The 57,289-nt window shown below is 70.0% G+C and carries 45 protein-coding genes (2 of these 45 only partly in view); 23 read left to right on the forward strand and 22 right to left on the reverse strand.

The window, feature by feature from the left end; all coding sequences use genetic code 11:
- From ACIRHA_RS01025 to ACIRHA_RS01035, 3 genes are all read right to left on the reverse strand, one after another.
- Positions 1-874 carry the 5' portion of an AMP-binding protein gene (locus tag ACIRHA_RS01025; RefSeq protein WP_403838448.1) on the reverse strand. 779 nt of this gene lie to the left of the window's left edge, so the window shows 874 of its 1,653 coding nt (coding positions 1-874); it begins with the start codon at positions 872-874; the stop codon falls past the left edge of the window.
- Positions 875-1,167: 293 nt separating this feature from the next.
- Positions 1,168-2,394, reverse strand: coding sequence for a metallophosphoesterase (locus ACIRHA_RS01030; protein WP_403838450.1), 1,227 nt, complete (start codon positions 2,392-2,394; stop codon positions 1,168-1,170).
- A gap of 112 nt (positions 2,395-2,506) precedes the next feature.
- Positions 2,507-3,133 carry a TetR/AcrR family transcriptional regulator gene (locus ACIRHA_RS01035; protein ID WP_403838452.1) on the reverse strand — a complete coding sequence of 209 codons (627 nt, stop codon included), beginning with the start codon at positions 3,131-3,133 and terminating at the stop codon, positions 2,507-2,509.
- Positions 3,134-3,316: 183 nt separating this feature from the next.
- On the opposite strand from ACIRHA_RS01035, the gene ACIRHA_RS01040 reads away from it, so the two are divergent.
- From ACIRHA_RS01040 to ACIRHA_RS01055, 4 genes are read left to right on the forward strand one after another with little or no spacing between them, the layout of a single operon-like run.
- Entirely contained in the window at positions 3,317-4,189 is an 873-nt protein-coding gene (locus ACIRHA_RS01040; protein WP_403838454.1) for a MaoC/PaaZ C-terminal domain-containing protein, read from the forward strand.
- The gene (locus tag ACIRHA_RS01045; protein ID WP_403838456.1) at positions 4,186-5,070 is read left to right on the forward strand and encodes an alpha/beta fold hydrolase; all 885 of its coding nucleotides are present in this window, start codon (positions 4,186-4,188) and stop codon (positions 5,068-5,070) included. Before ACIRHA_RS01040 ends, ACIRHA_RS01045 begins: the two co-directional genes overlap by 4 nt.
- A gap of 10 nt (positions 5,071-5,080) precedes the next feature.
- Positions 5,081-6,748 carry an AMP-binding protein gene (locus ACIRHA_RS01050; RefSeq protein WP_403838458.1) on the forward strand — a complete coding sequence of 556 codons (1,668 nt, stop codon included), beginning with the start codon at positions 5,081-5,083 and terminating at the stop codon, positions 6,746-6,748.
- Complete coding sequence (locus ACIRHA_RS01055; RefSeq protein WP_403838460.1) at positions 6,745-8,127, forward strand: MFS transporter; 1,383 nt, start codon at positions 6,745-6,747, stop codon at positions 8,125-8,127. Before ACIRHA_RS01050 ends, ACIRHA_RS01055 begins: the two co-directional genes overlap by 4 nt.
- 27 nt (positions 8,128-8,154) lie before the next feature.
- Here ACIRHA_RS01055 and ACIRHA_RS01060 read toward each other — a convergent pair whose 3' ends face one another.
- Together ACIRHA_RS01060 and aac(6') are read right to left on the reverse strand one after the other, a co-directional pair.
- Positions 8,155-8,988, reverse strand: coding sequence for a PIG-L family deacetylase (locus ACIRHA_RS01060; RefSeq protein ID WP_403838462.1), 834 nt, complete (start codon positions 8,986-8,988; stop codon positions 8,155-8,157).
- Between the two features lie 139 nt (positions 8,989-9,127).
- Positions 9,128-9,601, reverse strand: a complete 474-nt coding sequence (aac(6'), locus tag ACIRHA_RS01065) for an aminoglycoside 6'-N-acetyltransferase (RefSeq protein WP_403838464.1) — start codon at positions 9,599-9,601, stop codon at positions 9,128-9,130.
- A gap of 92 nt (positions 9,602-9,693) precedes the next feature.
- Here aac(6') and ACIRHA_RS01070 point away from each other — a divergent pair, with 92 nt between their 5' ends.
- Positions 9,694-10,917, forward strand: coding sequence for a macrolide family glycosyltransferase (locus ACIRHA_RS01070; protein ID WP_403838466.1), 1,224 nt, complete (start codon positions 9,694-9,696; stop codon positions 10,915-10,917).
- Positions 10,918-10,960: 43 nt separating this feature from the next.
- On the opposite strand, the gene ACIRHA_RS01075 is transcribed toward ACIRHA_RS01070, so the two are convergent.
- Complete coding sequence (locus ACIRHA_RS01075) at positions 10,961-11,386, reverse strand: ATP-binding protein (protein WP_403838468.1); 426 nt, start codon at positions 11,384-11,386, stop codon at positions 10,961-10,963.
- Positions 11,387-11,552: 166 nt separating this feature from the next.
- Here ACIRHA_RS01075 and ACIRHA_RS01080 point away from each other — a divergent pair, with 166 nt between their 5' ends.
- Positions 11,553-12,416 carry a Scr1 family TA system antitoxin-like transcriptional regulator gene (locus tag ACIRHA_RS01080; RefSeq protein WP_403838470.1) on the forward strand — a complete coding sequence of 288 codons (864 nt, stop codon included), beginning with the start codon at positions 11,553-11,555 and terminating at the stop codon, positions 12,414-12,416.
- Complete coding sequence (locus ACIRHA_RS01085) at positions 12,413-12,613, forward strand: DUF397 domain-containing protein (protein ID WP_403838472.1); 201 nt, start codon at positions 12,413-12,415, stop codon at positions 12,611-12,613. Before ACIRHA_RS01080 ends, ACIRHA_RS01085 begins: the two co-directional genes overlap by 4 nt.
- A 153-nt stretch (positions 12,614-12,766) precedes the next feature.
- Here the strand turns inward: ACIRHA_RS01085 and ACIRHA_RS01090 are convergent, their stop codons facing one another.
- The 7 genes from ACIRHA_RS01090 to ACIRHA_RS01120 all read right to left on the reverse strand — a co-directional run bounded on the left by ACIRHA_RS01090 (position 12,767) and on the right by ACIRHA_RS01120 (position 26,552).
- Complete coding sequence (locus tag ACIRHA_RS01090; RefSeq protein WP_403838474.1) at positions 12,767-15,310, reverse strand: LPXTG cell wall anchor domain-containing protein; 2,544 nt, start codon at positions 15,308-15,310, stop codon at positions 12,767-12,769.
- Positions 15,311-15,488: 178 nt separating this feature from the next.
- Entirely contained in the window at positions 15,489-16,988 is a 1,500-nt protein-coding gene (locus ACIRHA_RS01095; RefSeq protein WP_403838476.1) for an SDR family NAD(P)-dependent oxidoreductase, read from the reverse strand.
- Between the two features lie 143 nt (positions 16,989-17,131).
- Positions 17,132-19,165 carry a glycosyltransferase family 2 protein gene (locus ACIRHA_RS01100; RefSeq protein ID WP_403838478.1) on the reverse strand — a complete coding sequence of 678 codons (2,034 nt, stop codon included), beginning with the start codon at positions 19,163-19,165 and terminating at the stop codon, positions 17,132-17,134.
- The gene (locus tag ACIRHA_RS01105) at positions 19,158-21,380 is read right to left on the reverse strand and encodes a hypothetical protein (protein ID WP_403838480.1); all 2,223 of its coding nucleotides are present in this window, start codon (positions 21,378-21,380) and stop codon (positions 19,158-19,160) included. Before ACIRHA_RS01105 ends, ACIRHA_RS01100 begins: the two co-directional genes overlap by 8 nt.
- Entirely contained in the window at positions 21,377-22,987 is a 1,611-nt protein-coding gene (locus ACIRHA_RS01110; protein ID WP_403838482.1) for a glycosyltransferase family 2 protein, read from the reverse strand. Before ACIRHA_RS01110 ends, ACIRHA_RS01105 begins: the two co-directional genes overlap by 4 nt.
- A gap of 18 nt (positions 22,988-23,005) precedes the next feature.
- Positions 23,006-24,439 (reverse strand): GDSL-type esterase/lipase family protein, encoded by a 1,434-nt coding sequence (locus ACIRHA_RS01115; protein ID WP_403838484.1) that lies wholly within the window; start codon positions 24,437-24,439, stop codon positions 23,006-23,008.
- Positions 24,440-24,584: 145 nt separating this feature from the next.
- Positions 24,585-26,552: a glycosyltransferase family 4 protein gene (locus ACIRHA_RS01120; RefSeq protein ID WP_403838486.1), complete on the reverse strand. Its 1,968-nt coding sequence runs from the start codon at positions 26,550-26,552 to the stop codon at positions 24,585-24,587.
- Between the two features lie 329 nt (positions 26,553-26,881).
- Between ACIRHA_RS01120 and ACIRHA_RS01125 the strand changes: the two genes are divergently transcribed.
- From ACIRHA_RS01125 to ACIRHA_RS01135, 3 genes are read left to right on the forward strand one after another with little or no spacing between them, the layout of a single operon-like run.
- Positions 26,882-27,661 carry a GDSL-type esterase/lipase family protein gene (locus ACIRHA_RS01125; RefSeq protein ID WP_403838488.1) on the forward strand — a complete coding sequence of 260 codons (780 nt, stop codon included), beginning with the start codon at positions 26,882-26,884 and terminating at the stop codon, positions 27,659-27,661.
- A 2-nt stretch (positions 27,662-27,663) separates the two neighbouring features.
- Entirely contained in the window at positions 27,664-28,530 is an 867-nt protein-coding gene (locus tag ACIRHA_RS01130) for a hypothetical protein (protein WP_403838490.1), read from the forward strand.
- Entirely contained in the window at positions 28,527-29,840 is a 1,314-nt protein-coding gene (locus ACIRHA_RS01135) for a hypothetical protein (protein WP_403838492.1), read from the forward strand. Before ACIRHA_RS01130 ends, ACIRHA_RS01135 begins: the two co-directional genes overlap by 4 nt.
- 49 nt (positions 29,841-29,889) lie before the next feature.
- Here ACIRHA_RS01135 and ACIRHA_RS01140 read toward each other — a convergent pair whose 3' ends face one another.
- A complete protein-coding gene (locus tag ACIRHA_RS01140; RefSeq protein ID WP_403838494.1) occupies positions 29,890-32,160 on the reverse strand; it encodes a penicillin acylase family protein in 2,271 nt (756 codons plus the stop codon).
- Between the two features lie 219 nt (positions 32,161-32,379).
- Here ACIRHA_RS01140 and ACIRHA_RS01145 point away from each other — a divergent pair, with 219 nt between their 5' ends.
- The 3 genes from ACIRHA_RS01145 to ACIRHA_RS01155 all read left to right on the forward strand — a co-directional run bounded on the left by ACIRHA_RS01145 (position 32,380) and on the right by ACIRHA_RS01155 (position 34,286).
- Positions 32,380-32,715 carry a hypothetical protein gene (locus ACIRHA_RS01145; protein ID WP_403838496.1) on the forward strand — a complete coding sequence of 112 codons (336 nt, stop codon included), beginning with the start codon at positions 32,380-32,382 and terminating at the stop codon, positions 32,713-32,715.
- A 100-nt stretch (positions 32,716-32,815) separates the two neighbouring features.
- Positions 32,816-33,463, forward strand: coding sequence for a hypothetical protein (locus ACIRHA_RS01150; RefSeq protein ID WP_403838498.1), 648 nt, complete (start codon positions 32,816-32,818; stop codon positions 33,461-33,463).
- Positions 33,464-33,812: 349 nt separating this feature from the next.
- Positions 33,813-34,286, forward strand: coding sequence for an RDD family protein (locus ACIRHA_RS01155; protein ID WP_403838500.1), 474 nt, complete (start codon positions 33,813-33,815; stop codon positions 34,284-34,286).
- On the opposite strand, the gene ACIRHA_RS01160 is transcribed toward ACIRHA_RS01155, so the two are convergent.
- Positions 34,271-35,710 (reverse strand): MFS transporter, encoded by a 1,440-nt coding sequence (locus ACIRHA_RS01160; RefSeq protein ID WP_403838502.1) that lies wholly within the window; start codon positions 35,708-35,710, stop codon positions 34,271-34,273. The two genes, ACIRHA_RS01155 and ACIRHA_RS01160, sit on opposite strands and share 16 nt — an antisense overlap.
- Before the next feature lie 165 nt (positions 35,711-35,875).
- On the opposite strand from ACIRHA_RS01160, the gene ACIRHA_RS01165 reads away from it, so the two are divergent.
- Genes ACIRHA_RS01165 through ACIRHA_RS01180 form a run of 4 tightly spaced genes read left to right on the forward strand, consistent with a single transcriptional unit; the run spans position 35,876 to position 41,729 of the window.
- Positions 35,876-36,298, forward strand: coding sequence for a hypothetical protein (locus ACIRHA_RS01165; RefSeq protein WP_403838504.1), 423 nt, complete (start codon positions 35,876-35,878; stop codon positions 36,296-36,298).
- A 49-nt stretch (positions 36,299-36,347) separates the two neighbouring features.
- Positions 36,348-37,319, forward strand: coding sequence for a polyphosphate kinase 2 family protein (locus ACIRHA_RS01170; protein ID WP_403838506.1), 972 nt, complete (start codon positions 36,348-36,350; stop codon positions 37,317-37,319).
- A complete protein-coding gene (locus ACIRHA_RS01175) occupies positions 37,316-40,024 on the forward strand; it encodes a cation-translocating P-type ATPase (RefSeq protein WP_403838508.1) in 2,709 nt (902 codons plus the stop codon). The genes ACIRHA_RS01170 and ACIRHA_RS01175 overlap by 4 nt, the downstream gene beginning before the upstream one ends.
- 25 nt (positions 40,025-40,049) lie before the next feature.
- Positions 40,050-41,729 carry a SulP family inorganic anion transporter gene (locus tag ACIRHA_RS01180; RefSeq protein ID WP_403842039.1) on the forward strand — a complete coding sequence of 560 codons (1,680 nt, stop codon included), beginning with the start codon at positions 40,050-40,052 and terminating at the stop codon, positions 41,727-41,729.
- Between the two features lie 45 nt (positions 41,730-41,774).
- Here the strand turns inward: ACIRHA_RS01180 and ACIRHA_RS01185 are convergent, their stop codons facing one another.
- The 3 genes from ACIRHA_RS01185 to ACIRHA_RS01195 form a co-directional block, all read right to left on the reverse strand.
- Entirely contained in the window at positions 41,775-43,247 is a 1,473-nt protein-coding gene (locus ACIRHA_RS01185; protein WP_403838510.1) for an alpha-amylase family glycosyl hydrolase, read from the reverse strand.
- 5 nt (positions 43,248-43,252) lie between these two features.
- Positions 43,253-45,934, reverse strand: a complete 2,682-nt coding sequence (locus ACIRHA_RS01190) for an MGH1-like glycoside hydrolase domain-containing protein (protein WP_403838511.1) — start codon at positions 45,932-45,934, stop codon at positions 43,253-43,255.
- 171 nt (positions 45,935-46,105) lie between these two features.
- Positions 46,106-47,551, reverse strand: a complete 1,446-nt coding sequence (locus ACIRHA_RS01195; protein WP_403838513.1) for a hypothetical protein — start codon at positions 47,549-47,551, stop codon at positions 46,106-46,108.
- Positions 47,552-47,694: 143 nt separating this feature from the next.
- On the opposite strand from ACIRHA_RS01195, the gene ACIRHA_RS01200 reads away from it, so the two are divergent.
- From ACIRHA_RS01200 to ACIRHA_RS01210, 3 genes are all read left to right on the forward strand, one after another.
- Positions 47,695-48,249, forward strand: a complete 555-nt coding sequence (locus ACIRHA_RS01200) for a DUF1269 domain-containing protein (protein ID WP_403838515.1) — start codon at positions 47,695-47,697, stop codon at positions 48,247-48,249.
- The gene (locus ACIRHA_RS01205; RefSeq protein WP_403838517.1) at positions 48,249-48,734 is read left to right on the forward strand and encodes a DUF1269 domain-containing protein; all 486 of its coding nucleotides are present in this window, start codon (positions 48,249-48,251) and stop codon (positions 48,732-48,734) included. Before ACIRHA_RS01200 ends, ACIRHA_RS01205 begins: the two co-directional genes overlap by 1 nt.
- Before the next feature lie 165 nt (positions 48,735-48,899).
- The gene (locus tag ACIRHA_RS01210) at positions 48,900-51,182 is read left to right on the forward strand and encodes a LuxR C-terminal-related transcriptional regulator (protein ID WP_403838519.1); all 2,283 of its coding nucleotides are present in this window, start codon (positions 48,900-48,902) and stop codon (positions 51,180-51,182) included.
- Positions 51,183-51,204: 22 nt separating this feature from the next.
- Here ACIRHA_RS01210 and ACIRHA_RS01215 read toward each other — a convergent pair whose 3' ends face one another.
- Together ACIRHA_RS01215 and ACIRHA_RS01220 are read right to left on the reverse strand one after the other, a co-directional pair.
- Positions 51,205-51,666 (reverse strand): LuxR C-terminal-related transcriptional regulator, encoded by a 462-nt coding sequence (locus ACIRHA_RS01215; protein WP_403838521.1) that lies wholly within the window; start codon positions 51,664-51,666, stop codon positions 51,205-51,207.
- Positions 51,667-51,788: 122 nt separating this feature from the next.
- Positions 51,789-52,061: a hypothetical protein gene (locus ACIRHA_RS01220; protein ID WP_403838523.1), complete on the reverse strand. Its 273-nt coding sequence runs from the start codon at positions 52,059-52,061 to the stop codon at positions 51,789-51,791.
- 200 nt (positions 52,062-52,261) lie between these two features.
- Between ACIRHA_RS01220 and ACIRHA_RS01225 the strand changes: the two genes are divergently transcribed.
- The gene (locus ACIRHA_RS01225) at positions 52,262-52,723 is read left to right on the forward strand and encodes a hypothetical protein (RefSeq protein WP_403838525.1); all 462 of its coding nucleotides are present in this window, start codon (positions 52,262-52,264) and stop codon (positions 52,721-52,723) included.
- Positions 52,724-52,727: 4 nt separating this feature from the next.
- Here ACIRHA_RS01225 and ACIRHA_RS01230 read toward each other — a convergent pair whose 3' ends face one another.
- Complete coding sequence (locus ACIRHA_RS01230; RefSeq protein ID WP_403838527.1) at positions 52,728-54,056, reverse strand: diacylglycerol/lipid kinase family protein; 1,329 nt, start codon at positions 54,054-54,056, stop codon at positions 52,728-52,730.
- 124 nt (positions 54,057-54,180) lie between these two features.
- Between ACIRHA_RS01230 and ACIRHA_RS01235 the strand changes: the two genes are divergently transcribed.
- Complete coding sequence (locus tag ACIRHA_RS01235; RefSeq protein WP_403838529.1) at positions 54,181-55,593, forward strand: DUF2252 domain-containing protein; 1,413 nt, start codon at positions 54,181-54,183, stop codon at positions 55,591-55,593.
- Here ACIRHA_RS01235 and ACIRHA_RS01240 read toward each other — a convergent pair.
- The gene (locus tag ACIRHA_RS01240) at positions 55,585-56,394 is read right to left on the reverse strand and encodes a YhjD/YihY/BrkB family envelope integrity protein (protein WP_403838531.1); all 810 of its coding nucleotides are present in this window, start codon (positions 56,392-56,394) and stop codon (positions 55,585-55,587) included. The genes ACIRHA_RS01235 and ACIRHA_RS01240 overlap by 9 nt on opposite strands.
- A gap of 210 nt (positions 56,395-56,604) precedes the next feature.
- On the opposite strand from ACIRHA_RS01240, the gene ACIRHA_RS01245 reads away from it, so the two are divergent.
- Positions 56,605-57,289: the 5' portion of an ABC transporter substrate-binding protein gene (locus tag ACIRHA_RS01245; protein WP_403838533.1), read on the forward strand. 611 nt of this gene lie beyond the right edge of the window; 685 of the gene's 1,296 nt are visible here — the first part of the coding sequence; the start codon lies at positions 56,605-56,607; its stop codon lies beyond the right edge, outside the window.

Genomic DNA, 57,289 nt, shown 5'->3' on the forward strand with positions numbered 1-57,289 from the left:
GCGGCAGCAGGAACAGGTGCGTGATGCGCTCGCGCTCGATGGTGTCGAGCACCTCGCCCGCGTCGAAGTCGTCGTGCAGGACGACGGTGCCGCCGGCCTGGATGACGCCGTCCGCCAGCATGCCCGCGGCGTGCGCGAGGGTGGTGCACGCGAGCTGCCGGGGCGACTCCCGTTCCGAGGGGCTCGCTTGAGCCACCATCCGGCGCATCCGGTTGACCTGCGCGAAGGTGGTGACGATGCCCTTGGGGTGGCCCGTCGTACCGCCGGTGTGCCGGATGGTGCAGATGTCGTCGGGGCGGGCGCGGGACACGAACGGCTCGTCGGGCTGCTCGGTGGCGAGCGCCAGCAGGTCCTGACCGATCTCACGCTTGGACTCGCCCAGTACGAGAACGTGCCGTACGGGCGCGGCCTCGGTGATCTCCACGGCGCGGTCCGCGTAGTGCGGGTCGACGATCAGTACCTGGGTCTCGACGTCCTGAACGATCGCGGCCTGTACGTCGGCCGACAGCTTGTTGTAGAGGTGGTTGACCCGGCAGCCCACGAGGTTGGCGGCGTAGCGGGCCGCGATGGTCTCGGGCAGATTGCCGCTGAGCAGGGTGACGGTCGCGTCGCGCGTGACGCCTTGAGCGGCGATCGCGTGGGCCATGCGGTGTACCAGCGCCCGGAATTGACCTGCCGTCAGTCGCCGGTCCCCGTGGACCAGGACCTCGCGGTCCGGGTGGGCCGCCAGTATGTCGAGGTTGTCCTCGACGAAGGTGCGGAAGGGGCCCGATGTGTCGGACGCGGCGTCAGATATCACCAGGTCGTTCGAACTGCCTTCGGACGCCTGGGGTGTTGCGGGGGTGGGGGTGGGTGCGGATGCCTCGGCAGGCATGGATCGTCCTCCTGGGGCCACCGGCCCGCCTGTCTTCGTACGCGCCGGTGGTAGTGCTTTGTTGGGCGTGGGGGAGGCGGTCCGGAGCCGTCGGCGCATGACGCCGCGCCCGGCGCGAGTGGCACCCGCCCAGGAACATTGGTTGCCCCGGACAACCAAGATCCAGGCTAACTCCCCGCTTCTTCCGCACGCGCCTCGGGTTGCCCCGCACCCGCACGCTTGACTCCTTCTTTTCCTTTGCCCTTCCGGGATTTGACCTCTGTATCCCTCGGTACGTGCTGTCGCTTGAGGCCCTACGCCGACGGCCCCTGAGGTGAGCGGAGGACCAGCAGTGTGATCTCGCTGGGGGCGAAGACGCGGAAGGGTGGGCCCCAGAAGCCGGCGCCGCGGCTGGTGTAGAGGAGGGTGCGGGTGCCGTGGTGGCTCAGGCCGGCGAGGGCCGGCTGGTCGAGGCGGACCAGGTGGTGGAAGGGCCAGATCTGGCCGCCGTGGGTGTGGCCGGAGAGCTGGAGGTCGACGCCGTGGGCCGCCGCGCGGTCGATGAACTTGGGCTGGTGGGCGAGGAGGAGCACGGGGAGTTCGGGGTCGGCGCCTTCGAGGGCTCCGGCGAGGTGGGCGCGGTGGCCCGCGAGGCCGGAGGACTCCGCGGTGACATCGTCGACACCGGCGACCACGAGGGTGTCACCGCCGCGTTCGAGCAGGAGGTGGCGGTTGCGCAGTGGCTCCCAGCCCAGCTCGTCCATCAGGTCGACCCAGCCCTGGGCCTCGCTGTAGTACTCGTGGTTGCCGGTGACGTAGACGAGGGCCCGCGTCGCCCGCACGGTGCCCAGCGGGGCGGCCTGCGCGCGGCGGCGTTCGGCCGTGCCGTCCGCGATGTCGCCGGTGTGGCAGACCAGGTCGGCCTCCAGGGTGTTCACCGTGTCGCAAAGCCGCTGCGACCAGCGGGCGCGGTCGAGCGGACCGTAGTGGGTGTCGGTGATCAGGGCGACCCGGGTGCCGTCCAACCCGGCTCCCAGGCGCGGGAGTTGTACGTCGAGTCGGCGCACGCGCGGCACACGCCGGGCCTCGGCGTAGCCCCAGGCGAGCAGCACGGCGGATACGCCGAGGACGGCCCAGGTGACGATGCGCGCCCGGTCCTGGCCGTCGCCGACACCGGCCACGGTCAGGGCGAGCCGCAGCAGCACGCCGAGCAGCACGGACCATGTGAACAGGACCCAGGTGCCGCCCAGCAACGTGTCACCGACGATCGCCGCGCGGTCCTGCTGGCGCCGGCCGTGACCGCGCATCATCGCGAGTGGCATGACGATCAGGCCGAGGGCGAACAACGCGGTGCCGATCGGCGCCACGGGGAGCGGCCAGTGCTGACCGGCGTACAGGAGGACCCAGCACGGCACCGCCCACAGCAGAACGGGGGCGATCAGCGGGATGTAGCGCATCAGGCGCCGCAGCCGGCTCCGTGGAGCCTCCTGCGTTCCACTGGCTGTGCTGTCGGCGGATCGGGTGTCGCTGGTGTCGGTCACGCTGCCCCTCCTGAGGTTCTGTCCGGCGGAACCCCATTCTGCTCCGGCCTCGGCTTCCGCGGATTCCGGACAGCCCATTGTCCGCCGTCGCGGAAAGGGTGCGCACCGCGGCTCAGTCGCCGTCGACCGCGCCCTCCAGGAGCGCCAGGGCGTAGCGGGCGTGCTGGTCGCACAGGTCCTGCTTGGTCAGCCGGCCTTCCGGGCGGTACCACGTGGCGATGGTGGAGCACATCGCGAGGATGCTGCGCGCCGCGTCCCGCGGGTACGGGGTGGTGAAGGCGCCCGACGCGGCGCCCGCGGCGACCAACTCCTCGAAGATCTCCTGGTTGCGGTCGCGTTCGACGACCACCTGGGCGCGCTCCTCGCCCTCCAGGTGACGCACCTCGCTCAGCGCTATGAGCATGGCGGTCTGGTAGTCCGCCACAAAACTCACGTACGCGCGTACCGCCGCGCCCAGTTGCTCGGCCACCTCCTTGCCCGCGGTGTCCACCGCCGACGTCACCTGCGCGGACAGTAGCGCGTTGGCGCGGTTCAGGAGCTCGGCGAGCAGGCGGGCCTTGGACGGGAAGTAGTTGTAGAGGTTGGACAGGCTGGTGCCCGCGGCGCGGGCGATGTCCCGCATCGAGGTGCCGTTGAAGCCGCGCTCCGCGTACAGCCGCAGTGCGGCGCGGAGGATGGCCGCCTCATTGCCCCGGCCGGAGTCGCCGATCAGGTCCGGTACGGGAGAACGATCGTTCATGCGGGGAGGCTACGGGTCCCTCCGGGAATGGTCAACGCGCCTATGCGGGAAGGGGCAACGCGCCTTTTCGGGAAGGGGTAACGCGCCTATTGACGGGTCGACTTGTGCGCTGCTTCCCTACGCATGAACGTTCGTTCTTGTCGGAGCGGACGAGAGTTGGACGGAGGATGGATGGAGTCGCGCGTGGCAGCATCGCAACCGGCGGTCCGTACGCGGTCCCTGTACTTCGAGGACTTCCGGCCCGGCCAACGCTGGACCAGCGGTACGCGCCGGATCACCGCCGACGACCTGGCGGCGTTCACCGAACTCAGCGGTGACCGGCACCCGTTGCACACCGACCCCGAATGGGCGGCGCGGACACGCTTCGAACGGCCGGTCCTGCACGGGCCGTTCGGTATCGCGGCTTTCCTCGGATTCCTCCACGACATGGGCCTCGCGGGCGAATCCGTCATCGCCCTGCTCGACACCAACTGGCGCTATCTGAAGCCCTCGTACGTCGGTGACACCCTCCGGTGCACGGTCACCATCACCCGCTGTCGCCGCACATCCGACCCGCACCAGGGTGTGGTCCACCGGCACGTGGTCCTCGAGAACCAGCGCGGCGAGCGCGTCCAGGAGGGCACCAGCGCGGTCCTGGTCGGCGCCCGCGGCACCGGCCCCGACCCGGCCGCCCTCGCACCCGGAACCGTGGAGTGGGGGAGCGCCCTCGCGGAACTCCTCGCCCAGGACGAGCAGTTCACCGCCGCGACCGCTACTTGGGACGGCGCCATCGGACTCCGGTCGGGAGACAGCGAGGTGCAGTTGCGCGTCTACCTCGGCCGCATCATCGACGTCGCCCGCCGCACCCCGCACGGGCCGACCTTCACCCTTGCCGCCGACGAACTGACCTGGGCCGAGCTGCTCACAGGGGAACGCAACGATCTCGTCGCACGCATGATGCGTGGACAGTTCCACGCCACCGGCGACGCGTACGAGTACCTGCGCCTGACCAAGGTCCTGCACCTCATCACGGACGCGGCACGGGCACTGGTACGGGCCGAGGAGGCGCACGCATGAGCCGCATCCGGCACGAGGCCCGCTACCTGGAGATCGACGGAGTGCTCGGCTACGTAGAGGAGGTGTACGCCGACCGTGCGGAGGGCGGCACCCCCGTGCTCTGCCTGCACACGGCCGGGCAGAGCGGTGTGCAGTGGCGCCGCACCACCGAGGAGCTGGCCGCGCTCGGCTACCGCGTGATCGTCCCGGATCTGCCGGGACACGGCCGCTCCGAGCCCGCCCGCTCCGAGCCTGCCCGCTCCGAGCCTGCCCGCTTCGGCCCGGTCGAGGACCTGTCTCAGTACGCGGACTGGTGTCAACGCCTCATCGCCGCCCTTGAGTTGGAGCAGCCGTACGTCGTCGGGTGCTCCATCGGCGGAAAGATCGCACTCGACCTGGCGGTGCGGGCGGGGGCTGGACTGGCCGGAGCCGTCGTCCTGGCCGCCGAGGCCGGCCCCGGACGGGTCAACGTGGCAGGGCTCCGCCGCGAACTGCAGGATCTGGCGGCGCCCAGCCGCTCCGACCGGACGTACCTGGGCACCCTCGCGGTCGTCGGCTCCGCCGCGCCGCCCGCCACGGCCGAACTCATCGCCACCATGCACCGTCGCGAGGACCCCGCCGTCTCCGGCGCCGACCTCATCGGCTGGGGCACGCACGACGTACGGGACGCGCTCGGAGACACCCGCTGCCCCGTCCAACTGGTCGCGGGCGCCGACGACTTGTGGATCGACCCCGAACGGGTGCGACGGACGGCCGAGGCGCTGCCGCACGGGCGGTACGCCCTGCTGTCGGGCGTCGGCCACTACCCGATGGAGGAGCTCGACGGTTTCGCGGGGCTGCTCCACGGGTGGCTGCGGCAACTGTCAGGGGATCGCACACCGTCTCGCCGAACCGCACGGTGAAAGGACTTCGATGACCACGCTCACCGATCTGCTGTCCGGGCTCGTGGACCGCGACCCCGATGCCGTCCTCGCCATCGACGCGGGATCCGGTTCGGGCCAGGGCACGGCCGTCACCCGCCGGGAGTTCCAACTGCTCGTCGCGCGGCTGCACGCGGACCTCGCGGACGCCGGTGTCGGCCGCGGCGACTGTGTCGCGGTCTGGCTGCCGAACTGGTCGTCCGCGCTGGCCTGGCAGTTCGCCGCCGCCGGCCTCGGAGCCCACGTCGTCGGGGTCAACACCCGTTACAACGTGGACGAGTTGGTGCACGTACTGGACCGCGCCCGCCCGCAGGTGATCGCCCTCGCGCACGACTTCCACGGCCTCGACCTGGCTGGCATCCTCCGCCGCGCCCTGAACCGAGCCACCGCGCCCACTCCCGTGGTCGCCGTCGTCCCGGGCCCGGACGCGGCCCCGCCGGCCGACCCCCGCGCGTACGACATGGGCTCCGGCGCCTGGACGCCCCGCAGCACCACCGCGGACACCACCGCCGTGCCCGCGCCCACCGGGGACGAACTCACCGTCGCCTTCACCACCTCCGGCTCCACGGGCCGGCCCAAACTCGCCGCGCACCGCGAGTCCGCCGTCGTCGCCCACGCGTTGGCCGACGCCCGGGCCCTCGGTATCGAGGACGGCGACGTCGTCGGCTGCATCCTGCCGCTCTCCGGCACCTTCGGTTTCACCACCGCCATGGCCGCGATCGCGGGCGGCGCCGCCTGCCTGCTCGAACCCGTCTTCCAGGAGGACACGGCGCTCGCCGGTCTCGCCCGGCACGGGGCGACCCACCTCGTGGGCGGCGACGACATGGTCTCCCGGCTCGTCGACGCCTGGCGGCGCGAGCCGCGCGACCTCTCCCGGCTGCGCTGGCTCGGCATGGCCGACTTCCTCGGCCGGACCCGTGACATCGCGGCGTGGGCGCGGAAGGAGTTCGGTACACACACCTCCGGTGTGTACGGCTCCTCTGAGGTCTTCGCCCTCGCCCTGTGCTGGCCGACCGCCGAACCCGCGCCGCGCCGCTGGGTGGGCGGCGGCCATCCGGTGTCACCGGACATCGCCGTACGGGTGGTCGAACCGGAGACGGACGAGCCCGTACGGCCCGGCGTACAGGGCGAGTTGCAGTTTCGCGGCCCCAACGTCGTCGACGCCTACCTGGGCGATCCGGAGGCCGCCGAGCGTGCCTTCACCCCCGACGGATGGTTCCGCACCGGGGACCTGGCGACCCTCGCCGAGGACGGGGCCGTCGAGTACGTGTGCCGGATGGGCGACGTGCTGCGGCTGCGCGGCTTCCTCGTCGACCCGGCGGAGATCGAGCAGCGGCTGGCCGGGCACCCCGCCGTACGGACCGCGAAGGTCGTCGGCGCGCGCGGCACGGACGGTGCGCCGCAGGCGGTGGCCTTCGTCGTCCTCGACACACCCACCGAGCCCGAGGGCCTGCGGGAGTGGTGCGCGCAGGGCCTGGCCCGCTTCAAGGTCCCGGCGGCCGTGCACGTACTGGACCGCATGCCCACCACCTCGGGCACGAACGGCACGAAGATCCGGGCCGCCGCGCTCCGCGAACAGGCCCAGCAGCTCCTGAACCAGCAGCTCACGTCCCAGCAGCTCCCGTCCCAGCAGCTCCCGACAGGAGGCGACCAGCGGTGACCAGCAGCGGAACACGCGGCGGCAGAACGCACGGCAACGGAACGCACGGCAACGGGATGCGCCGGCTCGCCGGGGCGGCCGTGCTCTCCACAGCCCTGGAGTGGTTCGACTTCCTCATCTACGCCACCGCCGCGGCGCTCGTCCTCGGCGACCTGTTCTTCCCCTCCTTCAGCGACATCGCCGGAACCCTGGCCTCCTTCGCCACCTTCGCCGTCGGCTTCGTCGCGCGGCCGCTCGGCGGGATCGTCGCAGGCCACCTCGGTGACCGGTTCGGGCGCAAACCGCCGCTGGTGGGGGCGCTCGTGGTGATGGGCGTGGCGACGTTCGGTGTCGGTGTGCTCCCCACGTACGACACCGTGGGCATGTGGGCACCCGTACTGCTCGTGCTCCTGCGCCTGATCCAGGGGCTCGGCGTCGGCGCGCAGTGGGGCGGCGCCGCGCTGCTCCTCACCGAGCACGCGCCCGTGGAACGGCGCGGCTTCTACGGCAGTCTCGTCCAGACCGGCGCCATCATCGGCGCGGTCGCGGGCAACGCCGTGTTCCTCCTGCTCACCGCGACCCTGTCCGACTCGGCGTTCACCAGCTGGGGCTGGCGGATCCCCTTCGTGACCGGTCTCGCGCTGGTCGCCGTCGGCCTCTACGTACAGCTGAAGATCGAGGACTCGCCGGTCTTCCGGGCGATGCGCGACCAGTCCGCGCAGGCCGAGCACACCGCCGGGGTCCGCAAGTCTCCGCTGCGCCAGGCCCTACGGCACCACTGGCGGGCCATCCTCCAGGCCGCCGGTGCCTTCTTCGTCGTGAACGCCACGTTCTACATCCTGATCAGCGGCATGCTCGACTACGGCACCACGCACGCCGGCCTCTCCCGCACCACCACGCTGGTCTGCGTCCTGGGCGCCGGAGCCACCCAGATCGTCACCATCCCGCTCTTCGGCGCGCTCTCCGACCGCTGGTCCCGCCGCAAGCTGTACCTCACCGGCGCGGCGCTCATGGGCCTCTTCGCCTTCCCGCTGTTCTGGCTGATCGACACGGGTTCGGCGCCGCTGACCTTCGTCTCCCTGCTGATCGGCTTCACGATCCACGCCACGATGTACGGGCCGCAGGCCGCCCTGTACGCAGAGATGTTCCCGGCGGAGGTGCGCTACTCCGGCGCCTCCCTCGGCTACCAGACCGCGTCGGTGCTCGCCGGCGGCCTCGCCCCGTTCCTCATGACCGCGATGCTCGCCGCGACGGACTCGTCCTGGTCGGTCTCCGCGTACATCCTGTTGCTCTCGGTGCTGACCTTCGTCTCGGTCTACACGATCCGCGAGTCCTTCCGCCGCGACCTGTACGCGGCGGGGTCGCACCGCGTGGCGGAGCCCGCCCTGCGCCTCGACTGAGGTCGCGGGGCGGGATCGCGCGGCGGATCAGCGCAGGCCGGCGAAGAGGTCGTTCTCGGGTGTGGCCGCGCCGGTGGTGTCCTTGACGCGGACGAAGGTCTCCAGGCCCATCAGCTCGCCGAACCGCTCCTTGCCCATCTTGAGGAAGAAGATGTTCTCGCCCTGGCTGGCGTGCGCGGCCAGCGAGTCGAACTTCTGGCCGCTGAACGCGGTGGTGTCCACCCACGTGGTGATCTCGTCGTCCGGGAGGCCGATGTCGGCCAGCGCGGCGGCCTCGGCGGGGTCCGGCTCCGGCATGTCCTCATTGAACTCGCGCATGATCTCGCCGAACCGCCGCATCCCCGAGTGGGGCATCGTCGTCCAGTACACCTTCGGCGTGAAGTCGATCATTTCCAGGGCCGCCATGGTGATGCGGTGGGCCTGGATGTGGTCGGGGTGGCCGTAGAAGCCGTTCTCGTCGTAGGTGACGACCACATCGGGGCGGTAGTGGCGCATCAGCTCCGCGAGCCGGGCGGCGCCCACCTCCACGGGGGTCTGCCAGAAGGATTCGGGGGCCTCGTTGCTCGGCCAGCCGATCATCCCGGAGTCGGCGTAGTCGAGCGTCTCCAGGTCGCTGATCTTCAGGACCTCGGAGCTCGTCTCGAGCTCCTGGCGGCGCATCTTGACGACGGCCGCGGGATCGTGGCCGGGTTCGCCGGGCTTGACGCCTCCCGGCCCGTCACCGCAACCGCCGTCGGTACAGGTCACGAGCACCGTGCGGATGCCTTCCGCCGCGTACCGCGCGAGGACCCCTCCGGTGCTGGTGGCCTCGTCGTCGGGGTGGGCGTGCACGGCCATGAGCGTCAAGGGTCGTTCGGTCATGAAAGGGTCCTCCTGCGGAAACATGTCTGATCGGAGCGCGCGGTGGATGCGCCGCGCCCCTGGCTGGTGCAACCGCGCGGGACGGTCCCGCTGTTCCCGAGGCGGCCGATTCGGCCTTCCCGGCTTCGGTGTCGCGCGCTCAGGTCAGTTCCCCGGCGAGCAGGTCCATGAGCAGCCCGTCCTCCGGGACGCCCGTCCGATGGTTGCGCCAGTACGCCCGCATGATCCCGACGGGCTTGAAGCCGACCTTGGCGTAGCTGCGGATCGCGACGGTGTTGGCCGCGGCCGGGTCGATGGTCAGCCGGTGATGACCGCGCTCCCGCACGAGCCACCCGGCCAGCGTGCGCACCGCGTCGGTTCCCAGACCCTGCCCGTGGCACCGTGCCGTCAGGAAGATGTCGATGCCGGCGTGGCGGAACTCCGGCTCGTTCTCCTCGTCGTACTGGATCGCGCCGATGACCTCGCCCTCGAAGACGACGGCGAGCATGTCCGCGTAGTCGTCCGGGGGCGACCACCATGCCGCGACCTCCGGTTCGTGCACGATCTTGGTGAGGATCTCGTCGTCGCCGTCGGCCACGGGTCGCAGGAGGACCTTGTCCCCGTTCAGCTCCATGTACGGCATCCTCCCCCGGGGGGGCGCGGGCCCCCTCAACGGAATTTGCCCGCGCCGCCGGGCCTGTCGCCGCCGGGCCTATCGTCACCTCCATGACCACTCTGCTGATCGCGGGCATGCCGGCCGCGGGACACGTCAATCCCACCCTCCCCGTCGTCACCGAACTCGTCGGCGCCGGTGTCGATGTCGTGTACCTGTGCGACGCCGAGTTCGAGGACCGCATCCGGGAGACGGGCGCGAGGTTCGTGCCGTATCCCGAAGGGGTGCTGACGTCACGTGACATCGCGGAGGCGACCAGGGCAGGCAGCAGTGTGGGGGTGGTGGTCAAGGTGCTGAGGGCGTGTTCGGCGCTGGTCCCGTTCGTCGTCGAACAGGCGAGAGCGCTGGGCCCGACCGCCCTGATGCACGACTCGAACGCGCTCTGGGGCCGACTGGCCGCGAGCATCCTGAACCTGCCCACGATCTCGTTCATGACGACCTTCTTCGTCGGGGCCGGCGCGGTGAAGGCCCTCACGGTGCGGGAGAACCTCGCGGTCGTCGGCCCGACCCTGCGCGACATGCCTGCTGCGCTACGGGCCAAGCGCGCGCTGGTCAATGAGTTCGGAACGGACGCCGTCCCGCCCACGCCGATGCTGCCGCTGCGCGGCGACCTGACGCTCTTCCCGATCCCCGAGGAACTCCAGGCACCCGCCCCGCGCCTGGACGCCGGCTGCCGCTTCACCGGCCCGACGACCAGCCCGGACGCCGAGTCCACACCCCTGGACCCCGAGCTCTCCGCCCACCTTTCCGGCGGGCAGCCGGTCGTCCTGGTCTCTCTGGGTACGCTGCACGACGGCGGCGCGCCCTTCTTCCGTACCTGCTGCGACGCGCTCGGAGACCTCCCGGTCCGCGTGGTCCTCGCCACCGGCAGCGCGGTCGACCCGGCCGACCTGGGAGCCACACCGCCGAACACCCTCGCCCGCCGTACGGTCCCTCAACTCGCGGTCCTGCGCGAGGCGTCGGTGTTCGTCACCCACGGAGGCATGAACAGCGCGCTCGAATCCCTCCACTACGGGGTGCCTCTGGTGGCCGTCCCGCAACAGGTCGAGCAGCTGCTGATCGCCCGCTCGGTCGCGGAGCGCGGCGCGGCGGTGGTCCTCCGCCAGCCCCTCTCCCACCGCCCCGTCCCGACCGCCGCGCTACGGGCGTCCGTGGAACGGGTGTTGGGCGATCCGGGGATGGCCGGGGCCGCCGCCGCGATGGGCCGACGGTTCCGCTCGGAGGGCGGGGCTGGGCGGGCGGCGGAGCTGGTGCGGGGGATGTTGGGCGGCGGGTGAGGTGCGGCGTGCGCGGGACATTCGTCAGCCGTCGGCCACGCCTCTACAGGTGAGCCACGACCGTTTTGCCGCCCGGTGGGTGGGACAGGATTTCCCAGCGGTCGGACAGGGCCGATACGAGGAGCAGGCCGCGGCCGGAGGTGGGGAGGGGTGCGGACGTGGGCGGGTGGTGGGGGAAGCGGTCGCCGCGGGCGTCGGTGGTCTCGATACGGAGACGGTGGGAGGCCGCGTCGTAGGTGAGCGCCAGGCGGAAGTCGCGGCCCGGCAGGCGGCCGTGGGTGGCCGCGTTGGCGGCGAGTTCCGCGACGACGAGTTCGGCACGCTCCGTGAGGTCCGGCGGGGCGGCCCAGGAGTGCAGCGTGGTGGCGGCCAGGTGTCGGGCCAGGCGGGCGCCGCGGGGTGTCGAGGGCAGAAGCTGTGTGAACGTGCGTACGGGTGTGGTGAGTTGGGGCGCCGCGTGTTGGTTCATGGTGTCAGCGTGGTGCCCGCGATCCGGTTGATGCGAGAGCGGCGTCCCGTACGGGGAGTCAGCGTACGGGCGCGTGGGGTGGACGGTACGAGGGGGCAGTCGTCACTCTGAGTGCATGGATCGCGGCGACCCGGCGCGATGCGACTCGGAGCAGAGGGGGCGGCGCATGCGCGGCGTCGGGGAGATCGAGGTCGGCGGACCGTCGGGGGAGCAGGAGCGGGAACCCCGGCCGTCGGACAGTCTGCGCACGTTCGGTGCGGTCGTCCAGGCCCTGCGCGAGCACGCGGGGCTGAGCCGGGAGGAGTTGGGCACGCGGGTCCGGTACTCGAAACACACCGTGGAATCGGTGGAGTTGGGGCGGCGGATGCCGGACGAGGCGTTCGTGCGGAGGGCCGAGGAGGTCCTGGGCAACACCGGCGCGCTGTGCAAGGCGGCGCGTCATCTGACGCGCGGCGAGGCGGGGTTCGCGGCGTGGTTCCGCCGGTGGGCGCGCCTGGAGCGGGAGGCGGCGGGCCTGTGCACGTACGAGTGCCGGCTGGTGCCGGGGCTGCTGCAGTCCAGGTCGTACGCGCGGGCGGTCTTCGAGGGCACCATTCCGCTGCGCACCGACGAGGAGTTGGAGGCGCAGTTCGCCGCGCGGATGGAGCGGCAGACGATGATGCGTGAGCGGCCGACCGTGCCGTTCGGCTTCATCGTCGAGGAGCATGTGTTCCGGCGGCGGTTCGGCGACGCGGACGCGATGCGCGAGTCGTTCGACCATGTGCTGGAGCTGACCACGCCGCGCAATGTGACGCTGCAAGTGGTGCCGCTGGAAGGCGGGTTGCATGCCTGCCTGGATGGGCCCGTGCAGATTCTGGAGACGGACGAGGGGAGTCGGCTCGCATACTCCGAGGGGCAGGAGAACGGTCGGTTGATCTCCGGCCCGAAAGAGGTGAGTGTGCTCTGCCGGCGCTATGACACACTGCGCTCGCAGGCCCTGAACCCCAAGGAATCGCGGGCCCTGCTGGAGCGACTGCGAGGAGAGCTATGAGCAGCGTCACGACGGAACTGGCCTGGTTCAAGTCCAGCTACAGCGGCAGCCAGGGCGACAGCTGCGTGGAGGTCGCCATCGCCGAACAGGCCGTCCACGTACGGGACTCCAAGGATCTGCGCCGCCCGGCGTTCGTGGTGGGGGCGCAGGGGTGGGGGCGGTTCGTGGGGTTCGCGCGGTTCACCACGGGGGATTGAGGGGGCCGTTCGGTCCGGTCCCGGACGCGAGGGCGGCCGTGTGGATTCCGCACGCGACGGTGGGGCCGCCCTCCGGGAAGAGGGCGGCCCCACCGTCGTCGTACGACGCTCTTCGGCTGTCGGTCGCTCGTCGTCAGCCGATGAACGCTGTGATCACTTCCGCGACCGGCGCACAGCCGTCGTCAGCAGCACACCGAGTCCCAGCAGGAACACGGATCCCAGCGCCGCGATCAACGTCCCGGTCGAAGGGCCGGTGTCCGGGAGCTCGCCGCCCGAGTCGTTGGGGGTGATCTCGGCGCTCGTGCCGCAGGCGGGATCCTTCGAGCCCGCCGCACAGTTCGAACTGTCGGGACCGACCACCGCGTTGGCGAGCGTGCCGTTCCCGGCGATCGGGTCCTTGACAGTCACCGAGTAGGTCAGCGTCGCGGTCTCGCCCACGGGCACGTCGCCGGACCAGGTGAGGTTCGGCGCGTCGTAGGAGACGTCCCCGGTGTCGGTACTGGCGTCACCGTTGTAGACGGCGTCGTCGAGGGCGTCCGACATGTCGTCGGTGAGCGTGGCACCGCTGTAGTCGGCCTCACCGACGTTCTTGACCGTCACGGTGTACGTGACCTTGTCACCCGGCTTGACCTTCTCCGTGTCCGTGGTCTTGGCGATCTGAAGCTCCGCGACCGGAACGAGGGTCTCGCAGTCCGTGTCGTTCGAACCCTTCGCGCAGTTCGAGTCGCCGGGGCCGGTGACCGTGTTGGTCAGCTGATGATCGCCCTCGTCCGGGCTGTCGACCGTGGCGGAGTACGTGATCGTCACCGTCTGCCCGGCCGCGATGTCGCCCGACCACTTCAGGTCCGGATCGTCGTACGTCACCGAACCGGAGGAGGCGGTGGCGTCCTCGCCGTAGGTGGCGTCGTCGAGCACCCCGCTCAGGTCGTCATCGACGTCGGCGCCACTGATGTCGGAGGCGCTGTTGTTGGTGACCTTCACGGTGTACGTGACCTTGTCTCCGGGCTCGGCGGAGGCCGTGTCGGCGGACTTGGTGATGTCCAGGTCCTTGACGTCCTGCTGGTCGTTGCAGCCGTCTTCCGAACCGGTCCGGCAGTTCGAGTAGTCGTTGCCGGTCACCGCGTTGCCCAGGTGGGCATTGCTTCCGGCCGAGGCCTCGACGGTGACCGAATAGGTGACGGTCGCCGTCTCACCCGGATCGAGTGTCCCGGACCACTTCAGGTTCGGATCGTCGTACGACACGTCACCGGTACTGGCCTTCGCGTCCCCGTTGTACTTCGCGTCGTCCAGGACATCGCTCAGATCGTCATTGGCGGTGGCGTCGACCGGAACCTTCCCGGTGTTCTTGACCTCCACGGAGTACTCGACCGTGTCGCCCTGAGCGACCGTGCCGCCGTCGGCCGGGTCCGAGGTCTTGGAGATGGTGTAGCTGGGCTCGTCGAACACGACGCTGGCGCAGCCCCGTGGGTCGACGCCGATCACACCTCTGAGCTTCGTGATGTTCCCGTCGGCGCAGTTCTTGTACGTGCCGGCCTGGTCGGAGGTGACGTCGACGCTGAGTGTGCAGGACTTCTGACCTTCCGTCAGGTCACCGGACAGGTCCACGGTGCCGCTGCCCGCGGAGGTGTCGACGCTGCCGTTGGTGCACGTGGTCTCGGTGTTCGCGGAATCGGCGACTTTCAGCCCGGAAGGAAGGTTGTCGGTGAACGACCAGCCTTCCTTCTTCAGCAGGTCCGAGGTGTTCGTGACGGTGAACGTCAGCTTCGACGTACCGCCGACGGCTACGGCATCGGGACTGAACGACTTCTCCACGCGCGGGGTGACGTCTTCGATCTTGATGTCGTCGAAGGCGGCGTCGTTGCCGCCGTAGACACCGGTCGCATTCTTCATGCGGATGCCCATGCTGCTGCCGGGATAGATCATCGGGCTGTCGGCCCTGTTGTTCACGACGTTGATGTCCTTGGCGAAGCCGGTTTCGGCCGTCGTGTACGTCGTCGCACCGGGGTCCGTGCACGGGTTGATCGGCCTGCTGGACAGGGGATACTCCGTGGCCCCGTCGAACAGGAAGAAGTTCAGGTTGGGCTGCGCGTAATTGCATGCCGAGGCGCCGGAGGTCACCGAGGCGGTGAGGAACCGGTTCGTCGAGTTCAGCGCGATCTGCCGCTCGGTCTCGAACTCCACCTTGTCGGCGCCCGGGTCGGCCGAGGTGTACGCGGCGACCGCGTGGTTGTCCGGCGGGTTGGCTGCGGCGTTGTGCATCCCGATCGCGTCGGTGATGTTGCGCAGGTTGTTCCAGTTGGTGCTGCTGCCTGCGCACTCCTGGATGCCGGGCGTGAAGCCGTCCGAGTCCGTTTTGTTGAGGACCCAGCCGTTGCAGTTCGTGAGCCAGGCGTCGTCCGCGGTGTAGGTCATCATGCGAGCGGCCGCGTCGCCGGTGTACTCGGTCAGCTTGATCGGCTGCGGAGCGGGGTCGTTCTCGAAGTCCTCGTCGTACACGACGGTCGGGTCCTCGGGGACCCCCGGCTGGGCGGCGGCGGCCGCCCGCGCGTGCTCCTGCGGCTTCGTGTGTGCTGACGGTGCTTCGGCCATGGCCGGGAGCGCGACGGCCGTTCCCATCGCCGTGCTGAGCGTCACGGCCAGTGTGGCGGAGAGCCGCCGCAGCCTCACCCCCCAGGCCGGTCGTCTGCTGCGGTCCATCGGCGCCCTTCCTCCGGAGACGGGTGTGTCCGTAGGAAGGGTCGCCCGCTGGGGCGGGGAAGCTCGGTAGGGCAGGGGGTGACGCGGTGGGTTTTACCTATATGGGCTCATATGGGGCATATGGCCAGGTTTGCCTCCGTGTGCCGACTCACTGTGGCCGCGATGGTCCGAACCTGGCCTACTCCTCGAGCCCCGCCACGAGTGCCGCGTAGAAGTCGTCGCCCACCGTCTTCAGGATCGGATCCTGCCGCCGGATGTCGATGACATGGCCGGTCAGCGGTGACACCAGGACGTCGATCGAGGACTGGGCGACCGCCTCGGAGGTGAGGAGGGAGGAGGACGGTTCGTCGCCGAAGGCGTTGGTGCGCATGGGGGTCGCCGTGCGTTCCGGGTTGATGCAGTTGACGCGGATGCCGTCGGTGGCCCATTCGTCGGCGAGGGCCTGGGTGAGGTTCACCGTGGCGGCCTTGGCGGAGGAATACAGGCTGTAGGACCCGCGGCCCCGGGTGTAGCTGCTTGAGGTGTAGAGGAGGAGCTGGCCCTTGGTCTCGGCCAGGTAGCGGTACGCGAAGCGGGCCATGTGCACGGGGGCCAGGTAGTTCACCGCAGTGGCCTCTTCGATGGTCTCCGTGCTGCTCTCCGCGAGTTTGCCGATGCGGAGCACGCCCGCCGTGTTGACCACGTAGTCGACGCGGCCCGTCTTCTCGTACGCCTCGGCCAGCGCGCGCTCGATGTGCTCGGGCTGCTCCACGTAAGTGCCGGTTCCCGAGCGGCTGTTGGCGAAGACGTTCGCGCCGTGGCCGCGGGCGATGGAGGCGATGTCCGCCCCGATGCCGTAGCTCGCTCCGAAGATGACCACGGTGCGGCCGTCGAGGCGCTTGCGGTACTCGTCCTCCTCCAGGGCCTCGGGGGCGACGCTGGAGGCGAGCTGGAACAGCTTGTCGGTGAGGAACACGTCCACGGGGTGGGTGATCTTCATGTTGTGCTCCTCGCCGCGCACGATGTGCACCGGTACGTCGGGGAGGTAGCGCAGCACGATGGAGCAGTCGTCGGTGCCCTCGAAGTGAGGGTCGCCGGCGGCCGCCTCGTAGGCCTGCCACAGGGTGGCGAGGCGGAAGCCCTGGGGGGTCTGGCCGCGGCGGAGCCGGGAGCGGTCCGGGATCGAGGTGATGAACTCGCCGTCGGTTCCGTGGGTGCGGACGTGCGCGATGGTGTCCGCGGAGGGGATGGCCACGTCCACCGCGTCGTAGCGGTCCAGGGCGGAGACGCAGTCGGCGACGATCCGCTGGGAGAGGAGGGGGCGCACCGAGTCGTGGAAGAGGACCTTGACGTTCTCCTGTGGGGCGACGCCCGCCTTGGCACCCAGGGCTCCGAGGGCCCGACGGGTGGTCTCGTTGCGGGAGGTGCCGCCGGGTATGACGCGGCTGACCTTTTCGTATCCGGCGGCGTCCACGATCTTCTGCAGCGTGGGGACGAAGTCGCTCGTCATGAGGACGATGATTTCGTCGATGTCCGGGGCGCGCTCGAAGACGTCGAGGGTGTGCTCGATGATCGTCTTGCCTGCGATCTTGACCAGCTGTTTCGGAACGGCCAGGCCGACGCGGGTACCCGTGCCTCCGGCGAGGACGACGGCGACGGTGCGGTCGGTCTTCTGAGCGCTCGCGGGCTGCTGATTCACGTCATTCCCCAGACTGAAAGTGGTGCGTGTGGCGCCATTACGGGAGTCGTCGGCCGCCTGCTCGTCGAATGTAGTCAGGCTGCACCAACCGGAAGTAACCCGTCAAACGGGACAATTAGGTGGTGCTGACAGGCGGTGCTGGTTCACAGCCGGAGGCTCACATTGCGTTTGTCCGTGACGTACGGGCTGCAGTGCAGCGCCTTGGCCTTGCGGGTCAAGGGCTGGAGATCGGCGGAGGTGGCGTACGTGGGGGCCGAGACGCGGATGTCGCGCAGGTCCTGGCCGCGGCGCAGCCTCAGATAGCAGTCCCAGGTGCCCTCGAGGCCCTCGCGCAGCTCGGCGGTGAAGGTGGCCGTGAAGCCGATGGCCCAGTTGGGTACGGGGGGCGCCCAGGGGGTCTCCGACGCGGGCGCGGACGCTCCTCCGTCGGGGCTCTGCGGAGCGCGTGCGGCCGGGGGGTCGAGCAGGGGCGGGAAGTGCGTGAGGTCCGTGGGGAGCTCGATCTCGCTGCGCGTTCCGCGCTGCGAGAGCACCAGGCTCGCGGTCAGCGGCATCGTGCTGTCCCTGCCGCTCCATCCGCCCCCGACGAGCCGCGCGGAGTCGTCGTTCCAGGTCACGCCCGCCAGGTAGGCCCTGGCCGGCGTGCGGTGGCGCCCCGCCACCCCCAGGGCGGCGTAATGACGGCGCGAGGTCGCGTACATCTCGGCCTCGTACATGCCGTATCCGGGAAGGGGCTCGGCGAAGTGGGGGGTGGGGACCCGATGGCTGCCCAGGTCGCCACCGCGCAGCCGGGCCCGGACGACGGCTGCCCCGAGACGGCCCACCAGGGAGGCGTCCCAGACCCCGGGCGGCAGGACAGACCCCTCGTGACAGGTGGTCAGAGGGATCTGCGCGCGCCAGGTCAGGGCGTCGAACGCGGCGTAGGACAGCGTGGAGACGGGTAGCTCGACCTCGTCGGGGCCGTCGCGCCGAGCCAGCAGGAGGTGGAATTCCATGTCCTGGATCGGTAGTCCCGGCACTTCGGTGCGGCCTGTGAGGACGAAGGACTCCTCGTCGCGGAAGGCGGACTCCAGCACGGCGGACGCGTCGAGGGAGTCCGTGACGTCGTAGACCAGGTCGGGCACTGCGGCGTCGGTGTCGCGGAGGTAGGGCAGATCCGCGTAGAACCGTCCGGACGACGAGAATTTGGCCTGTGCCGGGCGGTCGGACACGAGGTCCGAGGTGTAGAGCTCGGCCAGGAGGTCTCTGCGGTGTTTCGTGAGCAGCACGGCCGAGAGCCGCTCGAACGGATCGCACTGCAGCAGGGCCCCATCGGTGAGGACGGGAGAGAGCACCAAGGCGATACGGTCGAACGCCGACTCCGCGGCCGGCACTCCCTGCACGCCCACCCAGCGGCGAAGGAAGCCGACCACGTCCTTGAGGTGCCGAGCCACCAGGATGTCCCGCTGGTCCTGGCCCAGGCCGGCCCCCTGGATCCGCTGGACGGGCTCGACGATGTTGGTGACCCGCTCCGGCGCCTTGAACGTACGGGACAGCTCCTGCTGCTCGCCTTGCGCGCGGGTCCAGTAGTAGCAGTCGTAGTCCGCCACGATGCCGATGGACTGCGGGGCCGCCAGATAGGCGGTCGACACGAAGATGATGTCCTCGCCGTAACCGGCGTCTTCGTCGAAGCGGAGGCCGAGCCGATCGATCAGGTCGCGCCGGAAGAGCTTGAAGACGACCTGGTTCCGGTAGGCGTGCGTGTCGAAGATGTTCCCGCGCTCCACGGTTTCGCGGAACATCGAGGTGGCGGCCCTGCGGCCGCCCGCTCCCACGATCTTTCCCAGGACGATGTCCGTGTCGCCGCGTTCCGCGAGGGCGAGCATCCGTTCCAGCGCTTCCTCGCCGAGCCAGTCGTCCGCGTCGAGGAAGAACAGGAACCGGCCGCGGGCGTGTTCGATCCCGGTGTTCCGGGCCGCCGCCGGTTTCCCCCGGTGGTCGATGGTCAGCACGGTGATGGCGGGGTGCAGCGCGGAGAGCCGGTTGAGCTCCGCAGGGGTGGCGTCGATGGAACCGTCGTCGACGACGATGATTTCGCATCTGTCCGGCCCGATACTCTGTCGCACCACGGAGGTGAGGCACCGCTCGATGGTGGTCTCCGCGTTGTACACGGGAACGATGACGCTGATGTCAACCATCGCCGTGAGCTCCTTCCCGTGTCACGCTCTGCGTCGTTGATTCGATTTCTTCCTGAATGTCCGGCAGGCCTTCTTCCTGTAATTCCGCCGGAACCTCCTCCTGCTCGGTGTCTTCCTGATTGAAAGGCGTGGCAACAGTCGGCACCGGGACCTCTCCGGCCGGAAACGTCCGAATTCCCCGCTCGTACAGATCGTCCACCGCGTGCGTGAAGCGCTTCTGGGCGTCGGGCCCGCCCAGGACGAACGTCCGGAGAACACGACGGCGTTCCGCGAGCCGGTCGCCGCCTGCGGCCCGTACGGACTCCAGGAAGTCACCCACCGCCAGGTCTTCCCCCACGGGCACGAGATACGCGGCGCCCACTACGGATACCTGCTCCGTCAGCTCGGCCACGGAAAGGCCGCGGGGGTTCGACAGGGCGTACGGCTTTCCGCTGGCCAGGAAGTCGGACACCACACTTGAAATGTCACTGATCATGCCGTCGACCGAATTGAACACGGCGAAGAGCCCCGGCAGCCGTCCCGTGCTGTGGAAGTGCAGACGCGGGCTGTTGGCCATCGGGAAGAGCTCGTACCAGCGGGAGACGGCGAATTGCTGGCGTACCACCCTTTCCTGTTCGGTCAGGTGGTACGCGGGGGAGTCGCGGCTGCGGTCCTGCAGTTCCGCCATGCGTTCTTCCAGCGCGGCCATTTCCTTGAGCACCGTCGCGTCCGCCGCGAGACCGGGGTCCTCGGCGAGCCGCCGCTTGTTGTCCTCTTCCAGAATCGCCAGGATCTTCCGGTGCTCCGCCGCGGTATCCGGCGAGCGGTAACCGAGCATCGGGTGGGGGCGGTAGACGATCCGGCCCTCCGGGTTGAGCCTGAGGAGTTCGCTGATGATGCGTACGCCCAATTCCGGCACCGAGCTGTAGTCACCCTCCCGCGTCCAGCCCTCCCACGTCGGCGCGTACAGGACGGCCGGGTGCTCCCTGGCCTCCGGGGCTGCGGGTTCGACCTCGTCGAGCTGCGGCAGGCCGACCTCCACGATGGCCTCGTCGGATATGGATCCGCGCAGGCGCCGGTACCGTTCCCGGCCCGCCTGCCCGGCCACCCAGATCTCGTCGTACGTCTTGCTGACCCGGTTGCTGGAGGCGAGTTTGTCGCTGTCGCCATGACCGACGAAGACATGTTTCATCTCGGCTCGCCCCAGCATGTGGACGTTCTTTCCGGCATTTCCGGGATAGAGCACGACCCGGGCATGGGGAAGCATGATCTCGCCCAGGTCGTCGGCCTTCGGTACACAGATGGCGGGGATGTCCGTCGGGGTGAGGAGTTCCATCGAGCGGCGTTCGCGCAGCACCACGAGACAGCTCCGGCCGGTGTTCTTCAGTACCGGCAGCCACATGTTGACCTGATACATGAAGTCGCTCGATGCCGAGGCGAAGCTGAAGTACACGACCACCTCGGGGGAGGCGTATCCCAGGGCGCGATTGACCGCTGCGAGCGAATCCTCGCGTTCGGGCACCTGGTGCGCCCGCATCGCCTGCGGCAGCATGACGGCCATCGCGGTGATCGAGATGATGAGCAGCGCCCCGATCCCCCCGTACAGGAAGGTGATCCGGTCGGTGACGATCGACGCAGTGGCCCCGGCGGAGATCAGGACATCGAGATAGAGAATCTTGCGGACGTAGCTCCGATAGACGTAGTTGCGCGGGAGCGGCGGAGGAATGCACTCGCTCAGATCCAGCATCCGCACGATCACCGGAATCGCCCGGTGTTTGCGTTTGGCGGTCTCCAGGGGCAGTCCGTACAGCACCAAGAAGACAAAGAGGTAGATGAATCCGCAGGCGAGAAGCGCGGTGGCATGCCGGGGGAAACCCGGGAACTCGCCGCAGAACCCGATGAGCAGAAGCTGACGTATCAGGAAGCGCATCGTGAGTCCGAAGCGGTTCTTGCGCAGCAGCGACAGCGCATCGGACTTGACGTACGGCAGGACGGCATCGACGCCGTAACTGACGACGATTCCGATGGCGAAGAACCAACGGGACAGCGTGGCGACGCCATAGGCCATGGCCACGTAGGAACCGAGCAGGGCCAGCAGCAGGGTGTTCGCCGCGATCAACCGGCTGCACTTGCGCAGCGCACGCAGCAGCCTGCGCCCCGGGGACGGCGCCACGTCTTCCACGTCGGCCTGGTCGGGAGGGTCTCCCTCCGTGGGCTGCGCACCGGAGAGCGTCATCGCGATCCACCACCGTCGGGATCCGCGGAGAGCTCGCACGACAAATAGCCGCCGGGTGTCCGGTACACCCGCACCCGTGTCGAGCCGTCGCCCGTGAACAGGCCGCTGTCCAGGGCCTTCCCCGCATTCGCCGGAGCCTTCAGACGTGCCTCCTTGGCCGTCCCGGCCGAGGACACGATGACCCAGAAGTCCCAGGGGCCGTGCCGTTTCCGGGACCAGTCGACCTGGTCGAAGTCCAGTACGGTGCGCCAGCCCGCGGCGTCGTAGTCGTGCACGCCGTCCCCGCGCTCGTGGGTCAGGAACGGGGTGGGGGAGGACGTCACCGGGAGCACCGTGGCCCCCGCGCCGCCGCGCCGGCGCAGGTGCAGGGTGACCGTGCACTTGGAACTGTCCAGGGATCCGACGTAGCCGAACCCGGTGAGCACCAGCCTGGTGGGCCCGGACAACACCGCCTGGAGCAGTTCGGCCCTGGCTCTGAGGCGGTCGGTGGCGTCGAAGACATGGTCGGGCAGCGGGTTCCCCGGCCCGCGGTGGGCCCGGAAGAACGGGAAGGCGCGGTAGACGCGGCTGCCCTCCACCACGGTGCGCGCGCGGTGGGAGAAGCGGCGGTTGACCGCCAAGTAGGACACCTCGTCGAAGAGCCCGCGATCGGCGGCGAAGGAGCACAGGCCGGGATAGAGCCCCACCCGTTTGCCGACCCCGTTGCTCCAGTGCTCCTGGCGCATGCGCTGCATCTCCAGGACCGCGCACTGCCGTTCGCGGTACGAGGCGTCGGAGTCGACGACCGCGAGCATCTCGTCGATGTGGTGCCCGATCAGCACGGACAGCATTCGGTCGGCCTCGACCGAATCCCGGGACCGCTTCGCGACCGCAGAGGCCGCACGGAAGAAGGGCACCGACCGCTCGGCGCAGCAGCTCGCCTGCGGTACGGTCCCGTCCTCCGGCTCGCCGGACTGCCCGACGCGGTAGCAGACGTAGTCCGGCACGAAGGACACCTGGGCGGCGACCGCCACGGCCTGGGTCACAAAGACGATGTCGTCTCCGCCGCACATCGAGGCATCGAAGCGGATCTTGTGGCGGGACAGCATGTCGCGCCGGAAGAGCTTCATGACGCCGAGGTGACGCAGTGCCTGGGCCCGCGCCCCTTCCTCGCCCGGTTTCGCCTTGAACGCCTGCTTCTCGAATCCGCGAAGGCCGCCCCCCGCGACCTTGCCCACGACGATGTCGCTGCTGTCGCGGTCGGCAGCCGCGAGCATGCGCTCAAGGGCCTCTTCGCCGAGATGGTCCGCGCTCCTGACGAACAGCACGTACCGTCCGGTGGCCCGTGCGAGGGCCTGATTGCGTACGACTCCGGGAGCTGAGGCGGGAGACTCGCGCCGGACGACGACCACGGGGCAGCCCGCGCCGGCCGCGAAGGTGTCGGCCTCCTCGGCGCTGCAGTCCGTGGACGCGTCGTCCACGACGATCACTTCCATGCGCTCGGGAGCCAGCGTCTGCCGGCTCAGCGACTTCAGGCACCGGCCGAGCTCGGGCATGCCGTCCCGCACCGGAAGCAGGACGCTGACATCTGCCGGGCGTGGACCGCCGGACACGGTCTCGGTGCGCATGGTGGGCCTCCCTTCCGGTTACCGGTCGTTCCAGAGCGCGGGCCGCCACTCCCGGAACTCGGTGGGCAGGGTGTCCGCGCCCGGCAGCTCCGCGGGCGGGCTCAGGGGGGCCACGACCTCGATCTCCCAGTCGGCGGGAGGCGAGACGACCATGCCGTGACAGGCGACGACCCGGACCGTGTGGCGTCCGGCGGGCCAGGGCTGTGCCGGGGTGAACGACCAGCGGCCACTGTCGTCGACGCGGGTCTCTCCGATACGGCGGCCGTGGTGGAGGATCACGACCAGCGGGGCGTTCTTGACCGTCCCGGCGATGACCGGTGTGCCCGGCACGGACCGGCCGGGCAGTGGGTGCGTCACCGTCGGGGCGTCGAGCGAGGCGATCACCCGCAGCGATAGTTCCACCGAGGGCGTGGCCGCCTTGTCGGTCAGGCCGATCGCCGTGAGGTTGTGCTGCCCGTGGGGCCAGTAGTACGCGAGGCGCCACAGCCAGGTGCCCTTGGGACCGACGGTCGTCTCGCCCACCGGTCGGCCGTCGCTGAAGAAAACGATGCGCCGCACGCCCTTGCCTGCGGTGCCCCGGAAGGCGCGGCGCGGCAGCACGACGGCTCCCGGAGCGGGCTCCTGGAAGGACACGTCGAGCGGGAGCTCGGGGACACCCGCCCGGCGGGCCACCTCGGCCCGGATTTTCGCGGTGTCCCACTCGGGACGGCCCGGCAGCGGGGGCGGGTCCGGAGCGGGCGACAGGAACCACGTGTCGTCGACGAGACCTCGCGTCTTCAGCTCCTCCGCCAGCATCGCCGCGATGCGCGCGCAGCCGGCCCGGTTGAAGTTGCTGGTGTCGATCTGCCCGTCCGGCAGTTCCGGCAGCTCACCGGCGGCGAACCAGTTGAAGTACAGGCGTGTTTGGTGGGGGCCGATCGAACGGAAGAGGCGCGCGGTGAGCTCATTGAGGTCCAGCACGGGAACCTGGTGCGCGGTGGCGGTCTCCCGCACCAGATCGGCGTAACCCCCCGTGGCATCGATGACGGTGCCGTCTTCATAGAACCCCGCGCGGGTGGCCTGCGTGACGAACACCGGGACCCCGCCCCGCTCGCGGACCTGCCGCGCCATGCGACCCAGCACGTGACAGAAGTCCGCCGGCGCGACGTAGCGGTCGTGCCGGTGCAGTTGCTGGTCGACGTGGCCGTACGCGATGAGGACGATGTCGCTGGGGCGCAGGGTGTTCAGCACCGAGGGCAGGAATATCTCCGCTGCGTGGACGATCGACCAGTCCTTCTTACTGAAGTTGTAGACCCGCACCTCATCCGTGAAGAGCCGCTCCAACTCCTCGCCCCAGCCGGCGCGGTCGCGGCGTTTGGGGGCGACCATCTTGGCTACGGAATCTCCGAGGATGTAGACGGCGGGGGCGGAGGTCCAGCGCTCTGCGGCGTCAGCGTTGCTGGTGGTTGTCACCTGAACCCACCTCCCGATCGGGCCTCTGCAGAGCCCGCGACCGCCGTTGTGCCACCGTTCCGAGTGCGTAATAGTGCGTCAAAGCAAAGCAATCACAGGTCGTGAGGGCGCGCCAACGGTGCGCATCGAAGGGCACGGCACACCCTCAGGTTCTCCGCATGACAATTGCGAGATGCCCCTGAGGCGTGAAGTAGGGTTTCCCGCGCAGTGCGCCCTTAGCCACGGACTCGTTTTCGTGTGGTACGGCAAGGAATGGGTAATTGTGCACGCTCTTCTTGTTCGCGTAGTCGCCGCCCAGGCGTCCCACGTGTATCCGCTCACTCGCCGTGCGTGAAGTGAATACGATGTCCCAGAGGTTTTTGTCGCTCTGGAGTAGAGGTGTCAGGTCCGCATAACGCACGCTTCCCTCGAAGGTTGTGTCCCCATTGTCGGTCATTGACAGAACGGCCGATTGTTGCCCCTCAATGCGAGGGGAGGCGACAAGCTCATAGGGCTCGTCCGCAGTACTGAACCCGTACATGCGAGCCACGAAACGGAACCCAGTAGCTTGGGTGTCAACCTTCTCCACCTCGGCCCAGCGCTCCCGAATGCGACTGGATATTCTGATGTTTCCGTCCGGGCTCGCGTAGGGAAGTCGCACTCTTACCGCATCGTCATGCCACAGAGAATGATCCACCAGTGCGCGATCGTTGTACCAGGCTGCGGAAAGCGCGCGCTCCACGCCGATCTCGCCAGTAGTGATGTGGAGGCTCCACTCTCCGTCGCCGAGCGAGTTGTCATTTCCCATGATTACGGCTTCGTGCAGCGGGTTCCCGGTGGAGTCAACCGAATCCAAGGTGAATGAGAACGAAAGATCAGGTCCGACTCCGATTTTTCGGGCGAGCAACTTGAGGGCGCCGGAATCCGTCGAGGGTGCACTCACTCTTACTCGGATATTGTTCTGGCCGTCGACGGTCCAGGCCCCCTCGTCGGGCAAGAGACGCCTACGGCCGAGGCGGTGGAACAGTTCGCTCCACTGGGAGGCGATCCGGTCGGGTCGGAACCGTTGCATGTTGCGCTGTGCCAAACCTCCCATCTCTGCCCGCCGTTCTGGGTCGCTCATCAAGCGGTCCAGGGAATCTCGCATTGCCTGAACGTCGGCCACGGGGAAGAGGAAACCGTCCAGGCCATGGGAGATGATCTCTCGGGGGCCGAAGTTGCAATCGGCCGATACGGCAGGAACGCCGAGCCGCATGGCTTCGACCAGGGTCATCCCGAAGGATTCGGTGCGCGAAGCGCTGACCGCGATGCCCGCCTTGGACCACTCGCTGTCCATGAACCGTGTGGGGCCCATGAGCAGGACTCGGTCATTGAGGCCGAGATCGCTCACCAAGGAGCGGAGACTTCCGTCCTCTGCCCCCGCCCCATAGATCCTCAATGACCATTCTGGATGCTTTTCGGCCAATTCGGAGAAAGCGTGGATGACGTCGTCGTACCGCTTGTCCGCGACGAGTCGCCCCGCCGCCATGATGACTTTTGACTCGGCCGACGCGTCGACGACAAGCGGGATTGACACGCTGTTGTGGATCGCCTCGACACGTACGTCCTTGCCCGCGACGAGCTTCGCGTACTTGGTGACCAACCCGTGACTGACCGGGACGATCGCGTCGATACCGTGGGCCACCTGCCGCAATTGCTCTCCGACCTCCCGGCCCAGGGCAGAGGTGTGTACTTGGTAGACCGAGACGTGCCGCCCGGGAAAGGTACCCAAGGCGATTCCCATGACCGGCTGGGTCCCGACGACGACGTCCGAGTCCACCTCGGCAAGGTACTCGGAGATACGCACCTCCGCGAGGCGTGAATAGCTGCGCCCGCCATCCTGCTTCGGAAGGAAGCGTGGTGCTTCATGGCTGAGAGGGTTGTCGATGTCCATGCTCGGCGCATGTTCGCGCATATCGACCAACGTCCGGACCCGCACACTCGCAGGCAGCGAAAACATGGCCCGGTCTCTCCGGCGAAACACCGTGACGATTTCGACGTCATGAACTTTTGACAGTTCACCGACCAGGTTCGCGAGAGCGCTGTTGACTCCTCCGAGGCCGTAGAAATGGTGGGTGAGGAATGAGATTTTCACGGTTCGTACCCCGGTCGTCGAAGGGCTCCCGGAATCCTTGGGGTAGGCCTGTCGGTGAAGGTGGAGCAGGCTCCTCCGCCACGAAGGTACTACCGATCCCGCGGCGGTGCAGTTGCGGAGCGCAGAGGGCTGCATTCACAGTCACCGCTGACGGGTGGCGCCAGGTGTGCGAGTCGTACGGTGCGTGGCTCCGGAATTGAAGGACTGCGTAGTGGGGGTGAGAATGCCGAGAGCGGGTGACCCCAGCATCGGCATCGGACCACTCGGGAGGAATTGTGGGCAACGGCTTTGCGCTGCGCCCGAAGCGCATATACGTAGTGGGTGACTCCATGGTCACCAACCGACCCCACAAGTTCATGCCGATGGTCGGCTGGGGGCAAGTGCTGCGACTGTTCCTGGACGACTCGGTCGAAGTTCTGAACTGCGCCCGAGGGGGCGCCAGTTCCAAGGCGTTCTGGGATCGTGGTAGATACCAATGGATCCTGGACCACCTCAACCCGGGGGATCGGGTGCTGGTGTGCCTTGGCCAGGTGGACGCGGACAAGATGAACTACACGCGTCCTTGGGAGGACTACCAGGATTATGTACGAGCCTGCATTGTGGCGGCTCGTAACCGGCAAGCGCACCCAATCGTCGTCCTTCCGCACGAACGGCGCCGTCTCGACCGTTTCGGGAACCTCCAGAGCTTTCTCCGGGATTACCGCGATGCCACAGTGGAGGTGGCTGCGGAGGAGTCGGTGGCAGTGGTGGACCTCTACGAACAAAGCCTCACCTGGTGGCGGGAGTTGGGACCCGACGGGACCTACGAGATCTTCTGTCATCGGCGCGTGGATGAACCGGTGACCGACTGCAAGGAGCACGACAACACCCATCTCCGTGCCGAAGGGGCGACGGAATGCGCGAGGTTCGTCGTGCGCGCTCTCGTGGAGCAGCGGCTGATCCCAGAGGACTGGGCCACGGACATGGAACGTCGGGACTTCTCGTACTCCGAGGCCGGCTGGCTTCCAGACCAGTACTTCAAACAACTGGTGCGCACCCGAGTGGCAGCGGAACCTCCAGCCGGTCTGGCCGACGTCATCGGTGTGCCGACGGCGGGAGAGGTGGGATGAGCATGGAGACCGTGCTCGTCCAGGCCGCTGTGCACGGACCCAGCCTGTCCGGGCAGGCACGACTTACTGTCGTCGGCGCCTCGCCCCGCCCCTTCATGCTGGGCGAACGTGTCACGTTGAGGCTGCACACGATGACTGACGGCGGGCCAGGACGGATCACCGTGCGGCTGAGGTGGACCGGCTGGGAGAGCACGAAGGGTTACATGGGGGGAGTTCCCTCGCATTCTTCGGACTCCCCTGAAGGATCTGTGGAGTTCGAGTTCGAGGCAGGTACGACCAGCGCCACCGACATCGAAGTTCAGTTGTCCTCGACCGGTGGTACTCCGTCGCTTCGGCCGTATCTCAAGGTGGAGCTTGCCGACCCTGGAGAGCAGGAGAAGTTGAGCACGGCGTTCCTCACCGGTGGAATGATTCGCGTGCATCACGCGTATGCACGCCCCGCGCGGATCCTGTGCCTCGACCACCGCGCCGTAAGCATCGATCTCCTCCGGGGCAGCGTCGGATGCACTTGCGTCGAGTCCCTGACAGAGCCGTGGCACGGCGCGGCCACGATGCTGCCGGACGGCGCGGTCTCCTACTCTCCTGCCGCCGGTTTCAGCGGATACGACCGGTTCACCGCAACTCTTGCGACTGTTCAGGGAGCCCCGCTGTTCGTCCCTGTCACGGTCCGGTGCGGGCCTGTTCCGGCCGGCGGTGACGGGCTGCTCAGCGGTCCTGACGCCCCTGGTGTCAAGGCAGCCATGCGCAAGTGGCAGCCGAACACCTTCGGAGGCGACATGCCTTGGCCCACGCCGCCCCCTGTGGTCCGCGGGACTGCGGAGAGTCCTGCCTGTCCTCTTCCACGGCCGATCGACGTGACGGAGTCATGATGGATCTGAGCGGGAAGAACATCGTTCTCTGTGGTGACTCAGGAGTGTGCGGAGGCCGACGCAAGGAGCATGAGGCCTGGGAGACGATCCTGACCCAGGCGCTCGAATCCGCGGGTGTTCCAGCGGAGGCGGTAGCAGCCACTGGAGTGGCCACCCCGCGCCAAACGATTTCGCGCTTCTTCTCCTTCAAGTTTCCCGGGGTACTGCGAAAAAGCGCTCCGGGTGACGTCCTCGTCCTTGCCTTCGGTCCGGACAGCCTGGACTACTCGAGCGGCGGGTCCGAACTCAGCCTTCAGGAGTTCGGCGCCTACCTGGAACTCACGGTGGACACCGCCCGGAGCTGGGACCTGACGCCGGTATTGACCACGGTGCCGCCCCAGCATGTCTTTGACGAGTTCGGAGTCTGCCGCCCCGACGTGCTGGACGGGGTCTCAGAAGTGGTCGCCAGTGTGGCACACAGGGCCGCGGTGCAGCTGATCGATGTGCGGGGCGCCATGGCCGAAGCGTTCGCGGCCGCAGGGGTGGTGGAGGCGCGAGGCTACTTTGAGGACCATGCGCACACCGTCCGTGGGCGCACGCGGTTCAACGATGCGGGTCTCGCACTCGTGGCTTGGTGCCTCGCGGACGGTCTCAGCGCGCTGGACAGCGACCGAACGGAACGGGCCCCGTCGACACCCGCGCCTCCCCCCATGCGTCCGCGCGTGGCACCTGGGCCGGGCGACGGAGCTCCGGACGAGCTTTCCGCTCCCGAGGTCCTTGTGGGCGGTGCCCATGAGGCAGGCGCTTTCGCCGGTCTCTCCGGTACGTGCGCCGACGCCACGCACGTCGCGATCATGCAGGAAGGCAGCGTCTTCGGTACCGTGCCGGTCGCCAAGTCCGGGCGATGGACATGGCGAGCCGACACCTTGTGGCCGGACGGGAGCTATGCGCTGGACGTGGTCGCCACCGACGGCGAGCGTCGCTCACCGCCAACCCGAATCCTGGCGCCCGTGGTGCGCCGACCGGAGGCGCCACACATCAAGAGCCCGGGTTACGGGCAGGTCGTGGGATTCAGACCGGCGTTCCGAGGCACAGCCGGGCTGGGTACGGAGCGTGTGGTGTTCTTCTGCCGTGGGCGCTGGGTCGGCGACACCACGGTCGAAGACGACGGCACATGGCTCTACCGGCACACTTCTGACTGGCCAGGCGGCGACCATGTGCTCGAGGCCGTCGGCGTCCGGGCCGGCATGGCCGTCGGATCCACCTCGCTCGCATTCCACGTGCTGGCTGTGCCGCCTGGCCACTGGCTGAGCGGCAGGGCGGCCACGTGAATTCGCGCAGGGCCCGCCCACGCCGGACAGCCAACTGCCCCGCCGCGGGTCACATCCCCGGCCGATACCTCCGCTCCACGTGCCCCAGCTCCTCCGGGTAGAAGTACACCGGCCGCAGGTCGCCGCTCGCGTACCGCTTGACCTGGTCGCCGAAGTGCGGGGAGTCCGGGTGGCCGCTGGCGCCGCCGGCCGTGATGGCCCAGGCGCGGAGTTTCGGGCCGAATTCGACGACGGCCACGAAGCTGTTGCCGCTCGTGCCGTAGTAGCGCTTCGTGCCGGGGTAGCGCTTCGCGCCGAAGGAGGCGAGGGAGCCCCATTGGGCGGAGGTGAAGGGGACGGGGTAGCTGGGCTTGGAGTCGTCGAAGGTCTGGGTGACGGCGCCGTCGTTGCGCTGGTAGCGGTTGATCTCGGACCACGGGACCTGCCAGCTGCCGAAGTCCTGCGTCAGGCGGTCCACCGCCGATTCGAGGGCCGTGAGGCGTTGCGTGTCCGTGGCGCGGTCGGCCATGTAGTCCCAGACCGAGAGGCCCGCGTCCGCTGCCGCCTTCGACACCAGGGCCCAGAGCGCCTCGCCCCAGAACACGGCCAGCGAGGTCGCCTTCGACTTGGCGGACCAGCGGTGGTCCCAGGTGCGCAGGAGGGCTGCCGGCTCGGCGAGCTTCTTCTTCTGGGCGTTACCGGCGGGGAGTTCGTCCCACGCCTTCACCAGGCCGGGGAGGAGGCGGGCGAATGCCGTCAGGTAGGGGTCGAAGGCGCCCTCGATGAGGGTCTGCGGGGTGAAGTCGTCCCGCGACGTCAGGACGCGGATCGCGTGCGGGCCGCGCGGGTTCTCGCCCGCCTTGTCGAAGTAGCGGGGGTAGTCGGAGGCGTGCGGGCTGTCCGCGCCGGCCGCCGTCCAGGGCCAGTTGTTGCTGTTGAACGCCCAGCCGCTCTTCGGGTTCACCGCCTGCGGCATGCTGTCCAGGGTGTGCAGGCCGTGCCAGTCGGTGGCCGGGTCGCTGCCGTCGACCGGCTTCATGTAGTCGAAGCGGTCGTCACGGACCGGCATGAACTGCGGCATCAGGAAGGCGATGTCACCCTTCGAGTCCGCGAAGAGCGTGTTGTTGGAGCTGTTGGCCTTCAGCTCCGCCACCTTCATGTACTCGGCGTAGTCGCGGGTCGTCGTGCGCAGGTAGCTCTGCTTCAGGGCCTCCACCGGCTTGTTCATCAGCGCGCACGCGATCCACTTGCCGTCCGCCTCGCGGACGATCGGGCCGTGGTGGGTCGCGTAAGTGGTGAACGTGTGGTGTTCCTGGGCGCCGGACTCCGTTCGGCAGGTCAGCGTGATGTCGTGTGTCGTGACCGGGCGGTGGTCGCTGCCGTAGCGGTACGTGTATGTGCCGTCCGAGGCGCGGGTGACCGTCTCCGCGAACTCGTCGATGTTGTCGACGCCGGCCGACGTGTGCATCCAGCCGGTGTTCTCGTTGAAGCCCTGGTAGATGAAGAACTGGCCCCAGGTCGCGGCGCCGTAGACGTCGAGGCCCTCCTCGCTCGTCACGTGCTGTTCCGCGCGGAAGAAGAAGCTGGTGTGGGGGTTGATGAGGAGGAGGGCGTGGCCGTCGCGGGTGCGGCTGGGGGCGATCGACATGCCGTTGGAGCCGGACGGTTCGCGGAACTTCAGGCCGCGTTCCTCGTCCGTCGGGGGGACCTCACGCCCCGCGTAGAACGCCTCCAGCTGGCTCAGTGCCACCGATTCGATGTCGCCTCCGATGCTGCCCTCGGAGAAGCTCAGCGGCATCCACGGCTCGAAGTGCGTGAGCACCCGGGGGTGTACGTCGGGGTGGGTCGCCAAGTAGTAGTTCAAACCGTCGGCCCAGGCGCGCATCAGGGTGCGGAGCCAGGACGGGCACTTCGTGTACTCCTTCTTCAGCGCCTCCGGGTCGATGAACAGGCGCTGGCGCAGGTCCTGCCAGAGCGCGCTCTCGCCCTCGGACTCGGCGAGGCGGCCGAGGCTGACCAGGTAGTTGCGCTCGATGCGGTTGAAGTCGTCCTCGGCTTGCGTGTACATCATCCCGAACACCGCGTCGGCGTCCGTCCTGCCCACCACGTGCGGGATGCCCCAGTCGTCGCGGGTGATCGTCACCCGGGCCGCTTGTCTTTTCCAGCGGGCGAGGTCGGAGGGGGAGGACTCGGCGGGGGCGGCGGACGCGATGCCGGTGGGCAACGTTGTCGCGGCGACGGCCAGTGTGGCCGCGGTGCCGATCACTCGGCGGCGGCTCGGGCCGTTGTGCGGTGCGCGATCTGCCTGATCTGCCTGATCTGCGTGATCTGTGTGGCTCATGCGGTGCTCCACCTTCGTCAGGGCCGTGCGGGGGGTGGGGACGTGTCCACGGTGCGACGGGGTCGAGACTATGAAGCTCCCGGTTGATGATCAACAGTGCGGGCGGGAACCGTCGTTGTGGATCCCGTCGGGCGGGCTCACCCTCGCGGAGCGATGCCGGTGCCGTCCGGCGTGACGATGCTGTTCTCCCAAGTCCGGCGCACTCGGGGGGACTTATTCATGGCATGGAACGTTCCGCTCGTCGCACGCAGGCAAAAGGTTGTATCGCCCAGTTCCGACGCCTCGCCGGTGGTGATGCGGCGCGTCGCGGACTGTCTGGTGATCGAGGTGCGCGACGCGATCGGCCCCGCCGCGGAGGCCCGGATCGGGCGGGTGCTGCACGGGGCCATCCGGCCGGGTGGCGCGGGGGTCGTGGTCGACCTGAGGCACGTGCGTGACCTGGGGGTCAGCGGCCTCAGTGTGCTGCGGCTCGCGCGCCTGCTGGCCGCGCAGCGCGGTGTGGCGTTCGGCTTCGCGGGTGACCTCCGTCCCGTGCTTGAACTGCCGCCGGCGTGACGGCTTTTGGCGCTGTGTTCACGGGGTACGACCCGTCGGCGCGGGTCACTCACCCGTCGCGGAGGATGCCGGGCGCCCTGCCGCCTGCTTCGGTCGAGGCATGGTCGAGGTGAGTGCGGGCGACGCCGTGGCGGTGGCCGGCCGGATGGCGCGGGGTGCCTTCGGCGTGCTGGGGAAGGTGCCGCGAGCGGTCGTCCGGCGGTCGGTCGGGGTGCTGCTCGACTGCCTCGACCTGGACGAGCTGGTCGCCCGCGTGGACGTCGACGCGATCGCGGCGCGGGTGGACGTGGCGGCCGTCGCCGGGCGTGTGGACGTGAACGCGATCGCGGACCGGGTGGATGTGGACCGGGTCGCCCGCCGTGTCGACGTCAACGCTGTGGCCGACCGCGTGGACGTGGACCGCGTCGCCGCGCGGGTGGACGTCGACCACGTCGCGGGCCGCGTGGATGTCGACCGCATCGCGGGCCGTGTGGACGTGGACCGTATCGCGGAGCGGGCGGACGTCGATCGCATCGCCGCGAGGCTCGATGTCGAGGCCGTGCTCGCGCGGTTCGATCTGGTGGGTATCACGCGCGGGGTGTTGCGGGAGATCGATCTCGGCCGGATCGTGCGGGACACCGGGGGAGGGCTCACCGTCGAAGCGGTCGAGGCGGTGCGGGTGCTCGGGCAGCGGGGGGACCGGAGCGTCAACCGGTTCGCGGACAGGATGCTGCGGCGCGCCGGGGCACCGGATGAGCGGCCACCGTGACGGCGTCCGGAACCGGCCCTGTCCCTCACTCCCGGTCCGCCGGGCGAGAGCTGCCCGTGGCCGCGGCCCACGGTGAGCCCGCTCTCAGCACGCCGGGCGGGTGGTCACGACGGGTGTGTCCGGCGGTGAGTCCGCTCGCTGTTGGCGGGTGGCCGGTGGAGCGTTCGCTATGGCTGTGTCCGGTGGTGAGTCCGCTCGCTGTTGCCGGGCGGCCGGGGGAGCGTTCGCTATGGCTGTATCCGGCGGTGAGCCCGCTCGCGCTCCCCGGGCGGCCCGGGGAGTGGGTCCGGTGACCGCGTCGGACGGCGGAGCCGGTGGGCGTACCCGGCCTGCCGGGGGAGCGCTTCCGATGGCCTCGTCCGGTGGCGGAGCCGGTCGGTGTGTACGGCCGGCCGGGGTTGTTTCGCGGGGGGTCGCAGGGCTGGTTGATGTGTTCGTGCTCGCCCTGGTCGGGTTGGGCGTGCAAGTCGGTGTCGGGTGTGTGCGGTTGATGGTTGTCGGGCCGCCGTTTCGGATGCCGGATGTGTCCAACTGGGCTGCCGGGCCGATCGGTTGGGGCCTCGCCGTGTGCTATCTCGGGGGCTCGTGGGCGATGGCCGGAGCCACGCCCGGAGCCCGGTTGCTGGGGGTGTGCGTGACGGACCGGGAGGGGCGGCGGCTGCGGGCGGTGCGGGCACTGGTGCGCGCCGCGGTGGCGGTGAGCTTCCCGCTGGGGATGCTCTGGATACCGTTCAGCAGGCGCCGGGCGGCGTTGCAGGACCTCGTGGTGCGTTCCACGGTGTCGTACGACCGTGGTGGCCGTGGTGGCTACGAAGAGGGATGATCCGGCGTGGGTGGAGTCCGTGGCAGGAGTGTCGCGGCCCAGAGGCCGCCGAGTCCGATCACCGCGAGGACCACCAGCGCCACGGCGTAGGGGCCGACGGCCGGGTCGGCGACGAGGATCGTGCCGGCCAGCGCGGTGCCCACGGAAGAGCCCAGGTTGGACACGCTGCGGGACAGGCCGGAGATCTCGCCCTGAAGGTCCTCGGGGAAGCTGGACTGCACGACGTTGACGGACGGTGTGAGCATCAGGCCGACGCCCAGGCCGATCAGGAAGAGGCCGGGCGTGGACGCCCAGGCCTTCGGGGAGTCGTGGGCCACGGCCAGGAGCACGCCGATGCCGCACACCGTGACGATGAAGCCGACCATGATGAGGGTGCGTTGCTCGCGGCGCTTGGCGAACCGTTCCGCGCCGAGCGAGCTGATGAGCAGTCCCACGGTCGACGCCGTGAAGATGACACCGGTGTCGATGGCGCTGTAGCCGCGCACGACCTGGAGATAGGCGGCGGCCACGAACGACACCCCCATGAGCATCAGCCACTGGGCGTGCTGGGTGATGAGGCCGAGGTTCGACGTCCGGTTGTGGAACAGCTCGGTGGGCAGCAGGGGTTGGGCGCCGGCCCGCTCCCGCTTGCGGACCCAGCGGAAGAACGCCACCAGGACCAGGGCCCCGACGAGGAGCAGCCCGCCCATGAGCCAGACGTTGTCGTCCGCCGCGAGGATCCCGGAGACCACGAGGACGAGTCCGGTCGCCGAGAGGATCGCGCCCACCGTGTCGAACTCGCGCTCGTGGTCCGGGGGAAGCGGGTCCCTGAGCCCGCGGCTCAGCAGGATGATCGCCGCGACCACCACCGCCTGGAACACGAACGCCGCGCGCCAGCTGATCGCCGACGTGATCAGCCCGCCGAGGAGCGGTCCCATGGCGGCGCCGATGCCGGCGAAGGCCATGATCGTGCCGAACGCCTTGGCCCGGCTGGTCATTTCGGTGAAGAGGAGGGTGGTGAGGATGTACACCGGCGGGATGAGGAGGGCGGTGCCGATGCCCTCCAGGATCGAGTTGCCGAGGATCAGCACGCCAAGGCCGGGCGCCGCCGCGCTGAGCAGCGCCCCGACCCCGTAGATCGAGAGGCCGATGACGAGGCAGCGTTTGCGGCCGTAGCGGTCGGCGAGGATTCCGCCGGGGATCATCAACGCGGCCATGACCAGCAGGAAAATGGTGATCGCGGTCTGTACGCCCTGCACGCTGGTGTTCAGGTCCTTGCTGATGTCCTTGATCATCACGTTCATGTTCGAGCCGGCGAAGCTGCACACGAACTGGGCCAGCGCGAGCGGCGCGAGGATGCGGCGCTGCGTGCCGCGGTCCGGGCCGGGGCCGTCCTCGGGTCCTGGTGGCCTTCGGCCGTCGGCCGCCTCGGGAGTGCTCGCCACGCTCATCGCCTCGCTTCAGCTCGCAGGCCGGATTCCCGACAGCCTCCGCGTGTGGCTCAGTCGGGTCGTCACCCCCGGAGGGTGACGACCGCGGTTCCACCGGGCCATGACACTCGGCGGCACAGCGGTGCAATCGGCACCCTCCTCAACCTTGGGGGTCCTGTGATGGCCACTTCGACCACGTCTCGGCACGGCATGGGCAGCGCGAAGGAAGCGGCCGCCGGGGGACTGACGGTCTTCGCGGCGGTGATGCTCTTCATCGCCGGGACCATGGGCTTCTGCCGCGGCCTGATGGCGATCCTGAAGGACAACGTGTTCCTCAGGACGCCCGACTACACCTTCGAGTTCGACCTCACGACCTGGGGCTGGATCCACATGACCCTCGGCGTGGTCGCCGTGGCCGTCAGCTTCGGCCTGTTCGTCGCGATGAAGTGGGCCAGGGTGCTGGGCGTGCTCCTCGCCGTCCTGATCATGATCGGGAACTTCCTCTCCATCCCCTACTACCCGTTCTGGTCCCTGACCCTGATCGCGATCAACGTGCTCGTCATCTGGGGCCTGTGCGCGGTGAAGCGGGACACGTTGTACTGACCGGCGTAACCCGCGGTGGACACGGACCGGACACGGACCGAGGTGGCTCATGAAGGACGGACGGGCGCGCACGAAGGACAAGCGGGCCGAGCGGATCGCCGAGTTCATCGCACCCCTGCGGGTCGAGCCCGGAGCGAAGGTGCACCTGTCCAAGGACTTCGATCCCACGACCAAGTCGGGTCTGAAGAACAAGCGGCAAGGACGGGAGCTGCTGGCCGAGGGTGTCGCCCTGCTCGCCGACCACCAGCGCAGGCTGGCCGCCGAGGGCACGCACGGCGTACTGCTGTGCTTGCAGGCCCTCGACGCCGGCGGCAAGGACGGCACGATCCGCCACGTCATGAGCGGCGTGAACCCGCAGGGCGTGCACGTGGCGGGGTTCAAGGTGCCCTCACACGACGAACTGAGCCATGACTATCTCTGGCGATACTCCTGTGCGCTGCCGCGCCGCGGGGAGATCGGCATCTTCAACCGCTCCCACTACGAGGAGGTCCTGGTGGTCCGGGTGCATCCCGAACTCCTGGACCGCCAGCGGCTTCCGGGCCGCCGGCAGAGCGGGAAGGCGCTGTGGCGCCGGCGCTACCGCGAGATCAACGAGTGGGAGCGGTATCTGACGGACAACGGATTCAGGCTCGTCAAGCTGTTCCTGAACCTGTCCAAGGAGGAGCAGCGCGTCCGCTTCCTCAAACGCATCGACGTACCGGAGCGGAACTGGAAGTTCTCGGCCGCGGACGCGCGGGAACGCGCCCGCTGGGACGACTATCAGGAGGCGTTCGAGGACATGCTGTCCGCCACGAGCACACGCTGGGCCCCGTGGTACGTCGTGCCCGCCGACCGCAAGTGGTACGCGCGGATCTGCGCGGCGGCCGTGCTCGCGCACACCCTGATGGACATCGACCCGCGATACCCGGTCATCAGTGACGAGACCCGTCACGAACTGGAGCTGGAGAAGCGGCAGTTGGAGAAGGAGGCGCCGGCCGGGGCCGCCGCCGACCCGTACAAGGCCGGGAGGCGGGCGCGGTGACCGCGGCGGCGACCGGTCCTGGCGCGCCGCCGGCACCCCTGTGGCACGCCGAGCCCGCCGAGTCGGTCGCCCGCGAACTCGGCGTCGACCCGGCCGCGGGACTCGACACCGCGCGGGTGACGGCGCGGCGCGCCGAGGACGGGCCCAACGCCCTGCCCGAGGAGAAGCCGACACCCGCGCTGCGCCGGATCCTGGGCCAGTTCACCTCGTACATGCAGATCATCCTCGTCGCGTCCGCGATCGTGTCTCTGGCCATCCAGGAGTGGGGCACGGCGGTGGTGCTGCTCGCCCTGTCCGTCGTGAACGCGGTCATCGGCCTGCGTCAGGAGGGCAAGGCGGACAGCGCCATGAACGCCCTGAAGGCGATGACGAAGGCCACCGCGCGCGTACGCAGGGACGGCAGGGAGGCCGTGATTCCCGCGGAGGACGTGGTCGTCGGGGACGTGGTGCTGCTCGCCGCGGGGGACGAGGTGCCGGCGGACGGCAGGCTCGTCGCGGCGACCGCGCTCCAGATCGACGAGTCGGCGCTCACCGGCGAGAGCGTGCCCGCGGCCAAGGACGCGAACCCGGTGGCCGGTGGGGAGCTGGGTCCGGCCGACCAGAGCGACATGGCGTTCATGACCACTCCGGTGACGCACGGCAGCGGTGTGCTGCTCGTGACCGCCACCGGGGCCGCCACCGAACTCGGCCGCATCTCCGGGATGTTGACGGCGACTCCGCGCGAAATGTCGCCGCTGTCCAAGGAGTTGAACCGGCTCACCCTGTGGATCGTCGGGGCTGCCGCGCTCACCATGGCCGTGATGTTCGCGCTCGGCCGCGGCCGCGACGAGCCCTGGGACGCGCTGTTCGTCAGCGCGGTGTCACTCGCCATCGCCGCGGTGCCCGAGGCGCTGCCGACGGTGACGCAGACCATCCTCTCGATGGGCGGCCTCGACCTCGCGAAGCGCAACGCGATCGTCAAGGACCTGCCGTCCGTGGAGACGCTGGGCTTCACGTCGGCCGTGAACTCCGACAAGACCGGCACTTTGACGATGAATCAGATGACCGTCGTCGAGGTCGTCGACGCCTTCGACCGGTACACCGTCTCGGGTACCGGCTACGGCCTGGAGGGCAGGATCCAGCATGCCGCGGGCAGTTCGCCCGGCATCGAGGACGCGATCCTTCCGTACCTCGTCGCCAGCGACGCCTCACTGGTCGACGGCGAAGTGGTGGGCGACCCCACCGAGGGCGCGCTGCTCGTGCTCGGCCACAAGGCGGGCCTCGACGTGGCCGCCACGCGCGAGCGGCTGCCCCGCCTCGCCACCCTGCCGTTCGACCCGGCGTACAAGCTGATGGCCACCTTCCACGCGGCGCGCGACGGGCAGGGGCGGCCCGTCGTGCGCTGCTTCATCAAGGGGGCCGCGCCCGCCGTGCTCGCGCGCACCACCACGGCCCTGTCGAACGGCGCCGGTATCGCCTTCGACGCGGAACTGCGCGGCCGGGCCGACGGCGAGGTCGAGCGGATGGAGCGGGCGGGCCGCCGCGTGATGGCCGCCGCGACGCGCGACCTGGACCTGGATCCGGCGACGTTCAAGGCGGACGGTGAACTCCTGGACGAGATGAGGGAGTTGCGGGTCACGAGCCTCGTCGGCATGGTCGACCCCGCGCGCCCCGAGTCGAAGGACGCCGTGGCCGCGGCGCAGGCCGCCCATATCCGCGTACGCATGGTGACGGGCGACGACGTGATCACCGGCGCGGCGATCGCCGAGCAGATCGGGATCGGCGGGGAGGCGATCCTCGGCGCCGAGTTCGCCGCGCTGTCCGAGGACGAGCGGCTCGACCGCATCGACCGGATCGGGGTGGTGGGCCGGGTGGCGCCCGAGCACAAGGTGCTGCTCGCCGAGACGCTGAAGAAGAAGGGCGACGTGGTCGCCATGACCGGCGACGGCGTCAACGACGCGCCCGCCATCAAGGCCGCCGACATCGGCATCGCCATGGGGTCGGGCACGGAGGTGGCCAAGAACGCCGGGCGGATGATTCTGTCCGACGACAACTTCGCCACGATCATTCACGCGGTGGAGCAGGGCCGCAAGATCTACGACAACCTCACCAAGTACATCCGCTTCGTGCTGATCCTGCTGGTCGTGTTCGTCCTGACGTTCCTTGGCGCCTCGCTCTTCGACATCGCGAACGCCGAGCCGTTCAACCCCGCGCAAGTGCTGTGGATCCACTTCTTCGTCAACGCGGCCTTCGGCTTCGCCCTCGGCTTCGACCGCGTCGGCGCGGGGCTCATGACGCGGCGCCCGCGGCCGCGAGGCGAACCGGTGATGACTCCGGCGCTGATGCTCACGGTGGGGCTCGTGGGCGCCGGTATCGCCGTCGCGCTGCTGAGCCTGATCAAGCTCGGCGAGGCCCGCTACGACAGCGCCCGCATCGGCAACTCCATCGCGTTCGCCGCGTTCGCGCTCTGCCTCATCGTGGCCGCCGTCGAGTGCCGCAGCCAGACCGGGACCGCGCTCACCGTCGACACCTTCGACAGCAAGCAGCTCAACTGGACGATCCTCGGCGAGTTCGTGCTCGCCGTGCTCGTCACCCAGACCGATGTCCTCAACCGGCTGCTCGACACCGTCCCCCTGCACATCGGTCAGTTCGGCTGGGCGCTGCTGCCCGCGCTCGCGCTCCTCGCGCTGTGGGAGCTGGGCAAGCTGATCGCCCGGCGGAGGTGACCTCGTAGTGCGGCGGGCCCTGCCGATGCCGCCCGGAGTCCGGACGCTGCGCGCCTATCGGCGGTCCTGGCTGGTCAAGGACCTCGTCGCCGGCGTCGTCCTGACCACGCTCCTGGTGCCGCAGGGCATGGCGTACGCCGAGCTGGCCGGACTTCCGGCGATCACCGGGCTCTACACGTCGGTCATGTGCCTGCTCGCGTACGCCGTCGCGGGGCCTTCCCGGATCCTCGTCCTCGGACCCGACTCCTCGCTCGGCCCGATGATCGCGGCGACGATCCTGCCGCTCGTCGCCTCGGGCGGTGACAGCGAGCGCGCGGTCGCCCTCGCCTCGGTGCTCGCCCTGATGGTCGGGGCGATCACGCTCCTGGCGGGCGTGGCGCGGCTCGGCTTCATCGCTGATCTGATTTCCAAGCCCACGATGATCGGCTACATGAACGGGCTCGCCCTGACCATCCTCGTCGGCCAGCTGCCGAAGCTGTTCGGGTTCTCCGTGGACGCGGACGGGCTGATCGGGGAACTCGACGCGCTGGTACGGAAGTTGGCCGACGGGGCGGCGGTGCCTGCGGCGGTGGCCGTGGGCGGCGCCTGCATCGCGCTCGTCCTGCTGCTGCAACGGCTGGTGCCGAAGGTGCCCGCGGTTCTCGTGATGGTGGTGCTCGCCATCGGCGCGACCGTCGCGTTCGACCTCGGGGAGCACGGGGTGAAGCTGGTCGGCCGGCTGCCGAAGGGGCTGCCGCCGTTCACCGTCCCCGACATCCGCTGGGACGACCTCGGGCCGTTGTTCGTGGGCGCCCTCGGTATCGCCCTGGTCTCCCTCGCCGACACCATCTCCAACGCCTCCGCGTTCGCGAGCCGCAGCGGTCAGGAGGTCCGCGGCAACGACGAGATGATCGCCATCGGCGCGGCGAACGCCGCCGCGGGACTCTTCCAGGGCTTCCCCGTCAGTACGAGTGGGTCGCGGACGGCGGTGGCCGAACGGGCGGGAGCGAAGACGCAGTTGACGGGGCTCGTGGGTGCGGGGCTGATCCTGCTGATGCTCGTCCTGCTGCCGGGTCTCTTCCGGAACCTGCCGCAGCCCGCGCTCGCCGCCGTCGTCATCACGGCGTCGCTGTCGCTGGCCGACCTGTCGGGGGCGGGGCGGTTGTGGCGGCAGCGCAAGGCGGAGTTCTGGCTGTGCATGGCGGCCTTTCTCGGTGTGGCGTTGCTCGGGGTGCTGCCGGGGATCGCGGTCGCGGTGGGGCTTTCGATCCTCAACGTCTTCCGGCGTGCGTGGTGGCCGTACAGCGCGGTGCTCGGGCGGGTGGCGGGGCTTGAGGGCTACCACGATGTGAGCTCGCATCCGGGAGCGCGGCTCCTGCCGGGGCTTGTGCTGCTGCGCTTCGACGCGCCGCTGTTCTTCGCCAACGCGAAGTCGTTCCGCGACGAGGTGCTGCACGCGGTGCGGTGTGCGGCGGAGCCGCGGTGTGTGGTGGTTGCCGCTGAGCCGATCACGGATGTGGATACGACCGCGGCGGATGTGTTGGAGGAGCTGCACGAGGTGCTGCGCGGGCGGGGGGTTGAGCTGGTGTTCGCCGAGTTGAAGGATCCGGTGCGGAGGAAGATCGAACGGTACGGGTTGGCCCGGGCGTTCGGGCCGGATGCGTTCTACCCCACGGTGGAGGGCGCGGTGGAGGCGTACCGGGCCCGCGCCGGACTGGACTGGTGAGCCCCGCCGGGGTTGCGCTCCCGGGGCGGAGCCCCGTGGCCGTGACTACGATGCGGCGAGGAGGTGCGTGCCCCAGGCCGGGAGGTCCACGTACAGGCCGGTGTCCAGGAGCTCCGCGCCCGAGCGCTCGTAGCGGTCCGTGCCGAGGAGGCTCGTCAACTGCCAGGGGCCCACGCCCAGGTCGGGCCACGGGAGGCGGACCCGGCCCTGGGCCGGATGGGCGGAGAGGTTGACCACCGTGAGGAAGTGGCCCGCCGGGCCCGTCCAGCACGACGCGACCAGGGCCGCCGCCGAGTCGTTGTCGGGCCAGCCCGCGCAGTCCAGGAGGCGCCAACTGCCCGTGCGCATGCCGCTCTGGTGCACGGCCGACAGCAGCCGCTCGTGGAAGGAGCGCAGCTCGTCGTCGGCCGGCTCGTCGGGGCGCCGGTCGAGGAACACCGGCAGCTGCACACGGCGCCCGGTGAACTGCCCCTCGTGCCACAGCGTCGCGCCCGGCAGCGTAGCGATGAGGGTGGCTGCCGCCCGCTCCTTCTCCGGAGGCAGCGTGTGCGCGGCCCGCGGCTCGTCGTGGTTCTCCAGGAAGCGGACGAGCCGACGCTGGTACGTCTCGTCCGCGTGCAGGTGGGCGCGGACCGACGCGGCGTCGTGCGCGAGGATCCGGTCGTAGAGACGCTTGTCGTAGCAGAAGTCGAAGCCCTGCTGCTGAAGCGTCCATTCGAGGTCCCAGTACGCCTCCGCGGCGAAGATCATGTCCGGGCGCTCCCGGTGCACCTCGCCGATCACCTCGACCCAGAACTCCTCCGTGGGACGCTTCCCGGCCCGCTCACCCCACGTGCGCTCGAAGACATCGTTCGTCAGCAGCATCGCCATGTCGCAGCGCACACCGTCGCAGAACCGGCCGATGTGGTCGAGGATCTCCACGGTCGAGTGCCGCAACTCCGGTGCGAACGCGTTCAGTTGGACGACGTCGGGCCACGGCGGGAAGAACGGGTCCCGCCCTCGCGCGAGCACCGCGCGTCCCGTGTCGAGGAAGCCGTCCGGGTCCCGCCGCAGATCCTCCGCGTCGCCGCGCACGAACAGCTGCGGGTACTCGCCCACCCACGGGTTGTCGGGGGCCACATGGTTCGGCACGTAGTCGAGCAGCAACCCCACGCCCCTGCGGTCGAGTTCGGCGCGCGCCGCGGTGAGCCCGACGGCCCCGCCGAGATCCCCGTCGACCTCGTAGCGGCGGATGCAGTACGGGGATCCCGCGATGTCCTGCTCGCCGATGCCGGGGACGGCCGCATCGAACGCGGCCCGCAGCGCGGGGTTCTGGAGGGCGATGGCGCGCCCCTGCGGGCTGCGCTCCCACACCCCCATCAGCCAGACGACATCGACGCCGGACGGCGTGATCTCGTCCCAGATGTCCTTGGGCACGTCCGCGAGTCCGATCTCACGGCCGAGCCTGCGGCCCGTCTCCCGCAGCCACACACGGGTGTTGACCTCGTGGATCACGGGCTGTGCCGGTAAAGCGGCCATCGCTGCTACCTCCTGGTGGTGCGCGGCCGGAAGGCGTCGGGGCCGAGCGTGCCGAAGATCTTCATCAGGGCCGCGACGAGACCCGTCCACCCCGTCTGGTGCGAGGCACCGATGCCGGCGCCGTTGTCGCCGTGGAAGTACTCGTAGAAGGAGATGAGGTCGCGCCAGTTCGGGTCGTCGCGGAAGAGCGGCTGTCCGCCGTAGACCGGGCGGTTGCCGTCCTCGTCGCGCAGGAAGATGCGCGTGAGCCGTGTCGAGATCTCCTCGGCGACCTCGAACAGGTTCTTGCGCACCCCGGATCCCGTCGGGCACTCGACGGTGAGCTCGTCGCCGTAGAAGCCGTACAGGTTGATGAGGCCCCGGATGACGAGGACGTTCATCGGCAGCCACACCGGGCCGCGCCAGTTGGAGTTGCCGCCGAACATGCCGGTGTCGGACTCGGCGGGCAGATAGCCGACCTTGTACTCCTGGCCGTGCACCCAGAACGTGTACGGGTGCTCCGCGTGCTGCCGGGACAGCGCCCTGATCCCGTACGGGCTGAGGAACTCGTCCTCCGACAGCAGCCGGGACAGCACGCGCACCAGCTTCTTCTCGTCGACGACGGAGAGGAGTCGCGGGCCGCCGGCCTTTCCCGCCTGGGCCTGCGAGAGCGTGACCGACAGGGAGGGGTGGCGTGCGGCGAACCGTTGCAGCCGTTCAGTGAGCCCGGACAGGCGCTCCAACTGCTGCGGCTGAAAGACGGTGGACGCGCACAGCGGGAGCAGGCCGACCATCGAGCGGACCTTCAGGCGCTGCGCCTGACCGTCGGGAAGACGCAGCACATCGTAGAAGAACCCGTCCTCCTCGTCCCAGAGTTCGTCGCCGAGGTCACCGAGCCGGTCCATGGACGCGGAGATCCACAGATAGTGCTCGACGAACTTCAGGACGAGATCCTCGTACGCCTCGTTCCGCTCGACGAGTTCGAGCGCGATCTGCAGCATCGACTGGCAGTACAGGGCCATCCAGGCCGTGCCGTCGGCCTGTTCGAGGGAGCCGCCTGTCGGCAGGGGGGCGCTGCGGTCGAAGACGCCGATGTTGTCGAGGCCGAGGAAGCCGCCCTGGAAGACATTGCGGCCGGTGGGGTCCTTTCGGTTGACCCACCACGTGAAGTTCGTCAGTAGCTTTTGGAAGGTGCGCTCAAGGAACGCGTGATCGGCGTTCCCGGTCGTCTCCTTCTCCACCGTGTACACGAAGTACGCGGCCCAGGCGTGCACCGGCGGATTGACGTCGCCGAAGCTCCACTCGTACGCCGGGATCTGCCCGTTGGGGTGCAGGAAGGAGTCCCGCAGCAGGAGTTCGAGCTGCTCCTTGGCGAAGCCGGTGTCGACCACGGACAGGCCGACCGCGTGGAAGGCGAGGTCCCAGGCCGCGAACCACGGGTACTCCCACTTGTCCGGCATCGACACGATGTCGTCGCTGACCATGTGGAACCACTCGCGGTTGCGCACGCCGTCCCGCGGCAGGCTCCACGGCGTCACATGGTGCTCGGCGAGCCACGTCTCCAGGTCGAACGCGTAGTACTGCTTGGACCACAGCATTCCGGCGAGTGCCTGGCGCATCACCCGCGCCTCGTCCTCGCTCGCGCCCTTCGGCGTCAACTTCCGGTAGAACGCGTCCGCTTCGGCGATCCGGTCGCGGAACACCGAGTCGAAGCCGCGGGCCAGGGTGAGCTGGGCACCGGCGGGTCCGAGACGCAGCCGCAACGTCTCGGACCCGCCGGCGGGCACGGTGAGTGTGTGGTGGGCGGCGGCCTTGGTGCCCTCTTGCGCCGGATTGACGGTGTGCGGCTCGCCCTCGACGACGTGCCGGCCGATGCCGTCCTTGACGTACGGGACGTCGCTCGCCTTGCCGAACAGGCGCGCCTTGTCGGTCTCGTTCTCCGTGAACAGCAGCTCGGCCGCGGCGGCGCAGCGCAGGTCGTAGCTGCCGAGCTCCGGGTGGTCGGCGCGGATCGTGCGGGTGGAACGGGGCCCCTCGGCCGCGCGCAGCACGGGTTTGGGCGTGGCGGCGGCGTGCTCGCCCCACGACCAGGTGTTGCGGAACCACAGGGTGGGCAGCACGTGCAGCGTCGCCTCGTCCGGGCCCCGGTTGTCGACGGTGATCCGCATCAGGATGTCGTCGTGATCGGCCTTGGCGTACTCCACCGTCACGTCGAAGTACCGGTTCTCGGCGAAGATCCCGGTGTCGAGGAGTTCGTACTCGAACTCCTGCCGGGAACGGGAGCCGTTGACGGCGACGAGGTCGTTGTACGGGTACGGGGCCTGCGGGTACTTGTACAGGTACTTCAGGTAGGAGTGGCTGGGTGTGGCGTCGAGGTAGAAGTAGTACTCCTTGACGTCCTCGCCGTGGTTGCCCTCCGAGTTGGTCAGGCCGAAGGCGCGTTCCTTGAGAATGGGGTCGCGGCCGTTCCACAGGGTGACCGCGAGGCACAGGCGCTGCTTCTCGTCGCAGATGCCGCCGAGGCCGTCCTCGCCCCAGCGGTAGGCGCGGGAACGGGAGTGGTCGTGGGGGAAGTAGGACCAGGCGTCGCCGCCGGGGCTGTAGTCCTCGCGGACGGTGCCCCATTGGCGTTCGCTGAGGTAGGGGCCCCAGAGGCGTGAGCGGGTTCCTCCGTCGGTGGTGGGGGCGATGCGCGGCTGCGATTTCATGTGGCCTCCCAGTGGCCTCGCCGTGCCTTGTGTTGCGGTCGTCCGGCGTTGCGGTCGCGGGGCGCTGCCCCGGGCCCCGCGCCTCAATCGCCGGCGGGGCTTGATTTGCCCGGACCCCGCGCCTCAATCGCCGGCGGGGCTTGAGTTGCCCGGGCCCCGCGGGCTCTCGTCCTAGAGCGGGCTTGATGCGGAGGCGTCAGTCTTGGCAGGAGGGCGGGCGTCGGCTTCACCTTTCGGGGGTGAGGTCCCCTCGCGGGCCACGAGCGTGATCGTGATCTCGTATGCGGCGAGGAGTGCGGCGATCACCAGGAGTGCGGTCCAGGAGGACAGGAGGATGGAGATCAGGGCCGCCACCACGGCGCCGGTGACGCGCAGGACGTCCGCGTGGCGGGTGATCCAGGGGCGGAATTGGCCGTCCGTGCCCAGGTGTTGGCCCGCCTTCGCGATGCCGTGGCCGGTGGCGCGGGCGCCCTGGACGGTCCACCCGCGCAGCGCGGACGGCAGTCGGCCGGGGCCGACGAGGTAGCACAGGACGGCGATGGCGACGCCGAGCCACAGCAGTTGGTCGCCCCGTTCGCGCAGCGTCGTGAAAATGGTCCACAGCGCCGAGCGCGCCCCTTCGCGGTAGACGCCCTCCGGCAGCTGGCCGAGCAACTGGTCGCGCACGCCCCGCAGGACGGCCGTCAGTACGGTGACCGTCACCACCAGCCACAGGCCGAGCTGGAGCAGGGTGCGCCGCCGGTTCGGCGAGACCCACAGGGAGAGGGCGAGCAGGGCAGGGACCGCGATCAGCAGGCCCACGAGGGCGCGCTTGAACAGCACGACCGCGTCCTGGAGCTGGCTGAGCGTGTTCCGGTTGTAGAGACGGATCTGCGCGAAGTTCTCGGGCAGGTCCCTGCCGATCGCCTTCTCGATCCGCTGGTGCAGACCCGGCGGCAGCTCCCCGGAGGACAGCGCCGGAAGGTCGATCTTCTTGCCGAAGACGGAGGGAAGTTCGGTCTCCAGGGCGCCGAGAAGGTTGTTGACCACCGGCAGCAGATTGAGCGTGACCGTGTCGCCCTTCACCCGGACGTTCTCGTTGTGCTTCTCCAGCAGGGCGACGATGCGTTCGTGCGCGAACCGGTTCGTGGTCCGCCACAGCTCCTGGAACCGCTCGTTCGCGATCAGCTGCGAGATCTTCTCGCGCATGAAGTCGTGCACGGCCCCCGTGACCGGGCCCGCCAGGAACGAGGCGCGCGGCGGCAGCGCGTCGGACAGCCGCTGCTCCACGTCGAGCTGGTCGAAGATCTCGTTCGCGAGGTACTTGGAGACCGCGGCGTTCACCTTCGGATCCTCGGGCAGCGTGCCCACCGTGGCGATCCAGCGGTCCGTGTTCAGCGTCGTCCGCGATCCCCACACGCCCACCACGGAGGTGACCGCGAGTACCGCGACCAGCGCTACCAGGATCGCGGCGATGGTGCGACGCACCACGAACGTCCGGGCGCGGCGCCTGTGTTGGGTGCCGGCCCGGTCACGCAGCATCTCGACCTCGGCGCGCAGCCGTTCCAGTTCCGCGTCGGTGGCGGACGGCGGGGCGGGCGCGGTCCCGCCGGGGCCGTGGGCCTGTTCATCGCTCATGGCGTGGCACCTCCCGCGGTCAGGGTCGCCGCGGTCCGGGCCGCGTTGCTCACCTACGGCGGGTGACGCGCGGCGCGGGCAGTACCGCTGTGATGCCGGTGGAGCTTCACGCAGAGAGTCAAAGACAGTCAAAGGGAGACGCCATGGCGGTCATCGGACCGGTGCAGCTGCTCACCATCGAGTTCGGGCCCGACGCCAAGTTCGAGGGCCGGATCGTCGAGGAGCTGGCGATTCTCGAGGCGAACGAACAGATCCGCGTCCTCGACATGCTCTTCGTCAGCAAGGAGCCCAGTGGCGGCCTGTTCACCCTCGACTTCCAGCAGGAGGGGATGGGCGAGACCGTCGCCGCCCTGCTCGGAATCTCCAGGGAGCGGATGCGCGCGGTCCGGGACACGTATCCGAGCCTGGCCGAGGGCAACGCGTTCGGGCTGAGCACCACCGACATCAGGGAGATGGCCGACTCCCAGGACCCGGGCACATCGGCGGCGTACATCCTGCTCGAACACGTCTGGGCGAAGCATCTGCGCAAGGCGGTCAGGGACGCGGGCGGGGTGCCCGTCGCCGAAGGGTTCCTGACCGAGGAGGCACTGGAGCCCGTGGCCGTCGAACTCGCCGCCGCGGCCGAGCGCCTGGGCGACCCGGTCGTCCCCAAACCCACTTCCGTACCCAAACCCGGCAACCGTCCCAGGAGGACCTGATGGCCGATCTCGTCGTACTCGGATTCTCGGACAAGGAAAAGGCCGAATCGGTGCTGCGCCTGGCCGGCGAGCTGTCCCGGCAGGAACTGCTGGAGCTCGAGGACGCCGTGGTGGCGTGGCGCACCATGGACGGCAAGATGCACGTCCACCAGCAGCACAGCACCACCGGGGCGGGAGCGGCCGGCGGCGCCCTGTGGGGCGCGCTGTTCGGCATGCTCTTCCTGATGCCCGTGTTCGGCGCCGCCGTGGGCGCGGCCACCGGGGCCGCCGCCGGCAAGCTCTCCGACATCGGCATCAACGACGCCTTCGTCAAGGAGACCGCGCGCGCCCTCGAACCCGGCCGCGCCGCCGTCTTCGCGCTCGTCCGGCGCACCACACCGGACCGGGTACAGGAAGCGCTGCGCCCCTTCGGCCCCACCGTGATCCACACCTCTCTCACCAAGGACCGCGAGGAGGAACTGGTGGAGGCACTCCAGTCCAAGTAGTCGCCGGTCGGCCCACTGGGCACGTCTTGCCAACGCGCCGTCCCACACGGGAAGTTCACCCGGGTGAGATGGCGTCTGGCATGTGCCGGACGCGGCGCTCCCGGCCCCACACTTGCCACCCATACGGGGGTGTGGGTCCACGGCGCTGCGAGAGCGAGGGTCACCATGGCCGAGTGGTCACACCGCACACCGGACCGCGAGCACGACGCGGAGCAGGCCGACTCCGTGCCCGCGCTGCCCGACTGGATCGTGCCCCGCCCCCGGCTGACCGACCAACTGGCCAGGGGCGTGCGCGGCCCGCTCACCGTGGTCGTCGGCCCCGTGGGCGCGGGCAAGACGGCCCTCGCCCTGGAATGGGCGCACACCCGGCGCCCGTCCTGGCCGCTCGCCTGGGTCGCCTGCGACGGGCCCGCCGAGCACCCCGGCGTGTTCTGGCAGCGGGTGTTCGGCGCGCTGCGCGCCGCGGGCCTCGCGGTGCCCGAACCGGCCGCGAGCGAGGACGGCCCGCTGCTGGTCGCGACCCTCGCCGACTGCCTGAACCGGCACGGCGAGCCGTCGGTCCTCGTCCTCGACGACTTCCAGCCCGCCCTCGACTCGCCGATCGCCCGCGGTGTCACGCACCTGCTCCGGCACACCCCGGACGCGCTGCGGCTCGTGGTGCTCGCCCGCCGCGATCCGCCCCTGCACCTGTACCGCGGGCGGCTCACCAGCGAGGTCGCCGAAGTACGCACCGCGGACCTCGCCTTCGACGACCGGGAGGCGGCGGCCCTCCTGGCCCAGCACGGCATCGACGTGACGAAGCAGACGGTGAGCACGCTGCGGCGGCGCGCCGACGGCTGGGCCGCGGGACTGCGGCTCGCCGCGATGTCCATGGAACGGCGCGGCGACCCCGAACGGTTCGTCGCGCAGCTCGCGGGCGACGACGAGGCGATCTCCAGCTATCTGGTCGAGGAGGTGCTCGACCAGCAGTCGGCCGGTATGCGCGGGCTGCTCCTGACGACGAGCATCCTGGACCGGGTGAACGCCGAGCTGGCCGCCGAACTCGCGGGCGACACCGACGGCGCCCTGTTCGCGGGGCTCGTCCGGGAGAACTCCTTCCTGCGGCCCGTGGGGCAGGGCTGGTACCGCTGCCACCAGATGTTCGCCGACGTGCTGCGGACCTGCCTGCGGCACGAGACGCCCGGACTCGTGGCGCCGCTGCACCGCACGGCCGCCGCGTGGCTCGCCGAGCACGGTCTGCTCGCCGACGCCGTGCGGCACCTGCTCGCCGCGGGCGACTGGGACGAGGCGGGCCGCCTCATCGTGCGCCGCCTCGCGATCGGGCAGGTGCTCGGCCTCGCCAGGACCCGGCTGCCCGTCGACGCGGGACGGCTGCCGGCCGACGAACCGTCCGCCGACGAACCGGAATCCGTGCTGCTCGCGGCGGCCGTCGCCAGGACCCGCCGGGACGACCAGGCGTGCACCAGGCACCTGGAGCGGGCCGCCGAACTCCTCGACCGGCTGCCGCAGGGGGAGGGCGACCGCCTCGCACGGTGCCGGCTCGCGCACGCCGTGATCCGGATGGACCGGCTGCGCTGCACCGATCCGCGCCGCGCCGGGGCCGCCGCTGCCGACGCCGAGGCGGCGGCGCCGCACGTGCCGCACCCCCTGCTGGCCGAGCGGCCCGAGATCCCGGCCCTCATCCTGACCGTGCGGGGCAGCGGAGAGCTGCGGGCCGGCAGCCTGAAGGCCGCGCAGGCCTCCCTCACCCGGGGGCTCAAGGCGGCGGGCGCCGCAGGGAACGGCGCGCTGCGCCGGGACTGCCTCGTCGAGCTCGCGCTCCTGGAGGCGCTGCGCGGCCGCTTCCGGGCCGCGGACGAGCTCACCGCCCAGGCCGTCAAGGCGCCGATGCCGCCGTGGACCGCGGGCGAGCCCTCGCGTGCCACCCTGCACCTGGTGCGGGCCTGGGGCGCCCTGGCGCGCGGCGAGCCGAGCCGGGTCCGGCACGAACTCACGCACAGCGAGGGCGTGTTGGGGAAGGTCTCCGACACGTTCCTCGCCGAGCTCGGCGGGGTCGTCGCCCGGCTCGCGGTCACGATGGAGCGCGGGGGCCGGGGCGCCGAGGCCGTCGCGAACGCGGTGACCGTGTCCCGGCTGCCGCAGACGGTGCAGCGCACGCTCGTGCCCACCTGTGCCCGGCTGCTGAGCCCGGCGCAGCCGCGTCGCGCCCACGCCGCCGCGCCGCCCGAGCAGGACCCGTTCGCCGAGGTTCCCGCCGAGCGGCTCAGCGCACGCGAACGCGATGTCCTCGGCCGGCTCGCGCAGATGATGACCACCGAAGAGATCGCCGATGAGCTCTACCTCTCGATCAACACGGTGAAGACACACCTCAAGAGCGTCTACCGCAAACTGGCCGTGTCGCGCCGCTCGGCCGCGGTCCGCAGGGCCCGGGAGCTCCAGATCCTGTGAGGCCGCCGGGCCGGGCGGCGCCTCACACGAGCCCCAACTCCCGTGCCCTGACGAGCGCTTCGGCGCGCGAGCTCGCGCCCAACTTCCGGTACACGGCGCGCGTGTGGCTCTTGACCGTGTTGTACGAGACGTAGAGATCGTCGGCGATCTGCCGCAGTGGAACCTCCTCCTGAAGCTGTCGGAGCACGGCGAGCTGGCGGCCGGTCAGCCGCTGCGGCGACGGGTGCGCGCTGTTCTGCCGCGGGACGGGCACCGCGGCGAGCGCGGCCGACGCCCGGTGCACCAGCGCACCGGCGGCCCGCGGATCCGCCACGTCCCCCGCGATCTCCACGAGGACGCCGGCGACCCACATCAGACAGGTCGTCAGAGCGGCGTCGGCCGCGGCGCTCTCCTGGTGGAGCGAGCCCAGCTGGAGGCGGAGCGCCATGACGCGCCCCAAGCTCCCCGGATCGTCGACCGTGTGTGGGCACTGTGCTGTGAGCATGCCCCTCACCTCCCCATGTGGAGGGCATCACCCCACCACGGTGGGGCCCGCGCGCACGCGGCGGAAGGGGTCTTCCGCGCCGTTTTCAGGGAGGTTCGACCCCTTGCCCGGCCGACCGGCGGTTATCCGTGTGCCTCGCGCGGCCCGGGGAGGCGGCGGACCTCGAGGAGTTCGAGGCCGAGGCCCTGGATGCGGTCGAGGATCCCGTACAGGGCGGCCTGGTCGAGTCCCGCGCCGACCAGCACCGTCTCGGCGGGGCGCAGCACGACCGTCAGCTCGTCGAACGCCGACCGGAAGGCATCGCCGAGCTTCCCCTTGACGCGGATCTCGAAGTCGCCGCCACCGGAGGGCGTTCCGCCCGGCTCGGGGCCCGGACCCGTGTGTGACCCGCCCATGACGCCACCTCCAGTGCGAGCGTCGTCCCGCGTGCCATTCTCCCGGCGACCGCACCGCCGAGGGCATCACCTCGCACGGGTGACAGCCGCGCCCGGGGGCGGCGCTCATCCGCTGCGGGTGAACCGTTATTGGTGGCGTGGGCCGCATGCTCCGGGTTCATCGAGTCCGGTTTCACCGAGATCGAGGAGGAGGGTGCGACATGGCCGAGCAGATCTCGCCGGGTCAGGCGCGCTCCGCAGCGTCCGAGCCAGAGCCCCGTGTCCGTCCGGCCGCCGTCGGCGGAGTCGTCTTCGCCGCGTTCGTGATGGGCATCATCGGCGCCTACCACGCGATCGCGGGCCTCTCCGCGGTGCTCAACGACAACTTCTACCAAGCGCAGAACGACTACGCGTTCGACTTCGACGTCAACGCCCGTGGCTGGGTGCAGATGATCACCGGGGTCATCGTCTTCGCCGCGGCGGTCAGCCTCTTCAGCGGCCGCACCTGGGCGCGGATCGTCGTCATCGTCATCGCTGCGATGAGCGCGCTGGAGAACTTCTTCTTCACCCCGTACCAGCCCGTCTGGTCGGCGATCCTCATCGCCCTCGACATCCTCGTGATCTGGTCCCTCGTCATGTACGGACACCGCGAGGCGCACAGGGCCTACGGGGCGCCGCTCTGAACGCTCACGGCCGCCGCACGGTGAGGGCGAGTCCCGTGACGCCGCGCCAGTTCAGCGGCGGGCGTTCCCGGTACGTTCCCGGGCGCTGCCTCGGCACGATCACCCGCAGCGCGCCGGGTCGCACCTCGATGCGTACGGGGACGTCCATCCGCACCGCCTCGCCGTCGAGGCCGACGGGGATCGAGTCCTGGTCGGCGTCGACGACCACCGATTCGGCGGTCCGCGTCGTCACACCGGCGGACCGGCTGCCGCGCAGCAGCCCGGCGGCCTGCGCGGCGCTCGTGACCCGTACGGCGACGCAGCCGAGGACCCCGCCGTCGAGCCGGGTGCGCCGGCCGAGGCCCGCGATGTCGTGGGCGCCGTACGGGTTGTTGCTCACCAACAGCGCCTGCGGGTCCGCGAGTTCGTGCTCGCCGACCCGGGCGGTGAGCTCAGCGCCCTTGTGCCGGGCGAGCAGGTCGGGCAGCAGATCGAGGGTGGTACGGGTCTTGCCGTCGCGGTAGGCGGGGCTCTGCACCACCTCGGCGTAGGCCCCGAACGACACGTTGTTGACGAACGGGCGGCCGCCCGCCGTGCCGAGGTCGACCCGCAGCTGCACGCCGTCGGCCAGCGCGTCCAGCGCCTTCGCCGGGTCCTCGCGGTCCAGGCCGAGGTCGAGGGCGAAGTGGTTGCGGGTCCCCGCGGGGATCACCAGGAACGGCAGGCCGAGTTCGGCGGCGACGTCCGCGACGAGAGCCTGCGTGCCGTCGCCGCCCGCGACGCCGAGGAGATCCGCCCCGGCGGCGGCGCGCTCGCGGGCAAGCGCCGCCACGTCGACCGCCTCGGGCCCCTCCAACAGCACGACGTCCGCGCCCAGTCGCTCGGCCTTCGCGCGCAGCCCGAAACGGTCGACCTTGCCCCCGCCCGAGCGCGGGTTCATGATCAGCACCGGCCGGTGGAACGCGGGCGCCGCCGTCTCCTCGGGCATCGGGGCGGGGGATGAGCGCGGCCCCAGCGCCGCACGGCCCGCCCCCGCGGCGAGCAGCCAGAGACCGCCCGACGCCAGCACCACCCACACCAGGTGCGCGCGGGCGTACGCGACCAGCACCCAGACCGGCGCAGCGAGCGCCAGGAGCAGCGCCAGATACCGCGCGGGTCCCCGCCTGCTGAGCACCCACCACACGGCGGCGGCCGTGACCGCCGTCCCCAGGATCCCCGCGCCGAGCAGCGTGAAGGTCCGCATCCCCGCGAAGGCGGCCAGGACCAGCACGGCGCCCGCCGCGGCGGCCAGCGAAGCACGCGCCAGCCACCGTTGCCCCCGCCCCTGTCCCTGTCCCTGTGTCGTCGGTTCCATGACCGGCAGTCTGCGACCGGGAGACCCTCGGGGACTCACCCCCGAGAGGCGACCTCACACCGGCGGGGTGACGTCGCGGCGCCCGGCCCGGCGCACGGTGTGCACAGCCAGGAAGGAGCCCGCCATGACCGAGATGACGAGCCGTCGCCGCACCGCGCGCGAACGGGCGAGCACGGGCAGGTCCGCGAGGTCCCGCGTCCCGCGCTCCGGGCACGCCGACTACGCCCCCGCCGCCGACCGCCCCGACCCCGTCGGCATCCTCGAGAAGCAGTCGGCGAACAGGCTGCCGGAGCTCGTCCCGATCCGCTACGGCCGCATGCTGGAGTCGCCGTTCCGGTTCTTCCGGGGCGCCGCCGCGATCATGGCGTCCGATCTGGCGCACACCCCGGTCACCGGCCTGCGGGCCCAACTGTGCGGCGACGCACACCTGTTGAACTTCCGGCTGCTCGCCTCCCCGGAGCGGCGCCTGATGTTCGACATCAACGACTTCGACGAGACGCTGCGCGGGCCGTGGGAGTGGGACGTCAAGCGGCTCGCCGCCAGCCTCGTCATCGCGGGCCGCGGCAACGGCTTCGGCCGCTCGGAGCGCGAGCGCGTGGTGCGGGCCACCGCTGCCTCGTACCGGCAGTCGATGGAGCGGTTCGCCGGGATGCGCACGCTCGACGTGTGGTACTCGCGGATCGAGGCGGAGGAGCTGTACGCGGCGGTGTCCGGGAAGCTGGACGGCCGCGCCCGGCGGCGCATGTCGCAGGCGATCGGCAAGGCCCGCGGCCGTGACCACCTCCGGGCACTGGAGAAGCTCGCCCACGTCGTCGACGGTGAGCTGCGCATCGCGGCCGACCCGCCCCTGGTCACTCCGCTCGACCAACTGCTGCCCGGTGTCGAACGCAAGCAGCTGGAGGCGCAGTTGATCGACCTGATCGAGCGGTACGCGCGCACGCTCAGCGCCGAACGCAGGGCGCTGCTCTCCCAGTACCGGGTCGTCGACATGGCGCGCAAGGTGGTCGGCGTGGGCAGTGTGGGCACCCGCTGCTGGATCATTCTGCTGCTCGGCGGCGACGGCACCGATGTCAACGATCCGCTGCTGCTGCAGGCGAAGGAGGCCGGGACCTCCGTACTCGCGGAGTTCGCGGGGCCCGGCGCCCACGCCAACCAGGGCGAACGTGTCGTCGTCGGGCAGCGCCTCATGCAGGCGGCCGGTGACATGTTCCTCGGCTGGGAGCGGGTGGAGGGCCTCGATGGTGAGCAACGCGACTTCTATATACGGCAGTTGAGGGACTGGAAGGTGATTCCGCAGGCGGATCTGATGTCCCCGCGCGTCATGGGACTCTTCGGCCGGGCCTGCGGCGCGACGCTGGCCCGCGCCCACGCCCGCTCGGGCGACCGCGTCGCCATCGCCGCCTACCTGGGCCGCTCCGACCGCTTCGACCAGGCGCTCGGCCGTTTCGCGGAGGCCTACGCCGACCAGAACGAGCGCGACCACAAGGCGCTCGCCGCGGCCGCGCGGGACGGCAGGGTGACGGTGGCGTCAGTGTGAGCCGGTGGCCGTCGTGCCGCCGAGCCGGCGCCGCAGGAACTCCTCCTCGGCCAGGACGCGTCCGACGGCCACGCCGAACACCACCGTGGTGAAGAACAGGATCAGCCAGGACAGCACCGTGAACACGGACCCGAGGGCCCCATAGCGCTCCACGCTCATCCGCAGCGCACGCGGCAGCCACAGCCCCGACGCCCCGCAGAACGTGACCACTCCCACCGCGGTCAGCAGCGCCCCCGGCAGCAGCGGCAGCCACCTCACCCGCCCGGCGAGCAGTAGATGCTGGGTCCACCACCACATCAGCGCGGCCGCGGCGAACTGCAAGGGGTAGCCGAGGAGCGCGCCCGCGCCGAACGCCCGGTGCAGCGTGCCCTGCACGATGAGCATCACCACCCACACGAGCAGCCACACCGCCCACCGCCACGCCACAAGGCGGACCCCGGCGTGCGGCACGTCCCAGGCCCGCTCGCACAGCCGTTGCAGGGCCCGGGTGAACGCGGTGGCGGAGAGCAGCGCGACCAGCACACCGGCCGCGCCCCAGCTGTGCAGCGCGGCATCACCGCCCTCGGTCACCTCCTCGGCCTGCCGCGCCACCGCCCCGGACGTCCCGATCAACGTACGCAGCGAGCGCAGGAGTTCGCGCCGCACCGCCTGCGGACAGAACGAGGCGAGGGCGATGAGCATCGGCAGGGCGGCCAGGAACGCCTGCGCGGCGAGCCGCGTCGCCATGTCCAGGATGGTGACGTGCACCAGCTGGTGCACGATCCGGCCCGCCAGGGGCCGGGCGGCACCCGTGATCGTCATGACAACGCCCTCCCGGGGCGAGGGACACACACTCCTGCCGGGCACTGTCGGGCCACCGGCCCGCACGCACGTCGCCCGCGCCGGGTGACACCCACCCACCTCGCTCGATCCGACGTTTGCGTAAAGGTGATCGAAACAAGCCTTGACCCATCAACTTCGAGCAAATAGCGTCCTAGCATTCCGGTCGACCCTTCACCAGGAAGGCTCCCTGTGCGCAGGCGCTCTCTCCTCGCCGCGGCCGCCACGACACTCGCGGCGGCGCCGCTCGCGTCCGGCTGTGGCCCCTCCTCGTCGAATGCCTCCGACGCCAAAGGCGGTTCGCGGCGCGGCCACCTCACATACGGCGTCTGGGACGTCTATCAACTGCCCGCCATGCAGCGCGCGGCCCGCGCCTTCGAGCGGGCCCGGCCGGGCGTGAGCGTCGACGTCCAGCTGACCCCGAACGGCACGTACTGGACGAAGCTGCGCACCGCCTGCACCGGTGGCGCCGCACCCGACGTGTTCTGGATGAACGGGCCCAACTTCGGCATGTACGCCGACGCCGGGCAGCTGCTTCCCCTGGACACCGACGGCGGCGACGCCGTGCTGCGGACCGACGACTTCCCGTCCGAGCTGGTCTCCCTGTACCGCTGGAAGGGCACCCAGTACGGCGCCCCGAAGGACTTCGACACCGTCGCGCTCTGGTACAACAAGGAGCTCTTCGACCGGGCCAAGGTGCCGTATCCGGACGCCCGCTGGACCTGGCAGGACCTGATTGAGAACTCCCAGCGGCTCACCGACCGCAGGCGCGGGATCTACGGGGTGGGGGCGCCCGTCCGCGCGCAGGAGAACTACTACGACTCCATACCGCAGGCCGGCGGCTGGGTCATCTCCGACGACAGGCGACACTCCGGAT

It is taken from the genome of Streptomyces sp. NPDC102360 (genome assembly GCF_044766085.1).
Lineage (GTDB): Bacteria > Actinomycetota > Actinomycetes > Streptomycetales > Streptomycetaceae > Streptomyces.

What these genes read in the sequence shown, in the direction of transcription:
- ACIRHA_RS01155 (WP_403838500.1), top strand. Translation starts at nt 33,813, where the DNA reads ATGGCCTCGTCCGGTGGCGGAGCCGGTCGGTGTGTACGGCCGGCCGGG.
- ACIRHA_RS01215 (WP_403838521.1), bottom strand. Translation starts at nt 51,666, where the DNA reads ATGCTCACAGCACAGTGCCCACACACGGTCGACGATCCGGGGAGCTTG.
- ACIRHA_RS01235 (WP_403838529.1), top strand. Translation starts at nt 54,181, where the DNA reads ATGACCGAGATGACGAGCCGTCGCCGCACCGCGCGCGAACGGGCGAGC.
- ACIRHA_RS01060 (WP_403838462.1), bottom strand. Translation starts at nt 8,988, where the DNA reads ATGACCGAACGACCCTTGACGCTCATGGCCGTGCACGCCCACCCCGAC.
- ACIRHA_RS01190 (WP_403838511.1), bottom strand. Translation starts at nt 45,934, where the DNA reads ATGAAATCGCAGCCGCGCATCGCCCCCACCACCGACGGAGGAACCCGC.
- ACIRHA_RS01085 (WP_403838472.1), top strand. Translation starts at nt 12,413, where the DNA reads ATGAGCAGCGTCACGACGGAACTGGCCTGGTTCAAGTCCAGCTACAGC.
- ACIRHA_RS01220 (WP_403838523.1), bottom strand. Translation starts at nt 52,061, where the DNA reads ATGGGCGGGTCACACACGGGTCCGGGCCCCGAGCCGGGCGGAACGCCC.
- ACIRHA_RS01165 (WP_403838504.1), top strand. Translation starts at nt 35,876, where the DNA reads ATGGCCACTTCGACCACGTCTCGGCACGGCATGGGCAGCGCGAAGGAA.
- ACIRHA_RS01130 (WP_403838490.1), top strand. Translation starts at nt 27,664, where the DNA reads ATGGAGACCGTGCTCGTCCAGGCCGCTGTGCACGGACCCAGCCTGTCC.
- ACIRHA_RS01135 (WP_403838492.1), top strand. Translation starts at nt 28,527, where the DNA reads ATGATGGATCTGAGCGGGAAGAACATCGTTCTCTGTGGTGACTCAGGA.
- ACIRHA_RS01240 (WP_403838531.1), bottom strand. Translation starts at nt 56,394, where the DNA reads ATGACGATCACGGGTGCCGCCCGGCCCCTGGCGGGCCGGATCGTGCAC.
- ACIRHA_RS01075 (WP_403838468.1), bottom strand. Translation starts at nt 11,386, where the DNA reads ATGAACCAACACGCGGCGCCCCAACTCACCACACCCGTACGCACGTTC.
- ACIRHA_RS01145 (WP_403838496.1), top strand. Translation starts at nt 32,380, where the DNA reads ATGGCATGGAACGTTCCGCTCGTCGCACGCAGGCAAAAGGTTGTATCG.
- ACIRHA_RS01195 (WP_403838513.1), bottom strand. Translation starts at nt 47,551, where the DNA reads ATGAGCGATGAACAGGCCCACGGCCCCGGCGGGACCGCGCCCGCCCCG.
- ACIRHA_RS01140 (WP_403838494.1), bottom strand. Translation starts at nt 32,160, where the DNA reads ATGAGCCACACAGATCACGCAGATCAGGCAGATCAGGCAGATCGCGCA.
- ACIRHA_RS01125 (WP_403838488.1), top strand. Translation starts at nt 26,882, where the DNA reads ATGGTCACCAACCGACCCCACAAGTTCATGCCGATGGTCGGCTGGGGG.
- ACIRHA_RS01205 (WP_403838517.1), top strand. Translation starts at nt 48,249, where the DNA reads ATGGCCGATCTCGTCGTACTCGGATTCTCGGACAAGGAAAAGGCCGAA.
- ACIRHA_RS01105 (WP_403838480.1), bottom strand. Translation starts at nt 21,380, where the DNA reads ATGACGCTCTCCGGTGCGCAGCCCACGGAGGGAGACCCTCCCGACCAG.
- ACIRHA_RS01230 (WP_403838527.1), bottom strand. Translation starts at nt 54,056, where the DNA reads ATGGAACCGACGACACAGGGACAGGGACAGGGGCGGGGGCAACGGTGG.
- ACIRHA_RS01050 (WP_403838458.1), top strand. Translation starts at nt 5,081, where the DNA reads ATGACCACGCTCACCGATCTGCTGTCCGGGCTCGTGGACCGCGACCCC.
- ACIRHA_RS01080 (WP_403838470.1), top strand. Translation starts at nt 11,553, where the DNA reads ATGCGCGGCGTCGGGGAGATCGAGGTCGGCGGACCGTCGGGGGAGCAG.
- ACIRHA_RS01100 (WP_403838478.1), bottom strand. Translation starts at nt 19,165, where the DNA reads ATGGTTGACATCAGCGTCATCGTTCCCGTGTACAACGCGGAGACCACC.
- ACIRHA_RS01210 (WP_403838519.1), top strand. Translation starts at nt 48,900, where the DNA reads ATGGCCGAGTGGTCACACCGCACACCGGACCGCGAGCACGACGCGGAG.
- ACIRHA_RS01110 (WP_403838482.1), bottom strand. Translation starts at nt 22,987, where the DNA reads ATGCGCACCGAGACCGTGTCCGGCGGTCCACGCCCGGCAGATGTCAGC.
- ACIRHA_RS01150 (WP_403838498.1), top strand. Translation starts at nt 32,816, where the DNA reads ATGGTCGAGGTGAGTGCGGGCGACGCCGTGGCGGTGGCCGGCCGGATG.
- ACIRHA_RS01185 (WP_403838510.1), bottom strand. Translation starts at nt 43,247, where the DNA reads ATGGCCGCTTTACCGGCACAGCCCGTGATCCACGAGGTCAACACCCGT.
- ACIRHA_RS01070 (WP_403838466.1), top strand. Translation starts at nt 9,694, where the DNA reads ATGACCACTCTGCTGATCGCGGGCATGCCGGCCGCGGGACACGTCAAT.
- ACIRHA_RS01225 (WP_403838525.1), top strand. Translation starts at nt 52,262, where the DNA reads ATGGCCGAGCAGATCTCGCCGGGTCAGGCGCGCTCCGCAGCGTCCGAG.
- ACIRHA_RS01180 (WP_403842039.1), top strand. Translation starts at nt 40,050, where the DNA reads ATGCCGCCCGGAGTCCGGACGCTGCGCGCCTATCGGCGGTCCTGGCTG.
- ACIRHA_RS01035 (WP_403838452.1), bottom strand. Translation starts at nt 3,133, where the DNA reads ATGAACGATCGTTCTCCCGTACCGGACCTGATCGGCGACTCCGGCCGG.
- ACIRHA_RS01090 (WP_403838474.1), bottom strand. Translation starts at nt 15,310, where the DNA reads ATGGACCGCAGCAGACGACCGGCCTGGGGGGTGAGGCTGCGGCGGCTC.
- ACIRHA_RS01200 (WP_403838515.1), top strand. Translation starts at nt 47,695, where the DNA reads ATGGCGGTCATCGGACCGGTGCAGCTGCTCACCATCGAGTTCGGGCCC.
- ACIRHA_RS01045 (WP_403838456.1), top strand. Translation starts at nt 4,186, where the DNA reads ATGAGCCGCATCCGGCACGAGGCCCGCTACCTGGAGATCGACGGAGTG.
- ACIRHA_RS01170 (WP_403838506.1), top strand. Translation starts at nt 36,348, where the DNA reads ATGAAGGACGGACGGGCGCGCACGAAGGACAAGCGGGCCGAGCGGATC.